Consider the following 55,691-nt stretch of genomic DNA (forward strand, 5'->3'; position numbering starts at 1 on the left):
ATCACCTCGGCGGACTGGAGCACGAACGGCAGCTGCATCTGCCCGGAGCCGAACAGCTCGCCGACGACCTTCATGCCGTCCAGCAGCGTGTCGTTGACGATGTCCAGCGCCGGACGGTCCTTCAGGGCCTCGTCGAGGTCGGCCTCCAGACCGTTCTTCTCACCGTCGATGATGCGCCGCTTGAGGCGCTCCTCCAGCGGCAGCGCGGCCAGCTCCTCCGCCTTGCCCGCCTTCAGCGACTTCGTGGTCGCGCCCTCGAACAGCGCCATCAGCTTCTGGAGCGGGTCGTACCCCTCGCTGCGCCGGTCGTAGATGAGGTCCAGGGCCGTGGTGACCTGCTCCTCGTCGAACCGGGCGATCGGCAGGATCTTCGAGGCGTGCACGATCGCCGAGTCCAGGCCGGCCTTCACGCACTCGTCCAGGAAGACCGAGTTGAGCAGGATACGGGCGGCCGGGTTCAGGCCGAAGGAGATGTTCGACAGGCCCAGCGTGGTCTGCACGTCCGGGTGACGCCTCTTCAGTTCCCGGATCGCCTCGATGGTGTTGAGGCCGTCCTTGCGGGACTCCTCCTGCCCGGTGCAGATGGTGAAGGTGAGCGTGTCGATGAGGATGTCCGACTCGTGGATGCCCCAGTTGCCGGTCAGGTCCGCGATCAGCCGCTCGGCGACCGCGACCTTGTGCTCCACCGAACGGGCCTGGCCCTCCTCGTCGATCGTCAGCGCGATCAGCGCGGCGCCGTGCTCCCGCGCCAGGCGGGTCACCCTCGCGAAGCGGGAGTCGGGGCCGTCGCCGTCCTCGTAGTTCACCGAGTTGATGACCGCACGGCCGCCCAGCTTCTCCAGGCCCGCCTCGATGACGTCGACCTCGGTCGAGTCCAGCACGATCGGCAGCGTCGAGGCGGTCGCGAACCGGCCGGCGAGCTCCTCCATGTCCGCGACGCCGTCGCGGCCCACGTAGTCGACGCACAGGTCCAGCATGTGCGCGCCCTCACGGATCTGGTCGCGGGCCATCTCCACGCAGTCGTCCCAGCGGCCCTCGAGCATGGCCTCACGGAACTTCTTCGACCCGTTCGCGTTCGTCCGCTCACCGATCGCCATATAAGCGGTGTCCTGCCGGAACGGCACCGACTGATAGAGGGAGGCGGCGCCCGGCTCCGGACGCGGGTCACGCGGCGTCAGCTCCGCGCCCCGCACCCGCTCCACCAGCTGACGCAGGTGCTCGGGCGTCGTACCGCAGCAGCCGCCCACCAGGGACAGGCCGTAGTCGGCGACGAACTGCTCCTGGGCCGAGGCCAGGCCCTCGGGACCGAGCGGGAAGTGCGCCCCGTCCTTGGTGAGCACCGGAAGGCCGGCGTTCGGCATGCACAGCAACGGGATACGGGAGTGGCGGGTGAGATAGCGGAGATGCTCGCTCATCTCTTCCGGGCCGGTTGAGCAGTTCAGACCGATCATGTCGACGCCGAGCGGCTCCAGCGCGGTCAGCGCGGCGCCGATCTCGGAGCCCAGCAACATCGTGCCGGTCGTCTCGAAGGCGAGGGAACAAAGGAGCGGAAGGTCGGCGCCGGTCGCCTCCATGGCGCGGCGGGCTCCGAGGATCGCGGCCTTGGTCTGGAGCAGGTCCTGGGTCGTCTCGACGATGAGCGCGTCCGCGCCGCCCGCGATCAGACCCTCGGCGTTCTGCTGGAATCCGTCCCTGAGCACGGTGTAGGGGGCGTGCCCGAGGGTCGGGAGCTTGGTTCCGGGGCCGATCGAGCCCAGTACCCACCGCTGCTGGCCGGTCGATGCGGTGAACTCGTCCGCCACCTCGCGGGCGATCCGGGCACCGGACTCCGAGAGCTCGTAGACCCGCTCGGGGATGTCGTACTCCCCCATGGCGGAGTGGTTGGCGCCGAAGGTGTTCGTCTCCACGCAGTCGACGCCGACCTCGAAGTACGCCTCGTGGACGGAGCGCACGATGTCGGGGCGGGTGACGTTGAGGACCTCGTTGCAGCCCTCGAGATTCTCGAAGTCCTCGAGTGTCGGATCCTGTGCCTGGAGCATCGTGCCCATGGCGCCGTCGGCCACCACCACCCGGGTGGCGAGCGCTTCGCGCAGAGCGTGGACACGGGTCCGGCTGTCGGCGGAGGGGGTCGGCAACGAGGCCATGGATGTGCTCCCTGGGATGCGACGGCTGTCGGCTTTGCGCCCACCGGCGGGAAGGCGCACCCAGCCAGAGTAGCCGGGTGGGCCCGGCGGGGCTGAGGTGTCCCACGGGCCGGACTACGCCATGTCTCCGGACTTTTCGCAAGGCCTCCACCGCGAGATACTCGGTCCGCCGTGACCAAGGTCGGCATCGACCGATAGTGTTCAGCATTGTCGAACCGTGTTGGAGAAGGGCCGATCCGATGGCGAAAAACATCCAGTCACTGGAGCGGGCTGCGGCGATGCTGCGACTGCTCGCGGGCGGAGAACGCCGACTGGGCCTGTCGGACATCGCGTCGTCGCTCGATCTGGCCAAGGGTACGGCCCACGGCATCCTGCGGACCCTTCAGGCGGAGGGATTCGTCGAGCAGGACGCCGCGTCCGGCCGCTACCAGCTGGGCGCCGAGTTGCTGCGGCTCGGCAACAGCTATCTGGACGTGCACGAACTGCGGGCCCGCGCCCTGGTCTGGACGGACGACCTGGCCCGCTCCAGCGGCGAGAGCGTCCACCTCGGCGTGCTGCACCAGCACGGTGTGCTGATCGTGCACCACGTCTTCCGGCCCGACGACAGCCGGCAGGTGCTCGAGGTGGGAGCCATGCAGCCGCTGCACTCCACCGCTCTCGGCAAGGTCCTGTCCGCCTTCGACCCGGTGGCCCACACGGAGGCCCTGGAAGTGAACCGCAAGGCGTTCACGCCGCGGACCGTGACCGACATCGAGGACTTCGAGTCGCTGCTGGACCACACCCGGGCGCGAGGCTGGGCCGCCGATGTGGAGGAGACGTGGGAGGGCGTGGCCGCCGTGGCGGCCCCCATCCACGACCGGCGCCGGATGCCCGTGGGGGCGATCGCCATCACGGGTGCCGTGGAGCGGGTCTGCGACGACGGAGAGCTGCGTTCCGAGCTTGTCGCGGCGGTGCGGGACTGCGCCCGCGCGGTCTCCAGGGACCTCGGCGCCGGGCGCTTCTGACCCGTCGAACACATCGTCTGGTAACGATCCGGTTTTCGGCCACACAACCCTTGACGCCATGTTTACCGGGGGGCAAAACTGCCGTTCATCGGTCGGCATTGTCGAACACCTAACGGCAATACGCGCTAGAGTGTGACAACGCCAGGCCGGAAACGCCCTCACTGAGGGCGCGGACCACCGGAGGGACCCGGGGTTCGCCTTCCCCCTGGACGAAGGACAAAGGAGTCGCGGGTGTCCAACTCCGACATCTTCATCGGCGAGATCATCGGTACCGCCGTACTCATCCTGCTCGGTGGCGGCGTCGTCGCCGCCGTAGTGCTCAAGCGCTCGAAGGCCCAGAACGCCGGCTGGCTGGCCATCACCCTCGGGTGGGGCTTCGCGGTACTGACCGCGGTGTACATGACCGGCGCGCTCTCCGGTGCACACCTCAACCCCGCCGTCACGCTCGGCATCGCGATCAAGGACAACGACTGGGGCAACGTCCCCGTCTACGTCGCAGGCCAGCTCCTCGGCGCCATGATCGGCGCCGCCCTGGTCTGGCTCGCCTACTACGGCCAGTTCCACGCGCACCTCACCGACCCCGAGATCGTGGGCGACCCCGCCGACAAGGCGATCGAGGGTCCGCACGACGGGGCCGCCGCCAAGGCCGGCCCGGTCCTCGGTGTCTTCTCCACCGGCCCCGAGATCCGCAACGTCTGGCAGAACCTCGCCACCGAGATCATCGGCACGATCGTGCTGGTCCTGGCGGTGCTCACGCAGGGTCTCAACGACAGCGGAAAGGGCCTCGGCCCGCTCGGCGGACTCATGGTCGCCCTCGTCGTCGTCGCCATCGGCCTCTCGCTCGGCGGCCCCACCGGCTACGCCATCAACCCGGCCCGCGACCTGGGTCCGCGCATCGTGCACGCGCTGCTCCCGCTGCCGAACAAGGGCGGCTCCGACTGGAGCTACGCCTGGATACCCGTCGCCGGTCCGCTGATCGGTGCGGCCGTCGCAGCGGGTATCTACAACATCGCGTTCGCCTGAGCCGTATCAGCAGCACGAGCCGTATCCACCGATACCTGAGCAGGAGCAGACCGTGACCGACGCACACACCACCGGCCCGTTCATCGCGGCCATCGACCAGGGCACCACCTCCAGCCGCTGCATCGTCTTCGACAAGGACGGCCGGATCGTCTCCGTCGACCAGAAGGAGCACGAGCAGATCTTCCCGAAGCCGGGCTGGGTGGAGCACGACGCCGCCGAGATCTGGACCAACGTCCAGGAGGTCGTCGCCGGAGCCATCGAGAAGGCCGGCATCACCTCCGCCGACGTCAAGGCCATCGGCATCACCAACCAGCGCGAGACGACGCTGCTGTGGGACAAGAACACCGGCGAGCCCGTCCACAACGCCATCGTCTGGCAGGACACCCGCACCGACGCCCTCTGCAAGGAGCTCGGCCGCAACGTCGGACAGGACCGTTTCCGCCGTGAGACGGGCCTGCCGCTGGCCTCCTACTTCGCCGGTCCGAAGGCCCGCTGGCTGCTCGACAACGTCGAGGGCCTGCGCGAGCGCGCCGAACGCGGTGACATCCTCTTCGGCACCATGGACTCCTGGGTCATCTGGAACCTGACCGGCGGAGTCGACGGCGGCGTCCACGTCACCGACGTCACCAATGCCTCCCGCACCATGCTGATGAACCTGCACACCATGGAGTGGGACGACAAGATCCTTCAGTCCATGGAGGTCCCGGCGGCGATCCTGCCGGAGATCCGGTCCTCCGCCGAGGTCTACGGCCTCGCCAAGGGCGGCGCGCTCGACGGCATCCCCGTCGCCTCCGCGCTCGGCGACCAGCAGGCGGCCCTGTTCGGCCAGACCTGCTACTCGAAGGGCGAGGCCAAGTCCACGTACGGCACCGGCACCTTCATGCTGATGAACACCGGTGACGAGCCCGTCAATTCCTACAACGGCCTGCTGACCACCGTCGGCTACCGCATCGGCGACCAGAAGGCGGTCTACGCCCTCGAGGGCTCGATCGCTGTCACCGGTTCGCTGGTGCAGTGGATGCGCGACCAGATGGGCCTTATCAACTCCGCCGCCGAGATCGAGACCCTCGCCTCCTCCGTGGAGGACAACGGCGGCGCCTACTTCGTGCCGGCCTTCTCCGGTCTGTTCGCCCCGTACTGGCGCTCCGACGCCCGCGGTGTGATCGCCGGCCTGACCCGGTACGTCACCAAGGCGCACATCGCGCGCGCCGTTCTCGAGGCCACCGCCTGGCAGACCCGTGAGATCACCGACGCCATGACGAAGGACTCCGGCGTCGAACTGACCGCGCTCAAGGTCGACGGCGGCATGACCTCCAACAACCTGCTGATGCAGACCCTCTCGGACTTCCTGGACGCCCCCGTGGTGCGCCCGATGGTCGCTGAGACGACCTGCCTCGGCGCCGCCTACGCCGCCGGCCTGGCCGTCGGCTTCTGGCCGGACACCGACGCGCTGCGTGCCAACTGGCGCAGGGCCGCCGAGTGGACCCCCCGCATGGACGCTGACAAGCGTGACAGCGAGTACAAGAGCTGGCTCAAGGCCGTGGAGCGGACCATGGGCTGGCTCGACGAGGAAAACTGACGAGGAGCAAGAATGACCACCCTGCAGAGCGTCCCCTCCCCCGGGACGCACCCGGCCTCCGGCTCGGCTGTGTCTTCCCTCAAAGCAGCGGGCCGCGCCGAGACTCGGGAGCAGCTTTCCAAGGCGACGTACGACCTCCTGGTGATCGGCGGCGGCATCCTGGGCATCTCCACCGCCTGGCACGCCGCGCAGTCCGGGCTGCGGGTGGCCCTGGTGGACGCCGGCGACTTCGCCGGCGCCACCTCCTCCGCCTCCTCCAAGCTTCTCCACGGCGGCCTGCGCTACCTGCAGACCGGTGCGGTGAAGCTGGTCGCGGAGAACCACTTCGAGCGGCGCGCGGTCTCCCGCCAGGTGGCCCCCCACCTGGCCAATCCGCTCACGTTCTACCTGCCCGTCTACAAGGGTGGTCCGCACGGCGCGGCAAAGCTCGGCGCGGGCGTCTTCGCCTACTCCGCGCTCTCCGCGTTCGGTGACGGCGTCGGCCACGTCATATCGGCGGCGAAGGCACAGCGGGACGTGCCGGAGCTGCGTACGGAGAACCTGAAGGCCGTCGCCGTCTACGGCGACGACCAGATGAACGACTCCCGTATGGCGCTCATGACGGTCCGCGCGGCCGCCGAGTCGGGCGCCACCGTCCTCAACCACGCCGAGGTCACCGGACTGCGTTTCACCCGGGGCCGGGTCACCGGCGCGGAGCTGAAGGACCGCACCGACGGCACCGAGTTCGGCGTCACCGCGCGGCTGGTGCTGAACGCCACCGGACCGTGGGTCGACCATCTGCGCCGGATGGAGGACCCGGAGGCGGCCCCGTCCATCCGCCTCTCCAAGGGCGCGCACCTGGTGCTGAAGCGCACCTCCCCGTGGCGGGCCGCGCTCGCCACCCCGATCGACAAGTACCGCATCACGTTCGCCCTGCCCTGGGAGGACATGCTGCTGCTCGGCACCACCGACGAGGAGTACGAGGGCGACCCGTCCGACGTCGCCGTCAACGACAAGGACGTCACGCAGATCCTCGACGAGGCCGCGTTCTCCATCCGTGACCAGCAGCTCTCACGCGACCTGATCACCTACTCCTTCGCCGGTCTGCGCGTGCTGCCGGGCGGCCCCGGAGACACCTCCAAGGCCAAGCGGGAGACGGTCGTCACCGAGGGGCGCGGCGGGATGCTGTCGGTGGCCGGCGGCAAGTGGACGACGTTCCGCCACATCGGCCGCACGGTGATGAACAAGCTGGCGACCCTGCCGGGCCGCCCGCTCGCCGAGGACATGGAGCCGCTCGCGCACCTGCCGAAGAAGCTGCCGCTGCCCGGCATCGCCAACCCCAACGCGGTCGCCCACCGGCTCTTGGTCGACGGCGGGATGCCCGGCCCGCGGATGGCGGCCGACACCGCCCGGCACCTCGCCACCCACTACGGGTCGCTTGCGTTCGACATCGCCCGCCTGGCGAACGAGGACCCCGCGCTGGCCGAGCGTATCCACCCGGACGCGCCGGAGATCTGGGCGCAGGTCGTGTACGCGCGCGACCACGAGTGGGCCGAGACGGCGGACGACGTGCTGCGCCGCCGTACCACGCTGACCATCCGCGGCCTGGCGACGGACGACGTCCGCAACAGGGTCGAGGACGTGCTGCGCGACCGGTGAGCTGACCGGACGGGCGGACAGGCCCAACGAGGGCGACTCCGGGGGAGTCGCCCTCGTTGTACGCTCAGACCTCCGATGTCTGGTGAGTGATGTGGACGATGGGGGCGACGTCATGGCCGTGACCGACGAGGCCATCGAGAAGATCAAAGGGATGATCGTCTCCGGCGCGCTCCGCCCCGGCGACCGGCTGCCCAAGGAGAGCGAACTCGCCGCCGAACTGGGCCTGTCGCGCAACTCGCTGCGCGAGGCGGTACGGGCGCTCTCCCTGATCCGCATCCTCGACGTACGGCAGGGCGACGGCACCTACGTCACGAGCCTCGACCCCCAACTGCTCCTCGAGGCGCTGAGTTTCGTCGTCGACTTCCACCGGGACGACACGGTGCTGGAGTTCCTCGCGGTACGCCGCATCCTGGAACCGGCGGCCACCGCGATGGCCGCGAGCCGCATCCCCGAAGCCGAACTCGACGCGCTGACCGCCCAGCTCGACGCGCTGGGGACCGACCCGTCGGTCGAGGAACTCGTCGCGGCGGACCTGGACTTCCACCGCCGCATCGTCGGGGCCGCCGGCAACTCGGTGCTCTGCTCCCTCCTGGACGGCCTGTCGGGCCCCACGACCCGGGCCCGCGTCTGGCGCGGTCTGACCCAGGAGGACGCGGTCAGCCGCACCCTCCACGAGCACCGCGCGATCCTGGCGGCGCTGCGGGACCGCGACGGGGAGGCGGCGGGGGCGTGGGCGACGGTGCACGTGGCAAGCGTGGAGCAGTGGCTCCGCGCGACGCTGTAGCGCCTGCGGCGGGCTTCTCCCCTACCCGCCCCTTCCCGAACCGGGCTCCGCCCGGACCCGGTACCGCGCTTCGCGCGGTGTCCTCAAACGCCGGACGGGCTGCATTCGGCCCCGCGGTAGCCCCGACCGCGCAGGGTCGGGGCTACCGCGGGGCCCGGAGGCGCAGGCCCTGCATCCCGCCGTCGACCGCGAGAGCGGTTCCCGTCACCGCCGCAGCCGCCGGACTCGCGAGGTACGCGACCGCCGCGGCCACCTCGTCGGCCCGGACGAGCCGCCCCGTCGGCTGGCGGGCCTCGAGGGCGGCACGCTCGGCGACGGGGTCCTCCGCCCGGTCCAGCAGGCGGGCGACCCACGGCGTGTCCGCGGTGCCGGGGTTGACGCAGTTGACGCGGATGCCCTCCCGGACGTGGTCGGCCGCCATCGCGAGGGTCAGCGAGAGGACCGCGCCCTTGCTCGCGCTGTAGAGGGCGCGCTGGGGCAGGCCGGCCGTGGCTGCGATGGAGCAGGTGTGGGTGAGGGAGACGGATCCGGACGCCGCGGCCGTCGCCGTGCGGCGCAGATGCGGCAGGGCGTGGCGGGCGACCCGGACCATCCCGATGACGTTGGTGTCGAGGACTCGCCGCCATTCGTCGTCGTCGTTGTCGGCCACGGTGCCGATCGCGCCGACGCCCGCGTTGGAGACCACGGTGTGCAGCACACCGAACTCGGCGGCGGCCGCGTCCACGGCGGCGGCCACGGCGGCGTCGTCGGTGACGTCGGCCCGGAGTGCGAGCGTGCCCGCCGGCGCTCCCCGGGTCTCCCGGTCCAGGACGGCGACACGTGCCCCGCGGGCGAGGAGCAGCGCGGCGACGGCGGCCCCGATGCCGGAGGCGCCGCCGGTGACCAGTGCCGCCATGCCCTCGAAGTCCTTTGATCCGGTCATGAGCCTGCCTCCTCGGCGGTGGGCCGAGCCTGCCGGACGGGCCCGTTCCGACAGCTGTGGGCGGCGATCGAACCGGGGAGCATCCGGGCGGAGAAGCCCGGCGCGTCCGGTGCCGCGTAACGGCCGTCCACGATCACGGCCGGGTCCGCGAAGTGTTCGTGGAGGTGGTCCACGTACTCGATGACGCGGTCGTCCCAACTGCCGGAGACGGCGACGAAGTCGAACATGGCGAGATGCTGGACGAGTTCGCACAGCCCCACGCCGCCGGCGTGCGGGCAGACGGGGACGCCGTACTTGGCGGCGAGCAGCAGGATGGCGATGTTCTCGTTGACGCCGGCGACCCGTGCGGCGTCGATCTGGACGAAGTCGACGGCCTGGGCCTGGAGAAGCTGTTTGAACACGACGCGGTTGGCGGTGTGTTCGCCGGTGGCGACCTTCACGGGCTGGCCCGCACGGACGGCGGCGTGGCCGAGTACGTCGTCGGGGCTGGTGGGTTCCTCGATCCAGTGCGGTTCGTACGGCGCCAGCGCGGTCATCCAGCGCACGGCTTCCGCGACGTCCCAGCGCTGGTTGGCGTCGAGGGCGATGCGCACGGAGGGGCCTACGGCGGCGCGGGCGAGGTTCATCCGCCGGATGTCGTCGTCGATGTCCAGGCCGACCTTCAGCTTGATCTGCCGGAATCCGTCGGCGACGGCCTCCTCCGCGAGCCGGACGAGCTTCTCGTCGGAGTAGCCGAGCCACCCGGGCGAGGTGGTGTACGCGGGGTAGCCCCGTTCCCTCAGCAGCGCGGCCCGCTCCGCTCTGCCCGGCTCCGCGGCGCGCAGGATGGCGAGAGCCTCCTGTCTGGTGAGCGCGTCCGTCAGGTAACGGAAGTCGACCAGTGAGACGAGTTCTTCCGGGGTCATGGCGGCAAGGAACTCCCATACCGGTCTGCCTGCCCGGGTGGCCGCCATGTCCCACGCGGCGTTGACGACGGCGCCGGCCGCCATGTGGATGACGCCCTTCTCCGGTCCGAGCCAGCGCAGTTGGGAGTCATGCGTGAGGTCGTGGTGAAGTGCGGCGAGGTCCGCGGCGCGGATGGGGGCGGGACGGCCCACGACGTAGGGACGCAGCGCCTCGATCGCGGCGGCGACGATGTCGTTGCCGCGGCCGATGGTGAAGCAGAAGCCGTGGCCCTCGCTCCCGTCGTCGGCGCGCAGCACGAGGTAGGCGGCGGAGTAGTCCGGGTCCGGGTTCATGGCGTCGGAGCCGTCGAGCTGCTGCGACGTGGGGAAGCGGATGTCGTGGACCTCGAACTCCGTGACGGTCTGACTCATGCACGCACCCCCGGTGAGATGAACATCGGATCTCTCCTGGACATCCGATGTATAGCGCCGCCCACTCTCCTCGGTCCAGCGATTCGTCGAATTTCACCCCGCACAGCTCGGATGAATCCGCCGTCACGCTGCTCCGTGGTCGCCGTATGCCCGACGCCTACCACGTTCACCCGGCCGTGCACGGGGGCTGCGGGGAGGGCTGCGGAAAGCCGTAAGGTTGGGGCGTAAGAAAGGGAACTTCGGAAGGAGGCACTGGGTGATCGAGCTCGAGGGGATGCCCGAGCTGATCGACCCGGTCATGGTGGCCGCGTTCGAGGGCTGGAACGACGCCGGCGACGCCGCCTCCACCGCGGTCGCTCACCTGGACCGGGAATGGAAGGGCGAGGTGTTCGCGGCGCTCGACGCCGAGGACTACTACGACTTCCAGGTCAACCGGCCCACGGTGTGGCTGGACGGCGGGGTACGCAAGATCACCTGGCCGACCACCCGGCTCTCCGTGGTCCGCGTCGGCGGCGACAAACCCAGGGACCTCGTGCTGGTCCGCGGTATCGAACCCTCCATGCGCTGGCGTTCGTTCTGCAACGAGATCCTGGGCTTCGCCCATGAACTGGGCGTGGAGATGGTGGTGATCCTGGGCGCGCTGCTCGGCGACACCCCGCACACCAGGCCGGTACCGGTCAGCGGGATCACGTCCGACGCGGACCTGGCGAGAACGATGGATCTCGAGGAGACCCGGTACGAGGGGCCGACCGGAATCGTCGGCATCCTCCAGGAGGCCTGCACCCATGCCGGTGTGCCTGCGGTGAGCCTGTGGGCCGCTGTCCCGCACTACGTCTCACAGCCGCCCAACCCGAAGGCGACGCTCGCGCTGCTCAACCGGCTGGAGGACCTCATCGGCCTCCGCATTCCGCTGGGTGAGCTGGCCGAAGACGCCCGGGCCTGGCAGCTCGGCGTCGACCAACTGGCCGCGGAGGACAGCGAGGTGGCCGAGTACGTCCAGACGCTGGAGGAGGCGCGCGACACCGCGGAGCTGCCGGAGGCCTCGGGCGAAGCCATCGCCCGCGAGTTCGAGCGGTATCTGCGCCGGCGCGACAGCGGAGGTCCCGGCGGTCACGCGACGGACGGCGGCGAGGGCACCTATCTGCGCGACCCGGCGGGCGGGCGCCCCAAGCCGCCGATGCCGCCGCGCCCCGAACCGGAGTCCGGTTCCCCGACGGACGCGGACCGCTCCGGCGGCACGAGCGGGTCCGGCGGCGACGAGGAGCAGGACGGGCCCCCGGCGGGCGACGAGGGGACCGGCGGCCCGGCCGGCGAGCAGGCCGACGGCGGTCGGAACGACCGTGACGAGGGCGAAGGCGGAAACCGTAGCGACCGCGATGAGGGCGAAGGCGGCGGCGAGCGGCCGGAGTCGTAGTCGGTAGGGGGACCGAGCGGTACGGAGCGGGGTGGCACCGGGCAGACCGGCGCCACCCCGCTCCTCGTCCCTCACACCACCCGGTCGCTCACACCCGGTCGACCGCCACCGCGTCGTACTCGGTGTCGGGCGTGGGCGGCACGTCGAAGCGCGCGTTGGGCAGGTAGATCCGGTCGCCCCAGGCGGCCGCCGTGGTGGGGATCCGGAAACGCGGGTCGGTGATCCGGGCGATCGGCGTGCCCCGGGTGCCCGCGGCATTCAGCCGCACGACGTCGACCTGGTTCAACTGCTGCTGCACGATGTAGAGATGACGGCCGAGCAGCAGGAGGCCGTCACCGAACGGGATGGCGAGGTCCCCGAGGTCGACCCGGCGGGCGGTACCGTCGCGCGGGTCCACCCGCATCAGGGAGCCGCCCTCCACCACGGTGTTGACCACCAGCAGGGCGCTGCCGTCGGGTGTCCGCGCGATCCCGTTGGCGGTGAAGTCCGTTCCCTGCTCCCACTCACCGCCCAGTGCCACGGTGGCCACCTCGCGCGCCGGTTCGCCGTGCCGGTCCAACTCGAGCCGGTAGAGCTCGGGTCGGAAGGAGTCGGTGAACCACGCCGCCTCCGGCGTCAGCACGACGTCGTTCACCATCGAGCCCTCCGCGCCGACGGTGAAGAGTCTTAGGATCTTTCCCGAGCGCGCATCGGCGATCCTGATCTCCCGGCTGAAGCCACCGGAGAGGAACAGCCGCCGCTCCTGGCGGTCGATCTTCAGCCCGATGACGGAGCGTCCGGCACCCAGCCCTTCGACGACCACCCGGCCGCGTCCGGTGGCCAGGCTCGCGCGGTAGACGTCGCCGTCGGCGATCGAGCCGAACCAGGCGTAGGGGCTGCGGCCGATGGTGATGCCCTCCGGCTGGAAGCCGTTCGGCAGGGGGATGAGGGTCGGCCGGCTGCCCGGCGACGCGGCGCGGGCCGCACCGGCGGCGGGCCCGAGAAGCGCGGCCGCGCCGATGGCCGCTGCCGCGCCGAGTACGTCTCTGCGTGCGAAGACACGTTCCACGGTGTGTCCTTCCGGCAATGGTGGACGGATGGCCCGAGGGCCTGTTCCGTCACCTCACCACACGCCCGGCGCACGCGCCGCGAGATCGTGCAAGCGGAGGAACTGACTCCCGCCCGGGCGCGTCGACGGCGACCGGCGGGAGTCCAGAACGTGCCTAGAGCGCCACGCCCAGCAGGGCGTCGACCGCCCGGGACACCAGCCCCGGCGCGCCCTCGTCGGTGCCGCCCTCGGCCTGCTGGAGCGCCGCCCAGCGGTCCACGGCGGCGAGCGCCGACGGGGCGTCGAGATCGTCGGCGAGGGCCGCGCGGATCTCCTCCACCAGAGCGTCGGCGGACGGTCCGTCGGGGCGGGAGACGGCGGCACGCCAGCGCCCTACACGCTCGACCGCTTCCTGGAGCACCGCGTCGGTCCACTCCCAGTCGGCCCGGTAGTGGTGCGAGAGCAGCGCGAGCCGTATGGCGGCGGGGTCCACGCCGTCGCGGCGCAGCTTGGATACGAAGACCAGGTTGCCCTTGGACTTCGACATCTTCGCGCCGTCGAGGGCGACCATGCCCGCGTGGACGTACGCCTTGGCGAAGGGGTGCTCGCCCGTGAGCGCCTGGGCGTGCGAGGCGCCCATCTCGTGGTGCGGGAAGGCGAGATCGGAGCCGCCGCCCTGGACGTCGAAGCCCATGCCGAGGTGGTCCAGCGCGATGGCGACGCACTCGATGTGCCAGCCGGGCCGGCCTCGGCCGAGCGAGCCGCCGTCCCAGCTCGGCTCGCCCTCGCGGGCCGCCATCCACAGCATCGGGTCGAGCGGGTTCTTCTTGCCGGGACGCTCGGGGTCGCCGCCGCGCTCCGCGGACAGCAGCCGCATCGCCTCCGCGTCGAGCCGGGACACCTCGCCGAAGTGCGGGTCGGACTCGACGGAGAAGTAGACGTCGCCTTCCAGCTCGTAGGCGGCGCCTGCGTCACGGAGGCGTTCGACGAGTGGCACGATGCCCGGAATCGCCTCGACCGCGCCGATGTAGTGACGCGGCGGAAGCATCCGCAGCGCGATCATGTCCTCGCGGAACAGAGCCGTCTCGCGCTCCGCGAGCTCGGTCCAGTCGTGTCCGTCGCGGTTGGCACGCTCCAGCAGAGGATCGTCCACGTCCGTGACGTTCTGGACATAGTGAACCTGCCGCTTGGTGTCGAGCCACACGCGCTGCACAAGGTCGAACGCGTTGTAGGTCGCCGCGTGACCCATGTGGGTCGCGTCGTACGGTGTGATGCCGCAGACGTAGATACGGGCGACGGGACCGGGGTCAAGGGTCACCAGACCATCGGTCGCGGTGTCGTGGATCCGGAGGTCGCGGCCCTTGCCGGGCAGGGCGGGGACCTCAGAAGCGGGCCAGGCATGCATGTCATGAGCGTAACCGGACGCATGTTCCGGATACGAACCGGATCACTGATCTTGACCGGTTGGGCACTCTTGCGGTCCGGCGGACGCTGTGCCTACACGGGCGGCCAAGGGATCGCCGGCCAGTCGCCCGACGGCACGGGATGGGTGCCTGACCGGAGGAGGGCCGCCACCCGGCCGCTCAGGGCCGCCACCTCGGCCGGAGTGAGCAGTTCCGCCAGTCGGGTGGCGAGCGTCCCGCCGTCGGCGAGGGCCGTCGCCAGGGTCGCGAGCGCCGTGACCGCCTCGGCGGGCAGCGGCTCCCCCGCCCATCCCCACAGCAGGGTGCGCAGCTTGTCGTCGACGTTGAACGTGACTCCGTGGTCGATCGCGTAGAGGGTCCCGTCGGCGGTGGGCAGCAGGTGCCCGCCCTTGCGGTCCCCGTTGTTGATCACGGCGTCCAGGACGGCGAGCCTGCGCAGGCGCGGGTCGTCGGCGTGGACGAGCAGCGCGGTACGTCCCTCCCCCACGTCGGCGAAGCCGACCGCCCTCCAGCCCTCCCCCGGTTCCTCGTCCTCGACGAGCGCCAGCAGCGCGGCCTCCGGGTCGGTCTCGATCCACAGCTGGACCATGCCCTGGCCGTAGGGGCCGTCCCGCAGCACCGTGGGCGGCACCAGATCCCAGCCGATCGCCTGCGACACCTCGTACGCGGCGACCTCGCGCTGCGCCAGAGTGCCGTCGGGGAAATCCCACAGCGGGCGTTCGCCCGCGATGGGTTTGTAGACGCAGTGGGCTTCCTCGCCCTCGTACGAAACCGCGCAGTACAGCACCGCGTTGGACGCCTCGCGCAGCCTTCCGCGTACGCTCAACTCGCCCTTGGCCAGCAGCGTCAGCGCGTCCGGGGTGCTCACGCGCCCCGTCGGTATCCGTTCTGGCGCGGGCATACGTGTCCTTCCGGATCGAGGGGCAGGCTGCACAGCGGGCACGGCGGCCGGCCGGCGTTCACCACGTCCAGTGCGCGTTTGGCGAACGCCCTGGCCTGTGCGCCGGTGAGCCGGACCCGCAGCATCGGCGGGCCGTTCTCCTCGTCCTGCAGCAGCCGCTCCTCGGCCTCCGCGAGGTCCTCCTCGGACTCGGCCTCGAGCTCCACCAGCGCCTGTGCCTCGACGATCATGCGCTGTTCCTCGCCGTCCCAGGCCAGCGCCATCGTGCCGACGCGGAACTCCTCCTCGACCGGGTTGTCGAGCGGCGCGGTGTCGGTCACGTCCGCCGGGGCGACGGCCGGCACGGGCGCGTTTCCCCCGGTGCGGCGGACCACTTCGTCCAGCAGCTCGTCGATCCGCTCCGCGAGGGCGGCCACCTGAGTCTTCTCCAGGGCGACGCTGGTCACGCGTCCTGCGGCCGAGGCCTGCAGGAAGAACGTACGGCGGCCAGGCAGCCCGACCGTACCGGCCACGAAGCGGTCCGGCGGGTCGTAGAGGAACACCTGACGGGACACGTTCTGTCTCCCTTTGGATCGTCGGATCGGTGGGTTTCGGCATCCGGTGGACTTCAGCTTTTCGGCGCGTCCACCCTACTGCGCGGAGCGATCACGATGCGCCCGCGCCGCCCCCGACGACCGCGTCGCCGCTGTCGCCCTTCTCCTCCGGTCCCTCCGCGCGGGGCACGAGGGAGCCGAGATCGCCGGTGTCGCCGAGGCGCAGCAGGAACGGCCGGCTGCGGGTGTAGCGGATGGCGGTGACGGAGCACGGCTCGACGTGGATCCGCTGGAAGAGGTCGAGATGCATCCCAAGGGCGTCCGCCACGAGGGACTTGATGATGTCCCCGTGCGAGCACATCAGATAGGCCGCGCCCTCGCCGTGCGCCTGGTCGATCCGGGCGTTCCAGTCGCGGACGGCGTCGACGGCGCGCGCCTGCATGGCGCGCATGGACTCGCCGCCGGGGAAGGACACCGCGGAGGGATGGTGCTGGACGACCTCCATCAGCGGCTCCTGTGCGAGCTCCTTGAGCTTGCGGCCGGACCACTCGCCGTAGAGGCACTCCCCGATGCGTTCGTCGGTCTCCGCGACGAGCCCCGGGCGGGCCGCGAGCAGAGGCGCGAGCGTCTCGCGACAGCGCTCCAGCGGACTGGAGACCACCGCCGCGAGCGGCACCGCGGCCAGTCGTGCGGGCAGCGCGGCCGCCTGTTCGGCTCCGTGCTCGTCGAGGCGGACACCCGGTGTCCAGCCCGCGAGCACTCCCTCGGTGTTGGCGGTGGAACGTCCGTGGCGTACGAGGATCAGCGTGGCCATGGGGGCCAGCCTACGATCCCCGGGCTTCCGGCGGGCCAGGGGTGTGCCGGGGCGGAGGTCAGGGAAGAATGCGCGCCGTGATCGTGGACTGTGCCATCTACCGCGACGGGCGCCGCAGCGAAGGCCCGTCGGACTTCTCCGATGCCCTCGACGAGGCGCGGGCCACGGGTGACGCCTTCCTGTGGATCGGGCTGCACGAGCCGACGGAGGAGGAGTTCGACCACGTCTCCGCCGAGTTCTCGCTGCATCCGCTCGCCGTCGAGGACGCGCTCAAGGCCCATCAGCGGCCCAAGCTCGAGGTGTACGACGACTCGCTGTTCGTGGTCCTCAAACCCGTGGTGTACGAGCCGGAGAGCGACTCCGTGACCACGGGCGAGCTGATGGTCTTCATAGGCGACTCGTTCGTGGTGACGGTCCGGCACGGCGAGGGTGCTCCGCTGCACGCCGTCCGCGAACGACTCGAGGCGGAGCCGGCGGTGCTGAGGCACGGCCCGACCGCCGTGCTGTACGCGGTCAGCGACGCCATCGTCGACCACTACATCGATGTGGCGGCCGAGCTTCAGGTGGACCTGGAGGAGATGGAGACCGAGGTCTTCGAACCGGCGCGCAGGGACGCGAAGAACACGGCGGCCCGGATCTACACGTTCAAACGGCAGGTGCTCGAGTTCCGCCGGGCGGCAGGGCCGCTGGCGGCGCCGATGGCCCGGCTCGCGGGTGCGGGCGTGCCGTTCGTCCATGAGCACGCGCAGCCCTTCTTCCGGGATGTCAGCGACCACCTGACGCGGGCGAACGAGCAGGTGGAAGGGCTGGACCGGCTGCTGTCGGACATCCTGTCCGCCCACCTCGCCCAGATGGGCGTGCGGCAGAACGACGACATGCGCAAGATCTCGGCGTGGGCGGCCATGGCGGCGGTGCCGACGATGGTGGCGGGGATCTACGGGATGAACTTCGAGCACATGTGGGAGCTCAAACAGGTGTGGGCGTACCCGGCGGTGCTCGTGCTGATGGCGGGTGCCGTCTACGGGCTCTTCCGGCTCTTCAAGCGGCGCGGCTGGCTCTGATCTTCTCGTGCCCTGCCCGCTCGGGGCGGCGGTCAGCGTCCCGTCCCGGGTGGCACGGCCGCGGGACTGAGATAGGCGCGGAGCTCGGGACGGGACGGGAGTCCGGGCAGGGTCAGCGGCCGCCAGCCGCGGATGAACGACGGAGGCCGGTTGCGGCCCTCCACCACGTAGGCCACCGCCCGTTCGTCGCCGAGCCGTAGGAGCCCGGCCCGGGTGATGCTGCCGTCGTGTCCGCCGGTCTGCCGGGACGCGCAGCCGGCATGGAAGGCGAGCGGGGGCGCCACGCTGCCGCTGACCACGCACGGTGGCCGCACACCGTTGCGGTGCAGCTCCGAGACGATCCTGTCGAAGGCCTTCCGGTTGACCCGGCCGCGCTCCAGCGTGCCGTTCAGCACGGCGTACTGGATTGCCAGATGGCCGACGAGTGCCAGGCCCAGCACGACGGCCGCCGCGGCCCGCGGCCGCGCGCTCGCGGCGATCCGCCCCAGGCACACCGCGACCGGGAGCGCCAGCAGCGCGTACGCGGGCAGCATGAAGCGCGGCGCGGCGTAGCCGATCAGCAGCAGGTACGGCACGGCCAGCACCAGCCCCGCGAGGGCGGGCACCAGCACGGCGGAGGGACGCACGGCGGTCGGGGCCGTGGTGAAGGGGCACCGCCTGCGTGCGGCGACCAGTGCGCCCCCGGCGGCCAGTGGCCACAGGACGAGGAACCAGACCGCGGTGACCGGCTTGCGCCACGGTACGTCGCAGGGGCGGCAGAGCGCCCGGCCTTCCAGTGCGCGCAACTGGTCGTCGACGGCGAAGTGCGGGCCCAGGTGTCCCTGGATCTCGCCGGCCCGCCGCAGCCGGGCGAGCAGCCCGTCGTAGGCGACGTAGGCCTCGACGATCCACGGCAGACAGCCGACGACGGTGCCCGCGACGAGCGCCACGAGCAGAGCCGGCCGGCGGGCCTCGCGGGTCAGCAGTGCGACGGCGGCGAGCGGCAGCAGGAGCCAGACGGCGTCGCTCGGCCGCATGAGCGCGACGAACACCAGGCCCGCGCCCGTGCCGACGAGCCCTGCCCGGTCGGAGGGGTCCCTGGCCGCCCGCAGGAAGCAGCCGACCGTGAACAGCGCCCCGAGCGCGACCCAGAGGTTGGGCATGACCTGCGGACCGTAGAACACGGTGATCCACAGGCCCGCGAACAGGCCCCCGGCGAGGGCGAGCACACGAGGGGGAAGCAGCGTCCGCCACACGGCCAGGGCGGCGAACAGGCCGGCGCCCGAGAGCACCGCGAGGAAGACGCGCAGCACCCCGAGGGAGGAGGTCAGAACGGTCACCGGAGCGACGAGGAACGTGATGCCGCGGGCGCGCGGGGCACTGAAGAAGGCGGCTTCCGATCCGCGTGAGACCTGGCTGACGTAGACCGACTCGTCCCAGCCGAGGCCCGTACCCCGGACGGCCAGGGCGAGTTGGACCACCGTGTACGCGACGGCGACGGCGCCGATCCACAGCAGTCCGTCGGCCGCGCGGCGTTCCGGGCCCGGCCAGATCCGGGCGCGGGGGCGGACGGGCGCCAGGGCCGGGGTCCGGTTCACATCAGAAGGCGGGAGCCGGGGTGGCGGGGCCGTCGAGGGCGCCGCGGCGCTCCGGCATCCTGAGGTCGACCATGCGCCGCCAGTCGCCGAGGCGCTCGTACGCGTGCATCGCGTGGATGCCCGCGGCCAGCGCGGCGGACTTGGCCTTGGGCCAGCGCAGCAGGTGTCCCATGTGCGCCATGACGGCGAGGCTCACATCGCGGTGGACCCGGATCTCGGCGAGCGCGCTCTCGCGCAACACACGCTGGATGGTGCGGCCGTGGCCGGCCGCGGCGAGACGCAGCAGTTCCTCGTGGCAGTAGGCGAGGTGGTTCGCCTCGTCGTCGCAGATCATCCTGATGGCCTTGCCGAGTTCCGGATCGTCGCCGAAGTACCTGACGAGCAGTTCCATCTGGTCGGCGGCCCGCTGCTCTGTGACCCGGCTGTGCGAGAGGTAGACGACGATGTCGTGCTCCGTCAGCCGCTCGTCACGGCGGAGTTTCTCGTGGGCGAGGCCGATGCCGCGCTGCTCCAGCAGCATGGTGTAGTCGGTCTCCGGCGGCACGGGGACGGGGTCCAACTGCCGCTTCTTGAGCAGGGCGTTGAACAGGCGGCCGTGCTTGTCCTCGTCCGCCCCGTGCCGGGAGATCCTCGGAGCCAGTTCACGCATGCTCTCCGGTACGAGCGCGGCGATGCGCCCGTTCTCCCAGCCTCCCTGCGTCTCGCCACTGGCGGCGATGGAGCAGAAGAGCTGGAACGTGTCGTCGCTGTCGACGATCTCCTGGAAGAGAATCCGGGCCGAGAGCATGACTGCCACCTCCGTCGGACCTTCGGGACATCCGCAAAGAACGAGTCAAATGCGAGACGTCGGCCCAGGCAACAGGTGGCGGGCCAACTCGCCCGAACGGACCAGGGGAAGGACACAGTCGGCAGTAACCGCCACGGCCGTCGCGCGTTGTACCGCGTGACGGCCGTGGCGGGGAAGACCCCCGAGCCCCCACCACGGCCGCAGACTTCCCGTGGCGGAGCCCCCTGTGGCCTCAGGCGAGGCCCGCGCGCTCCAGGGCCTCGGTTCCGGCGCGCAGGGCGCTGATCCGCTCATCGAGCGTGAAGCCCGCGGGGGCGAGGGTCAGGGTGGTGACCCCGGCCGCCGCGTAGGCCTGCATCCGGTCGGCGATCCGCTCCACGGGCCCGAGCAGCGCGGTCTGGTCGATGAGCGCGTGCGGGACGGCGGCGGCCGCGCCGGCCTTGTCGCCGCCGAGGTACTTGTCCTGGATCTCGGCGGCTTCCTTCTCGTAACCCATGCGCTGGGCGAGCTGGTTGTAGAAGTTCTGCTTGCGACTGCCCATGCCGCCGACGTACAGCGCGGTGTACGGCCGGAACATGTCGGCCAGACCGGCCACGTCGTCGCCGACGGCGAGCGGCAGGGTCGGGCAGACGTCAAAGCCTTCCATCGTCCTCCCCGCCTTCTCGCGGCCCGCGCGGATGTGGCGCAGCGCGGTGTCCTCGATGTGGTCGGCGGACGGGAAGATCAGCAGAGCGCCGTCGGCGATCTCGCCTGTCTGCTCCAGGTTCTTCGGGCCGATCGCCGCGATGTAGAGCGGGATGTGCTCACGCTGCGGGTGCACGGTGAGCTTGATCGGCTTGCCCGGCCCGTCGGGCAGCGGCAGCGTCCAGTGCTCACCCTCGTACGACAGGCGCTCGCGGGACATCGCCTTGCGGACGATCTCGACGTACTCGCGCGTGCGGGCGAGCGGCTTGTCGAACTTCACGCCGTACCAGCCCTCGGAGACCTGCGGTCCGGAGACGCCGAGGCCGAGCCGGAAACGGCCGCCCGAGAGCGAGTCGAGGGTGGCCGCGGTCATCGCGGTCATGGCCGGCTGACGGGCCGGGATCTGCAGGATCGCGGAGCCGACGTCGATGCGCTCGGTCTGGGCGGCGACCCAGCTGAGCACCGTCGGGGCGTCCGAGCCGTACGCCTCCGCCGCCCAGCAGACGTCGTAGCCGAGCCTGTCGGCCTCCTGCGCGACGGCGAGGTTGTCGCCGTCCATGCCCGCGCCCCAGTAGCCGAGGTTGATGCCGAGCCGCATAACCGCTCCCTCTTACTGATCAGTAACGTGCCTGTCTCCGGACTCTAGCGCGGGTGCGGTCGATCCGGCAGGGGCACGTTGTCCACAGGCTCTCTCAGGGTGGGCCCCTGGCCAGTAATCTCAGCGCCCATGGAGCAGAGGCATCTCGGCCGCACCGGCCTGCGCGTGTCCCGCATCGGACTCGGCACCCTGACATGGGGCCGGGACACCGACGAGCACGACGCGGCCGACCAGCTGAAGGTTTTCTGGGAGGCGGGCGGCACGCTGGTCGACACCGCCGACGTGTACGGCGGCGGGGACGCGGAGTATCTGCTCGGGCAGCTGGTCGAGCGGCTCGTGCCGCGCAGCGAGCTCGTGATAGCGACCAAGGCGGGCAGCGTGCCGGATCCCGACCGGCGCTTCGACGGCTCACGCGGTCACCTCCTCGCCGCGCTCGACGCGTCGCTGGCGCGCCTGGGCACGGACTACGTGGACCTGTGGCAGGTGCACGCCTTCGACCCGGACACACCACTGGACGAGACGCTCCAGGCGCTGGACATCGCCGTCAGCACGGGGCGCGCCCGGTACGCGGGCGTGTCGAACTTCTGCGGCTGGCAGCTCGCGAAGGCGGCGACCTGGCAGCTGGCCGCGCCGGGCGTACGCACCCGGCTCGCGAGCACGCAGATGGAGTACTCGCTGCTTCAGCGAGGCGTTGAGCGGGAGGTGCTCCCTGCCGCCCTCGACCTCGGGGTGGGGCTGCTGCCGTCGTCGCCGCTCGGGCGCGGAGTGCTCACCGGCAAGTACCGGACGGCCACGCCGGCCGACTCCCGGGGCGCGTCGGAGCAGATGGCGCCCTTCGTGGAGCCGTATCTGGACGAGGCGGCGAGCGGCATCGTGGACGCGGTCGTCACGGCGGCCGACGGCCTGGCGGCGACGCCGCTGGAGGTGGCGCTCGCGTGGGTGAGGGACCGGCCGGGCGTGGTGGCGCCGATCGTCGGCGCACGCAACGCACAGCAGCTCATGGCGGCGTTGTCGGTGGAGGCGCTTAGTCTTCCTGACGAGATCCGCCGGGCGCTCGACGATGTGTCGGCGCCCGTCCACCGCTATCCCGACCAGGACTGGAGCACGCTGTGACTGCGCCTTCCCGGGGGACACCCCCCGGTTCCCCGGCCGCGGGGCCGCCCGCCGACACCGCCGAAGAGGCGGTCGCGCCGGGTCCCGGCGGCTCGCTGCCGACCGAGGACGCGGGCGCCACGGAGGCGGCGGGGGGCACCGCGGCCGCCGACGCGGCGGGCGCGGGTGACGAGGCGGCAGGCGTCGCGGCCGCCGATGCGGGTGACGAGGCGGCAGGCGTCGCCGACGGGCTGGAGGACGACGCGGCGGGCGACGGCCTTGCCGGCAGCGATCCAGGCGCCGCCGACGCGCACGCGAGCGGGGCGACAGACCACTCCCCCGCCGAAGGCGAGGCGGACACGGGCGAGGTCGGCGCCGGGTCGGAGGACGCGGGCGTCCCGGAGGCGAGCCGCGACGACGCCACGGCCGACGGCGAAGAGGCGGCCGCCCTCAGGGCCGACAACGCGGAGGAGGCCCGCGCGGGCGGCAGTGACGGCTTGAAGGACGGCGTCGCGGGCGAGAGCCGCGACGACACAGCCGACGGCGACAAGGCGGCCGGCTCCATGGCCGACAACGCGGACGAGGCCCACGCCGACGGCGACGGGCCTGAGGACGACGACGCGAGCGGGGCGACGGATCACTCCCCCGCCGAAGGCGAGGCGGACGCGGGCGAGGTCGGCGCCGGGTCGGAAGACGACGGCACGGGCGTCGCGGACGAGAACGCCGCCGTCACAGCCGATGGGAAAGAGGCGGCCGGCGGCGGGGTGAGCGAGGCCGAGGCCGAGATCGCCGCGCAGCGGGAGCTCCGGGCGCGGATCGAGCAGCGCAAGGCCGAAAAGGAAGGGCCCATCGACAGCGGGGCCAAGCTGAGCGGCAAGGCGGCGGACCTGCTCGCCGCCGTGCGGGCCGTGGAGAGCGGCGAGAAGGCGGCCACCGCCTATTTCGATTCGTCCCCGCCCGAGCCGCGGCGGGCCGCTCCCGTCGCCGCCCCGCCCGTACGGGCCCGGGCCGTCGAGCCTGCGCCGGCCGCCGTCCCCGCGGAGGCACTCGCCGGCGCGCGGGCCGTGCTGCTCAATGGCGGCGCGCCCGAAGCGCTCGCCCCGCAAGTGGCCGAGCTGCTCGGCGAGTCGGCGGGCGAGGCGCTCGTTGAGGATCCCTGGCGGTTGCTCTCGGTGCCCGGCGTGCGGCCGGAGCAGGCGGACGGATTCGCGCGGGCGCTGCTCGGCGCGGAGGCGACCCCCGGCGACGAGCGCCGGACGTCCGCCCTCGTCACCTGGGTGCTGGAGCGTGCCGCGCTCCAGGGGCACACCGCCCTCGAAGCCTCGGCCCTGCACGCCGCGCTCGCCGAGCGGTCGGTGCCGGACCCGGAAGAGGCCGTGCAGCACGCGGTCGCGGACGGCACGGTGCTGGTCTTCCAGGAGGGCGTGGAGGAAGACGTTCCCGTCACGGTCCTCCTCGGACTCGATCGGTACGCCATGGCGGAGGAGAGCCTCGCGGACGGCCTGGCGAGGCTGATCAGGACCGGGCCTTCCGACGTCTGGGAGGGGGCCGGGCTCGTGCGGGCGGCGGGCGCGAACGGCCTGGTCCTCCACACCGGTGGCGAGGCCGCCAGGGCTGAGCCGGTGGCGCTCGCGGAGCAGGCCCGCGCCATGGGGCTGCGGGCGGCTGTGGCGGTGCACGGGGAGAACGGGGTGCGCCGGCTGGGTCCGGACGTCGGCGCGGTCACCGTCGCCGACCTGCTGTCGGGCGCCGCGGGGCCCGGCCGCGACGAGGACGGCGCTTTCGCTCTCGACCTGCTCGTCGTGCTGGACGCGCCGCAGCTCGACGTGGAGACCGCGGCGATGCTGGTGGAATCCATGCCCGACGGCAGCAGGCTGGTGCTCGGCGGCGACCCCGGGGTGCTGGGCGGCGCGGGCGCGGGCCGGGTGTTCGCGGACGTCCTCGCCGCGCGGGTGTGTCCGCAGGTCGCGTCCCGTACGCCCGACCCCGGCCCGCTCGGGGAACTGGTCTCGGGAATCGGCGTCGGAGAGCTGAACCAGGTCGAGGCCCCCGGCAAGGAGGTCGTGATCGTCCCGGTGCGCGACGCCGGCGAGGCGGTGCACCGTACGGTCCAGCTGGTGGCGGACTCCGTGCCCCGGGCCATCGGGGTTCCGGCGGAGCAGACCCAGGTGATCACCGTCGGCCACGGCGGCTCCGCCGGGACGCGTGCCCTCAACGCGGCGCTCAAGCAGCGCCTGAATCCGGGAGCAGGCCGCTTCGCCGGCTTCGACCCGGGCGACCGGGTCGCCCATGCCCAGGCGCTCGGCCGGACGGTCACCGGCACGGTCGTCTCCGCCGGCCCCGACGGACTGCACCTCGACTGCGAGGGCACGAGGACCGTCGTGCCGAGGGAGCGGGTGGAGTCCGCGCTGCGCCACGGCTGGGCCCTCACCGCGCACCAGGCGGCGGGCATGCGGTGGCCCGCGGTGGTCGTGGTGCTGCCGGGCGACGCCGCCCAGTCCCTGAGCCGGCCGTGGGTGTACACGGCGTTCGGCCGGGCGGAGCGCCATCTGTCGGTGGTGCACGGCGTGGACCAGGCTCTGCCGCGCGCTGTCGCGGAGCAGCCCGGAGCCGAGCGCACCACCAGGCTGCGGACGCTGCTGGAGGGCCAGCTGGCGGAGCCGGCGCCGGGCGGGGCAGAGTGACGGCCCCCGGCCCGTGGCGACCGCGCGGTCGCCACGGGCCGGGGCCGGGCCGTACCGGTGGAACAACGGCCGGATCCGTCCGGCGGCCCGGGGGGGGCGTCACGGACGGGTGCGGGCGGTCACGGACAGACGCGGGCGGTCAGTCCTCGTCGTGCAGGTCCAGCGGCTCCTCGCGCAGCTCGTCCTCGTCGAAGACGGAGCTGACGTCGAAGCGGCAGACGACCCGCTCCGGGTCGGCCTGGTCGAAGGGAACGCTCAGCCACTCGCCGGGCTCCGGAAGCTCGTCCGCGGCGGACACCCACAGCGTGGAGTCGCCCTCCTCCAGACCGAACTCCTTGTGCCGGGAAGCGATTTCGTCCGGTTCGTACTCACCGAAGAGCACGCCGAGGGCGGCGTGCACGCTCGTGCCGACGACCGGGGCGCCCGCGCCCACTTCGTCCGGATCGACGTCCGCGATGCGCTGCGCCTGGGCGAGCAGCCGCTGCGGCTCCACGACCGCGTAGTCACGGCGGATCAGCACGCTCAGCGCGTTCGGCTCCTCGGGGCCCGCGTACGGCGGCAGCGAGTCGTCCGCGCCGGGGATCTCGAAGGGGGTGACCTCGTCGTACCGGTCGTAGAGCCGCTCGTCGTACGCCTCCGCTGCCGCGGCGAGCGCGTTGAACGCGTCGTAGACGGCCGGGTCGTCGTCTCCCGTGCGGTTCTCGACCGCCTCGAGGTGACGGTCCAGTGCGGCTTTGACCGCCTCGGCGGCGGCACGTACCTCGGCAGCGGTGGGCTGCGCAGCATCAGACATAGTGCAGACGCTATCCGTACCGGGGCGGTGCACGCACAATAGATGCGATGCCGGAATACGAATTTGTCGACGTGTACGTGCCGCGCGGGGTCTCCCGCAAGGAAGCGACCCGTCTGCTGACCGACCATGCCGAGTACGGACACTGGGAGTTGGACCGATTGAGCCTGCACCGGGACGGCAGCCGCAGAGTGCGGCTGCGCCGGCGCATCATCCGCCAGGTACGCGCCACCTGGTGATCGCGAGCAGGTACAGGAGCAGGTACAGGAAAGGAGCGGGCCCGCGATCGCGGGACCCGCTCCTCGACGTACCGCGGTACGGGACAGGGCCGTGGCCGTGCCCGTGACCGCCGTGGCTCCGGCGTGCGCCTACGCGGCCGCGCGGGCCCTGCGGTAGAGCACCGCTCCGGCGAGCAGCAGGCCGACGCCCGCCGGTGCCAGGATGTCCAGCGCGTCCATGCCGGTCTCCGCGAGCTGACCGTCGCTGCCACCGGGCGTGACGCTCTGGGGGCCCGGCGTGTTCGGCTCGGCCGGGGTCCCGGGGGTTTCCGGAGTCTGCGGCTTGTTGGGCTCTTCCGGCTTGTTCGGCTCCTCCGGCTTGTTCGGCTCCTCCGGCTTGTTCGGCTCCTCCGGGTTGCCCGGCTCCTCCGGGTTGCCCGGCTCCTCGGGGTTGCCCGGCTCCTCGGGACCAGGCGGGGTGCCGCCCGAGTCGTTCGTGCAGTCGTTGCCGAACGACGGGTTGAGCAGACCACCGAGGTTGATGCTGTTGCCGCAGGCGTTGACGGGCACGTCGATCGGCGCCTGGACCTGGTTGCCCGAGCCGACGCCGGGCGAGTTGCTGACGCTGCCGTCGGCTCCGGAGCCGCCGCCGCCGTTGTGGCCCGACCCGGAGACGTTGGCGCATTCGTTGCCGAACGTGGGGTTGAGCAGCCCGACGACGTCCACGGTGTTACCGCAGGCGTTCACGGGAACGTGCACCGGAGCCTGGACCGAGTTGCCGGACAGCACGCCCGGCGAGTTCGACGCCTCTCCGTACGCCCCGGAGTCCGCCTGGGCGTAACCGCCGCCGAGGGCGAGTACGCCTCCTGCGGCGGCAACGGTGATCAGGCCTTTGCGCGTGACCTGTCGCATGTCTTGATGCCCTGCCTTCCAGCTTCACGAATATCCCTGGGCACACGCCGAGGGGGTTGGAAGAAGCGGGCGGCTCCGGAGTGCATGGCACGCACTCCGGAGCCGCCCGGATTCACTCCCGGCCTCAAGTGGGCCGGAACGCAACGTCAGGCGTTGACGCAGGTGTTGCCGAAGGCAGGGTTCAGCAGGGCGATGACATCCACCGTGTTGCCGCAAAGATTCACGGGCACGTGCACCGGCACCTCGACCAGGTTGCCCGACAGCACACCGGGGGAGTGCACAGCGGCACCGTGGGCGCCGGAGTCAGCCATGGCCATGCCCGCACCCGCGAGCACCAGACCACCGGCGGCAGCCGCAGTCGCGACGACCTTCTTGATCATTATTCCTCCTGTTGGCAAATGCGGTCCCAGCCGCGGACCGCATCACCTGTAACGAGGAGGAGGCACCGGGGCTACGAGCCGTAACCCCCATTCACTCTTTCAAGTCACATACGCACGCGTAGGCGATTATCGGAGCGTCATCCCAGCAGCCCGGCCGGCCGCCAGGGCGGACGAGTTCAGCACTGGTCGATGAACCGGTCGAGGACCCGCACGCCGAACTTCAGGCCGTCCACCGGCACCCGCTCGTCCACGCCGTGGAACATGCCGGCGAAGTCCAGCTCCGGCGGCAGCTTGAGCGGGGCGAAGCCGAAGCAGCGGATGCCCAGGTCGTCGAAGGACTTGGCGTCGGTGCCGCCCGACAGCATGTAGGGCACGGCCCTTGCGATCGGGTCCTCCGCCTTCAGCGCCACCTGCATCGCGTCGACGAGCGCCCCGTCGAAGCTGGTCTCCAGGGCCTTGTCGCCGTGCACGTCCTCGCGCCTGACCCGGGGGCCCAGCAGCCGGTCCAGTTCGGCGAGGAACTCCTCCTCGTAGCCGGGCAGGAAGCGCCCGTCCACGTGCGCGGTCGCCTGGCCGGGGATGACGTTCACCTTGTAGCCGGCGCCGAGCATGGTGGGGGCCGCGGAGTTCCGAAGGGTCGCGCCGACCATCTTGGCGATGCCGCCGAGTTTGGCGAGCGTGGCGTCCATGTCCTCCGGGTCGAGGGGCGTTCCGAGCGCGTCGGACAGCTCGTCGAGGAACGAGCGCACGGTCTTGGTGACCCTGACCGGCCAGGTGTGGCGGCCGAGCCGGCCGACGGCCTCGCACAGCTCCGTGATGGCGTTGTCGTTGTTGGTCATGGAGCCGTGGCCGGCGGTGCCGTCCACGGTCAGGCGCATCCAGTGCATGCCCTTCTGCGCCGTCTCGACGAGGTAGAGCCGCAGGTTCTCGTTGACGGTGAAGGAGAAGCCGCCGACCTCGCCGATGGCCTCCGTGACCCCTTCGAACAGGTCCGGGTGCTCGTCGACCAGGTACCGGGCGCCGTAGGTGCCGCCGGCCTCCTCGTCGGCGAGAAAGGCCAGCACGATGTCGCGCGGGGGCTTACGGCCGCTGCGCAGCCTGTCCCGTACGACCGCGAGGGTCATCGCGTCCATGTCCTTCATGTCGACGGCGCCCCGGCCCCACACGCAGTCCTCCGCGATCTCGCCGGAGAACGGGTGGTGGGTCCAGTCGTCCGCGTTCGCGGGCACGACGTCGAGATGGCCGTGGATCAGCAGGGCGGGCCGCGAGGGGTCCTCGCCCTCGATGCGGGCCACGGTCGAGGCACGGCCCCGGTGCGACTCGAGGATCTGCGGCTCCAGACCGACCTCGGCGAGTTTCTCCGCGACGTACTCGGCGGCCGCGCGCTCGCCGGGACCTGAGTGGTCGCCGTAGTTGCTGGTGTCGATCCTGATCAGCTCACGGCAGAGATCGACGACCTCGTCCTCGCCCGTGACCGCCCGGGCCGTGTTCGACTCGCTCACGCTGATTCCTCCCGCTGTCGCTGCTGGTGGTCCGCCTCATCCTCTCGTCATCACGCCCTCCACCCAAGGGCCGGTCCCCGGCCGTCGCAGCGGCCGTCGGGTGAACCGGGGGTGTGATCGAGGGGGTCCGAATGTTTGCTATGGTTTTCCACGTCGGAACGGCCCAGGGCCGCGAGACAGACACCTTGTCCGGGTGGCGGAATGGCAGACGCGCTAGCTTGAGGTGCTAGTGCCCTTTATCGGGCGTGGGGGTTCAAGTCCCCCCTCGGACACCATCTAGATCCCCACGGAATTCCGTGGGGATCTTTTTGTTGCCCTGTGCCCCCTCATCCCCGCTCCCGAGTGATCGCGGCCGGTCCCGCCCGCCCCGACGCCGACCAGGACCACCATCGCTCCGGGGTCCGGGTCTTCCCCGAGCGCCACGACGAACCCCAAGTGCGCCGTTCCGCATGGCGTGGTCCTTCCACGGGCCCGCCGGCACCGGTGCTAGCATCCATCGACCGTCCAGACGGTCGGTCGACGAGTCCGACGAATCCGACGGATCAGTACGAGAGACGGGCGGGACCGTGCGCGATCGACTCCTCGACGCCGTGGAACGGCTGCTGGTGAAGGGCGGCGCTGACGCGGTCAGGCTGGACGCCGTCGCCGCGGAGGCGGGCGTGAGCAAGGGGGGTCTGCTGCACCACTTCCCCAGCAAGCGCGCCCTGGTCGAGGGCGTGGTGCAGCGGCTGGTGGACCGGTTCGAGGCGGTGCTTCCCGGTCCGGACGCCCCGCCCGGCGCCTACACCATGGCCTGGCTCGACTCCTCGATCCCCGAAGTGACACCGGAGCCGGGCGCCACCGGCCGCGAGGAGGTCCCCGTAGCGCTGCTGGCCGCGGCGGGCGGCGCCGAGGTGCTCGACGTCCTCCGGCGCCACTACCGGACCTGGCAGGAACGACTGGACGCGGACGGCCTGCCGCCGGGGGTGAGCACGCTGGTACGCATGGCCGTCGACGGCTGGTGGACGGCGCGCCTGCTCCACCTCGCCCCGCCGCACGGTGCGGCACATGTCGAGCTGCGCCGGCTCGTCACCGATCTCATCGCCACGGGTCGCGCCGGCACCGGTCCGGCGAACACCGGCCCAGCCGGTGCGGTTCCGGTCGGCACCGGTCCGGCCGGCGCCGGTCCGGCCGACACCGCCGGGGAGGCGCGCTGATGGGGGTCCTGCTGGTCGCGGGAGCGATCATCTCCGAAGTGATCGCGACCCTCTCGCTGCGTGCCTCGCACGGCCTGACCCGCCTCGGCCCCACCGTCCTGGTGGTCATCGGCTACGGTGTCGCTTTCGTCATGCTGGCGCAGGCGCTCAAGACGCTCAACGTCGGCCCGGTGTACGCGATCTGGTCGGGCGTGGGCACGGTGGGCGCGTTCCTCGGCGGCGTCGTCCTCTTCGACGAACCGGTCAGACCGGCGACGCTCATCGGCATCGCCCTCGTCATCATCGGGGTCGTCGTGATGTACGTCGGCGGCGGGATGGAGCACTGACGCGCCAGGACCGGCTGGGCGCGCGGGCGGTCCTGGCCCGGCCCGGACGCTGCCGGCGTCACCGTGGCAGCGGACCCATCCGGTCTACAGTCTCGTCGTGAGACGCAGAAACCGACCGCACCTGCCCGCGCCACTTCCCCAGCGCGACGGCATCGATCCCGTGCGGCTGCGACTGCCCGAGGACCCTGACGGGGCCTGGCCGACCGTGCGTGACCATCTGCTGGCGCGGTACGGGGCCGCCATCGGCGCGGAGAGAGTCGACACGATGGTCCGCGAAGGGCGTTTCGTCACCGCGGACGGGCCCGTCATCGACGACGAGCCCTACACGGCGGGACGGGATCTGTGGTTCCACCGTGACTTCCCCGAAGAGGAGCGGGTGCCGTTCGAGATCGGCCTCGTGCACCGCGACGAGCACGTCGTGATCGCCGACAAGCCGCACTTCCTGGCCACCATGCCGCGCGGAAGCCACGTGCGGGAGACCGCGCTCGCCCGGTTGCGCCGGGACCTGGAGCTGCCTGCGCTGCAGCCCGCGCACCGGCTGGACCGCCTCACGGCCGGGCTGGTCCTCTTCGTCGTACGGCCCGGCGACCGGGGCGCCTATCAGACGATGTTCCGGGACCGGCGGGTGCGCAAGGAGTACGAGGCCGTGGCGCCCCACGACCCGGCCGTGGCACTGCCGCGTACCGTGCGCAGCCGCATCGTCAAGGAACGCGGGGTGCTCGCGGCCGTGGAGGAGCCGGGAGAGCCGAACAGCGAGAGCCGGATCGAGCTGCTCGAGGTGCGGGACGGGCTCGGCCGGTACCGGCTGCTGCCGGCCACCGGCCGTACCCATCAGCTACGCGTCCATATGAATGCCCTGGGGCTGCCGATCCTGCACGACCCGCTGTATCCGGTGGTGCTGCCCGACGGCCCCGACGACTACGCCCGTCCGCTCCAACTCCTCGCGCGTGGGCTGGAGTTCACCGATCCGGTGACCGGTGAACCGCGGAGCTTCCGCAGCCGGCTGGAGTTCGTTCAGTGGCCGCGGTCGATCCACTCCTGAAGGTGCGGCGCCTCCGCGCCGATGGTCGTCGTGTCGCCGTGGCCGGTACGGACGACCGTCTCCGGCGGCAGGGTGAGCAGGCGGTCCCGGATCGAGTCGACGATCGTCGGGAAGTGGGAGAACGACCGGCCGGTGGCGCCCGGTCCGCCCTGGAAGAGGGTGTCGCCGGTGAAGACGGTGGTGAGCTCGGGGGCGTGGAGGCAGACGGCGCCGGGGGCGTGGCCGGGTGTGTGCAGCACGGTCAGACCGGTGCCCGCGACGCTGAGCACCGCTCCGTCCACGAGTTCGCCGTCGGGGGCGCGCTCCGGGTGGGTCTGCTTCCACAGCGGCAGGTCGTCGGGGTGCAGCAGGATCGGTGCGCCGGTGGCGGCGGCGAGCGCGGGGGCCGCGTCGATGTGGTCGTTGTGCGCGTGGGTGCAGACGACGGCGCGCAGCGTACGGCCGCCGAGCGCGGCCAGGATCGCGTCCGCGTCGTGCGCGGCGTCGACGACGATCGCCTCGTGGTCGTCGCCGACGATCCAGACGTTGTTGTCGACGTCCCAGGTGCCGCCGTCGAGCGAGAAGGTGCCGGAGGTGACCAGATGATCGATACGGGCCGCCATCAGAACTGCACCACCGATCGCAGTACGTCGCCCTCGTGCATCCGGGCGAACGCCTTCTCGACGTCGCCGAGTCCGATGGTCTCCGTGACGAACGCGCCGAGGTCGATGCGTCCCTGCTGGTGCAGGTCGATCAGCATCGGGAAGTCGCGGGAGGGCAGGCAGTCGCCGTACCAGGACGACTTGAGCGACCCGCCCCTGCCGAAGACGTCCAGCAGCGGCAGTTCGATCTTCATCTCGGGGGTGGGCACGCCGACGAGGACGACGGTGCCGGCCAGGTCACGGGCGTAGAAGGCCTGTTCGTACGTCTCCGGCCGGCCCACGGCCTCGATGACGACGTCGGCGCCGAAGCCTCCGGTGAGTTCGCGGATCGCCTCGACGGGGTCGGTGGAGGCCGAGTTGACGGTGTGGGTGGCGCCCATCTTCTTCGCCGTCTCGAGCTTGCGGTCGTCGATGTCGACGGCGATGATCCGGGCGGCCCCGGCCAGCCGCGCGCCGACGACCGCAGCGTCGCCCACGCCGCCGCAGCCGATGACGGCCACCGAGTCACCGCGGCCCACCTGGCCGGTGTTGATGGCGGCGCCGATGCCGGCCATCACACCGCAGCCGAGCAGTCCGGCGACCGCCGGGGAGGCCGCCGGGTCGACCTTGGTGCACTGCCCGGCGGCGACCAGGGTCTTCTCCGCGAAGGCTCCGATGCCGAGCGCGGGCGAGAGCTCGGTGCCGTCCGTGAGGGTCATCCTCTGCCGGGCGTTGTGCGTGTCGAAGCAGTACCAGGGGCGCCCGCGCAGGCACGCGCGGCAGCGGCCGCACACGGCACGCCAATTGAGGATCACGAAGTCGCCCGGCTCCACGTCGGTGACGCCCTCGCCGACCGACTCGACGACGCCTGCGGCCTCATGGCCGAGCAGGAACGGGAAGTCGTCGTTGATCCCGCCCTGCTTGTAGTGCAGATCGGTGTGGCAGACCCCGCACGCCTGCACCTTCACCACGGCCTCGCCCGGCCCCGGGTCGGGGACGATGATCGTCTCGACCCGTACCGGCTCGTTCTTCCCGGGTGCGATCACACCTTGCACCTGCTGCGGCATCGCGGAACCTGCCCTTCCTCGTGGAGTGGACGTCGCCACCCACTATGGACTGTTCGAGTACCGGGCAGGGCACGGGCACGTCGAAGGCCCCCGCGGGACGTGCCCGCGGGGGCCTTCGACGGGGTTTCGAGGCGAAGGGTCAGAGTTCCTTGCCCGCGGCGGCCACGGCGCGCACCCGCTTACGGACCAGGAACCAGCCGCCGACCAGCGCGGCCGCGATCAGCGGCAGGCAGTTGACGGTGGTGCGGGAGATGCCCTCGTCCATCCACATCAGGACGACGACGGAGCCCAGGAAGAGCAGCGTGACGATCTGCGTGTACGGGGCCCAGGGCAGCTGATACGCGGGCCTGGTGACGCGGCCGTCCTGGGAGCGGTGCCAGAACAGCAGCGAGCAGACCATGATCATCGCCCAGGTGCCGATGATGCCGATCGAGGCGAAGTTGAGCACCAGCTCGAAGGCGTCGCCCGGCATGACGTAGTTGAGCAGCACGCCGAGAACACCGAAGGCGGCGGTGAGCAGAATGCCGCCGTAGGGAACGCCGCCCTTGTTCATGACGCCGGTGAACCGGGGCGCGGAACCGGACATCGACATGGAACGCAGGATGCGGCCGGTCGAGTAGAGGCCCGAGTTCAGGCTGGACAGGGCCGCGGTCAGGACGACCAGGTTCATCACGCCGGCCGCGCCGGGGATGCCGAGCTTGTCGAAGACGGTGACGAAGGGGCTCTCGTCGCCGGAGTACGCCGTGTACGGGAGCAGCAGCGCCAGGAGGACGACGGAGCCGACGTAGAACAGGCCCACGCGCCACATGATCGAGTTGATCGCGCGGGGCATGATCTTCTCGGGGTTCTCGGTCTCGCCGGCGGCGACACCGCACAGCTCGACGGAGGCGTAGGCGAAGACGACGCCCTGGATGAGCAGCAGCATCGGCATGAAGCCGCTCGGGAAGATGCCGCCGTTGTCGCTGATGGTGGAGAAGCCCGGGGTGTGGCCGCCGATGTCGTGGGAGGTGACGACCAGGTAGATGCCGATGAGCATGAATACGACGAGCGCGGCGACCTTGATGATCGCGAACCAGAACTCCATCTCACCGAAGTACTTCACCGAGATGAGGTTGGCGGTGAGGACCACGGCGAGCGCGATCAGGGCCAGCACCCACTGCGGAACGTCGCTGAACATCGCCCAGAAGTGGGCGTAGGTCGCGGCCGCGGTGATGTCGGCGATGGCGGTCGTCGACCAGTTCAGGAAGTACAGCCAGCCCGCCGTGTAGGCGCCCTTCTCGCCCATGAACTCACGGGCGTAGGAGACGAAGGCGCCGGAGGAGGGCCGGTAGAGCACGAGCTCGCCGAGCGCACGCACGACGAAGAAGGCGAAGACGCCGCAGACGGCGTAGGCGATGAACAGGGAGGGGCCTGCTCCGGCCATGCGGCCACCGGCGCCGAGGAAGAGCCCCGTACCGATGGCGCCGCCGATGGCGATCATGTTGATGTGCCGCGACTTGAGGTCCTTGCGGTACCCGACGTCTCCGGCGTCCACGTGGGGGGAACCCGTCGCGCCGGCGACGGGCGTATCGGCCGCAGCCATGGTGCGGTCACTCATTGAGGTTGTTCGCCTTCGTGAGGGGGTGTGCGGTACCCGGCCTGCGCCGGCGCCTTCCCAGGGGTGAAGGAAGGGGACGCCCCGGCCCGGTTGCGGGCATGAATGGCCCAAGGGCTCATCGTCAGGGCAACCCTGGGATTTTGGCAGTGGCGAACCTCACTCAGACAGACATCTGAGGTATTTCAGAGGTTTCGACAAGGTAAGCCAGGTCGTCATGAAGTTCAGGGAGCGAGTACGTCCAGCTCCTGGAGGGCCCCGACGGCGATCTCACGGGTGAGACGCTCGGCTCTTTCCGCGTCGCCTTCGCGAACGGCCTCCGCCACCTGGACATGCAGCGTCACCGCCGCCGGGTCGGGGTCGTCGAACATCACATGGTGGTGGGTACGGCCCGCGAGGACCTCGGCGACGACATCCCCGAGCCGCGCGAACATCTCGTTGCCGGAGGCGTTGAGCACCACCCGGTGAAAGGCGATGTCGTGCTTCAGATACCCCTCGAGCTGCTGGCCGCGGGAGGTGGCGACCATGCCGAGGGCCTCCTCCGTCAGCGCCGCGCACTGCTCGGGGGTCGCGTGGACGGCGGCGAGTCCGGCCGCGACCGGTTCCACCGCGGAGCGCAGCACGGTCAGTGAGCGCAGCTGGCGCGGGCGGTCGGCGCCGGCCAGCCGCCAGCGGATGACGCGGGGGTCGTAGACGTTCCACTCCTCGGTGGGACGCACGGTGACGCCGACGCGGCGGCGGGACTCCACGAGGTGCATGGACTCGAGGACGCGGACCACTTCACGGACGACCGTGCGTGACACGTCGAAGCGCTGGGCGACCTCGTCGGTACGCAGCACGCTGCCCTGCGGATACTCGCCCGCCGTGATGGCGAGACCGAGGGTGTCGAGCACATGGGTGTGAAGCCCTCGGCCTTCTGTGGTCATGGGCAAAGCCTACGGGGCGTGGATCACATGGACGCCCGCGGGAACAAAAAGTATGACGTTTATGTCTCAGCCTCTTGAATACGTCGTACCTAATAGGTTTCAGTAGCGCGACGGACCGACGTCGAGCGGTCGACGAGGACAGCGAGGCACGTAATGAGCACCCCCCACGTCGTCGTGGTGATGGGCGTAGCAGGAACCGGCAAGACCACGATCGGCCCCCTGCTCGCCGCCGCCCTGGGCGTCCCCTACGCCGAAGGCGACGACTTCCATCCCCCGGCGAACATCGCCAAGATGACGGCCGGCGTCCCCCTGGACGACGCGGACCGCCGCCCGTGGCTCGACGCCATCGGCACGTGGGCCCATGGCCGGGCCGGGCTCGGCGGAGTGGTCTCCAGCTCCGCGCTCAAGCGTGAGTACCGCGACAGGCTGCGGGCGGCAGCGCCCGACGCCGTCTTCCTCCACCTCACCGGCAGCCGCGAGCTCATCGAGCAGCGGATGGCGGAGCGCAAGGGCCACTTCATGCCCACGGCGCTGCTGGACTCCCAGTTCGCGACCCTCCAGCCGCTGGAGGAGGACGAGGCGGGCGTCGCCGTCGATGTGTCCGGAACCCCCGAAGAAATCACCGAACGGGCCGTCGCCGCGCTGCGCGGGCTCGAAGACTAAGGAATCACCGTGACCAGTCTCAGCGTCGAGATGCTGGCAGCGGACGCCGTCGAGCCGATCACCTCGGCGGGCAACGCACAGCTGGGCATCGCCGTCCTCGCGGGCATCGCTGTCATCGTTCTGCTCATCACCAAGTTCAAGCTGCACGCCTTCCTGGCGCTGACCATCGGGTCGCTCGCGCTCGGCGCGTTCGCCGGGGCACCGCTCGACAAGGCGATCACCTCGTTCACCGCCGGCCTGGGCTCGACCGTCGCGGGCGTCGGTGTGCTGATCGCCCTGGGCGCGATCCTCGGCAAGCTGCTCGCCGACTCCGGCGGCGCGGACCAGATCGTCGACACGATCCTCGCCAAGGCGAGCGGGCGGGCCATGCCCTGGGCGATGGTGCTGATCGCCTCGATCATCGGACTTCCGCTGTTCTTCGAGGTCGGCATCGTCCTGCTGATCCCGGTCGTGCTCATGGTCGCCAAGCGCGGCAACTACTCGCTGATGCGGATCGGCATCCCGGCGCTCGCGGGTCTGTCCGTGATGCACGGCCTCATCCCGCCGCACCCCGGCCCGCTGGTCGCGATCGACGCCATCGGCGCCAACCTCGGCGTCACCCTGGCCCTCGGCCTGGTCGTCGCGATACCGACCGTCATCATCGCCGGTCCGGTGTTCTCCAAGTACGCCGCGCGCTGGGTGGACATCCCCGCGCCGGAGAAGATGATCCCGCAGCGCGCCTCAGACGACCTGGAGAAGCGGCCGAGCTTCGGCGCCACGGTCGCCACGGTGCTGCTCCCCGTCGTCCTGATGATGGCCAAGGCCCTCGTCGACATCGTGGTGGACGACCCGGAGAACGGCGTCCAGCGCGTCACCGACGTCATCGGCTCTCCGCTGATCGCCCTGCTCGCCGCCGTGATCGTCGGCCTGTTCACGCTGGGACGGGCCGCCGGGTTCACCAAGAGCCGGCTCTCCTCGACCGTCGAGAAGTCGCTCGCCCCGATCGCCGGTGTGCTGCTCATCGTCGGCGCCGGCGGCGGCTTCAAGCAGACGCTGATCGACATCGGTGTCGGACAGATGATCCTGGACTTCTCCAAGGACTGGGCCATCCCGACCCTGCTGCTCGCCTGGCTGATCGCCGTCGCGATCCGGCTCGCGACCGGCTCCGCGACCGTGGCCACGATCTCCGCGGCCGGCCTGGTGGCGCCGCTGGCGGCCGACATGTCGACCTCGCACGCGGCCCTGCTCGTCCTCGCGATCGGCGCCGGCTCGCTGTTCTTCAGCCACGTCAACGACGCCGGCTTCTGGCTGGTGAAGGAGTACTTCGGCATGAGCGTCGGCCAGACGATCAAGACCTGGTCGGTGATGGAGACGATCATCTCGGTCGTCGGCATCGTGTTCGTGCTGCTGTTGTCACTCGTCCTCTAGCCACCTCGGGTGGTGCTCGCGGGCCCACTGGCGCTCGACCGACCCTGTGCGCATGCCACGGCGTGCCTCCGGGTCGGCGAGCGCCATCGCGATGTGCGCGGCGACGGCGATCCCGACAGCCAGGGAGAGCCAGTCGTGCACAAAGGTGGCGCTCGTCCGCCACACCAGCGGCGCGAGGCCGGTGAACCACATCAGCAGACCGGTGCCGAGCATGACCAGCGCCGCTCCGGCGGTCCAGGCCGCGTAGACCTTCTGCCCGGCGTTGAACTTGCCCGCCGGACGCGCCGACGGACCGTGCTCGCGCCGGCGCACGGCACGCAGCCACGCCCGGTCGTACGGCGCGAAGCGGTTCAGCCGGCGCAGATCCGCGCGGAACGCGCGGGAGGCCAGCGCCAGGACGAACGGCACGGGCAGCAGCAGCCCGGCCCACTGGTGGACCGTCACCACGAGGTACCGGCGGCCGACGAGTTCGGCCAGCTGCGGCACGTAGAGCACGGCGGCGGTCACGATGCACAGCAGCATCAGCGCGGCGGTGGTGCGGTGCAGCAGACGCTCGGCGCGGGTGAAGCGCCGTCTGCGGGCGGTGCGTTCCATCGCCTCGTCCGGTGCGGCGGGCTCAGACGGTGGGGGTGTCGGTGCGGCCGTTGGACCGGCCGACCCAGGCGTCGACGTCATAGCCCCGCTCCTCCCAGTAACCGGGCCGGACTGCGGACGTGACCGTGATTCCGGACAGCCACTTCGCCGACTTGTAGAAGTACATCGGCGCCACGTACAGCCGGACCGGGCCGCCGTGCGAATGGCTGACCGGCTTGTCCTGCATCCGCAGCGCGACGAGGACGTCGTCCCGCCGGGCCTGTGCGAGCGTCAGGCTCTCGCTGTAGGTCCCGTCGAAGCAGGTGAACCGGATCGCCCGTGCCTCCGGTCGTACACCGGCGGCGTCCAGCAGTTGCGAGAGCTTCACGCCTTCGAAGGGCGTGTCCGGCACGCGCCACCCGGTGACGCACTGCACGTCCCGCACGATCCGCGTCTGCGGCATGGCCCGGAGGTCGGCCAGTGTGTACGTGGCCGGCTTCCGGACGAGGCCGTCGACGGTGAGGCGGTAGGTCTCCGCGGTCTTGCGGGGCACGGACGACGCGACCGAGTAGTAGCGGAATCCGCCGCCGTTCGGCAGCAGCCCGGTCAGGCCCGTCGGGTCCTTGTCGGCCGCGGCGCCGAGGAAGCTCTCCAGGCCACGCTGCAGATAGGGCGCGCCGGCGACACCGGCGGCGCCGAGACCGAGCATGCCGAGCACGACACGGCGGCCGACGGGGGCGCCGGGACCGTCAGGGCCGGGACCGTCCTGGCCGGCCGGGTCGGAGTGTGGGGACGTCACCCTTCGATTCGAGCACCTGGCCGGGCCGGACGCCAGGGGTGGCGGGGGTGCCGTCAGACTTCCGTCACACATGGGGGCGGGCCGCGCCCCCCGTCCCTATGACACCGCCCTCGCCGCCGCACGGCCCGCCGCGCGGCCCGAGAAGAGGCAGCCGCCGAGGAACGTGCCCTCCAGGGAGCGGTAGCCGTGGACGCCGCCGCCGCCGAAGCCCGCCGCCTCGCCCGCGGCGTACAGGCCCGGCAGCGGGGCGCCGGACCCGTCCAGGACCCGCGAGGACAGGTCCGTCTCCAGGCCGCCGAGCGACTTGCGGGTCAGGATGCCCAGCCGTACGGCGATCAGCGGACCCGCCTTGGGGTCCAGCAGACGGTGCGGCGCGGCGGTGCGGATCAGCTTGTCGCCGAGGTACTTGCGGGCGCCGTGGATCGCCGTGACCTGGAGGTCCTTGGTGAACGGGTTGGCGACCTCCCGGTCCCGCGCCGTGATCTCGCGCCGCAGCTCCGCCTCGTCGATCAGTCCGTCCCCGGTGAGCTCGTTCATGCCGCGCACCAGCGCGCCCAGGTCCTTCTCCACGACGAAGTCGACGCCCTTGTCCATGAACGCCTTCACCGGCGCGGGCACGTCGGCCCTGGCCCGTACGAAGACGTCGCGGACGGACTTGCCCGTCAGGTCCGGGTTCTGCTCTGAGCCCGAGAGGGCGAACTCCTTGCCGATGATCTTCTGGTCGAGCACGAACCAGGTGTAGTCGTGGCCGGTACGCATGATGTGTTCGAGCGTGCCGAGGGTGTCGAAGCCGGGGAACAGCGGCACCGGCAGCCGTCTGCCGCGTGCGTCCAGCCAGAGGGAGGACGGGCCCGGCAGGATGCGGATGCCGTGCCTGGCCCAGATCGGGTCCCAGTTCTCGATGCCCTCGGTGTAGTGCCACATCCGGTCGCGGTTGATGTGGCTCGCGCCGGCGCGCTCGGCGATGCCGAGCATCAGCCCGTCGACGTGCGCGGGGACGCCGGAGAGCATCTTCTTCGGCGGGGTGCCGAGCCGCTTCGGCCACTGCGCGCGGACGAGGTCGTGGTTGCCGCCGATACCACCCGAAGTGACGATCACCGCTTGGGCCTTGAGCTCGAAGGCGCCGGTGACCTCGCGGCTGCTCGCCGCGCCGCGCTCCGCGTCGGACGGCTCGAGGATCTCACCGGTGACGGTGTCCAGACCGCCCGCGCTGCTGCCGAGACCGGTCACCCGGTGCCGGAACCTCAGCTGCACCAGCCCTCTGGCGACTCCTTCACGAACGCGCCGCTCGAAGGGGGCCACCAGGCCGGGGCCGGTGCCCCAGGTGATGTGGAAGCGGGGTACGGAGTTGCCGTGGCCGTTCGCGTCGTAGCCGCCGCGCTCCGCCCAGCCGACCACGGGGAAGAACCGCACGCCCTGCCGGTGCAGCCAGGCCCGCTTCTCCCCCGCGGCGAAGTCGACGTAGGCCTCCGCCCACTTGCGCGGCCAGCGGTCCTCCTCGCGGTCGAAGCCCGCGGTGCCCAGCCAGTCCTGCATGGCGAGGGCGTGGCTGTCCTTGATGCGCATACGGCGCTGCTCGGGCGAGTCGACGAAGAAGAGGCCGCCGAAGGACCAGTGCGCCTGCCCCCCGACGGACCGCTCGGGTTCCTGATCGAGGAGGATGACCTTCCGTCCGGCGTCGACGAGTTCGGCCGTGGCCACGAGGCCCGCGAGTCCTGCCCCGATCACGATCACGTCAGCGTCGTACGCCATGGTTGTCCATTCTCCGTCGGGCCGGTGGCACCCGATCTTCCTTACGGGTGGGTAACTCGTCAATGGCGGACCGGTCAAAGGCGGCGTACGGCGGTGTTTTCATGGGTTCCATGACTTCCGTGCAGCCCGCAGAAGAGATCCTCGACATCGTCGACGAGCACGACCGTGTGATCGGACAGGCCCCGCGCGGCGAGGCATACGCGCGCGGACTGCGCCACCGGTGCGCGTTCATCCTCGTCAGGGACGCCGCGGGACGCGTCTTCGTGCACCGGCGCACGGCCACGAAGCTGGTCTTCCCCTCGATGTACGACATGTTCGTCGGCGGTGTCGTGGGCGCCGGGGAGAGCTACGACGACGCGGCGCTGCGCGAGGCGGAGGAGGAGCTCGGCGTACGCGGACTCCCCCGCCCCGTACCACTGTTCAAGTTCCTCTACGAAGGGGACGGCGGCCCCGGCCCCACCTGGTGGTCGTATGTCTACGAGGTCCGTTGCGAGCTGGCGGTGGAGCCTCAGCCGGAGGAGATCGACTGGTACGGCTTCCTGACGGACGCCGAACTGGAGGCGAGGCTCGGGGCGTGGGAGTGGGTGCCCGACGGGCTGGCCGCGTACGAGCGGCTCAAGGCGCACCGAACGGGCTGAGCGTCCTGGCTCGGAACCCGGGCCGGACGGTGCCGGGCTGTGCCCGGAGCTGGGCCGGAGCCACCGACAGTGCGCGGGTAGGGTGCGCTGCGTGAGCGATTTCCTGCAGAGCCTGCGGCTGTGGTTCGCGCCGGCGCGGATCCGGGAAGAGGGCGACACGCCCGACTACCGGTTCTCGCTCGCCAACGAGCGGACGTTCCTTGCCTGGATCCGTACGGCGCTCGCGCTCATCGGCGGCGGCTTCGCCGTCGACCAGTTCCTGCCGGACCTGCGCTGGGGTGTACGGGCCGGGCTGGCGCTCGCGCTGATCGGCGTCGGGGCGGTGTGCGCGGTACGCGCGGTGAACCACTGGGTCCGGTGCGAGCTGGCGATGCGACGCGGCGAGGATCTGCCGGTGTCCCGGTTCCCGGCGCTGCTGGCCGTCGTCGTCGCGGTCGTCTCCCTCGCCATGGTGGCGGTGGTGGCCTGGGGCGACCTGTGACGGCGCCTCCCGCTCGCGATCCGGGGCTTCAGCCCGAGCGGACCCGGCTGGCCTGGCGCCGGACGACGCTGACCTGCACGGTGGTGGCGGTCCTCGCCGCCCGGCAGACGGCGCAGGACACGGCTCTCGCGGCAGGGCTGAGCGTGGTCGCGTGGCTGGGGTTCCTGTGGGTCGCGCACCGGCGCCTGCGCGCGATGGACGCGGCCAGGCCGGCGGCGATGCCGGTGCGCGGGGCGATCGCGGCGGTCGGGTGCGTGCTGGCTCTGGCCGCGTGCGCCGTGGCGATCGTGGTGTGACAGCGGGTGACGCTCCGTGTCGGACATCTGTTCCCTCGTGGCGTGACGGGCGGCGCGCGGCCGGCGCCGGAGCCGCCGACTAGCCTGGAAGACGGACAGAACGGCACGAAAGCACCCAGAGGTGAGCGCCATGACCGTTGCACACCAGGAGCACACCGCACACGAGCACACGCACGGCCCGTCCTGCGGCCACACCGAGATCCCCCACGGCGACCACATGGACTACGCGCACGACGGGCATCTCCACCGGCAGCACGGGGGGCACTGGGACGAGTGCGAGCCGGGTGAGCACGTGTCGCACAGCGGTCACGCGCACGAGCACGGCGACGGCTGCGGCCACCCTGCCGTGGTGCACGGCGACCACGTCGACTACCTCCACGACGGGCACCGGCACGCGGGGCACGACGGGCACTGGGACGACCACTGACTGACGCGTACGCGGGTCAGTCGGCAGGCCCTGAGGGCCGATTCACCGTCGACACGTCTCCGGGGGAGCCATCGTGCCTGCCACAGATCCCTACACCGTCCGGCTCGCGCCGGGCGTGCACGCCTACGTCCAGCCCGACGGCGGCTGGTGCCTGAACAACGCGGGCTTCGTCAGCGACGGGGAGTCGACGCTCCTCGTCGACACCACGGCCACCGAGCGTCGGGCCCGGGCGCTGCGCGAGGCGCTGCTCGCGACCGGCGCGCCTCTTCCCCGTACCGTCGTCAACACCCACCACCACGGCGACCACACCTACGGCAACGGGGTCTTCCTGCCGGAGGCCGTGGTCGTCGGGCACGCATCGTGCCGGAGCGAGGTGCTCGCGGCGGGCCGCCAGCTCCACCTGATCTGGCCGCAGACGGATTTCGGGGACATCCGGATCACCGCGCCGACCGTCACGTACAGCGACCGGATGACGGTCCATGTGGGGGACGCCGAAGTGCGGCTCGTCCATCCCGGCGGGGTGGCCCACACCGCGGGGGACACGATCGTCCACCTGCCGCGGCAGGACATCGTCTTCACCGGTGACCTGGTCTTCCAGGGCGGTACGCCGTTCGTCCCGATGGGCTCGCTGAGCGGCTCGCTGCGGGCGCTCGACGTACTGCGCTCCCTGGGGGCGGAGACCGTGGTGCCCGGCCACGGACCGATCACCGACCCGTCGGCCTACGACGCGACGGAGCGTTACCTGCGCTTCGTCGCCGAAGTGGCCGAGGAGGGCCACGCCAAGGGGCTCAGTCCGCTGGAGACGGCACGCGCGGCGGATCTCGGCGTGTTCGCCGAACTGCGGGAGAGCGAACGGCTGGTGGCCAACCTGCACCGGGCGTACGCGGAGCTGGAGGGGCTCCCCCAGGGCTCCCCGCTCGATCCCGCCGTGGTGTTCGCGGACATGGCGGCGATGAACGGCGGGGTGCCGGTGGCCTGCCACGCCTGACCTCTCGGCGCGTTCCGCCCCCTCGAGCGGGCCGTCCCCGAGGGGGCCGGCGCCTGTCGTGCGAGTGTGATCCTGGCATCGCTTTCCACCGGGCCACTGGACGACATACCGACTGGTCGGTCATCATGAACGCGTTCCCAGGACCGCCCCCCGGAGGTGCGCACCATGAGCTCAGTCCCCCCAGGCCTCGATCCCGAGCAGCTGCGCGGCCATCTCGACCGTGAGCGGCCCGGACTGGTGGGCGGACCGCTCAGCGCCCGGCTGATCCAGGGCGGCCGCTCCAACCTCACGTACGCCGTCACCGACGGCACCAACCGGTGGGTGGTGCGCCGGCCGCCGCTCGGCCATGTGCTGGCGACGGCGCACGACATGAAGCGCGAGCACCGGGTCATCAGCGCCCTGGCGCCGACCGCCGTCCCGGTGCCGCAGCCCGTGCTGCTGTGCGAGGACGAATCGGTCATCGGGTCGCCGTTCTACGTCATGGAGTTCGTGGACGGCACCCCCTACCGCACGGCGGAGCAATTGGCCCCGCTCGGTGCGGAGCGCACCCGGGACGCCGTCCTCGCCCTCGTCGACACCCTCGTCGAGCTGCACGCCGTGGACCCGGCGGCCGTCGGGCTCGGCGACTTCGGCCGGCCGGAGGGCTTCCTCGACCGGCAACTGCGGCGCTGGGGCAAGCAGCTGGCGGCCTCTCGGGGCCGCGACCTGGCCGGCATCGACGAGCTGCACGCCGCGCTCGGGCGCGCGCTGCCCGACTCCCCCGCCGCCACCGTGGTCCACGGCGACTACCGCCTCGACAACGTCCTGATCGGCGACGACGACCGGATCAAGGCCGTCCTGGACTGGGAGATGTCGACCCTCGGCGACCCGCTGACCGACCTCGGCCTGCTGGTCATGTACAGCAAGCGGCTGGAACTGCCCGACTCCCCCGTCAGCACCACCGCGGGCGCCGCCGGCCACCCGTCCCCCGCCGAACTGATCGAGCGGTACGCGGAGCGCTCCGGCCGGGACACCTCGGCGATCTCCTGGTACGAGGCGTTCGCCTGGTTCAAGCTCGCGGTGATCCTCGAGGGCATCCACTACCGGTACACCCTCGGCCAGACCGTCGGCGCCGGATTCGACCGGATCGGCGATCTCGTCCCCCTCTTCATCGAGCACGGCCTCACCACCCTTCAGGAAGGCTGAGTACCTCATGGACTTCGCATTCGACGCGCGCACCGAAGAACTCCGCGGAAAACTGCTCGCCTTCATGGACGAGCACGTCTACCCGGCCGAGAAGATCGCGGAGGAGCAGCGCGCCGAGCTCGCCTCCCCCTGGGACACGCCCGCGATCGTGGAGGAACTCAAGGCAGAGGCCCGCAAGCAGGGACTGTGGAACCTCTTCCTCCCCGACTCCCAGTACGGCGCCGGGCTGACCAACCTCCAGTACGCACCGCTCGCCGAGATCACCGGCCGCAGCCCGCACCTCGCGCCGACCGCGCTGAACTGCGCGGCCCCGGACACCGGCAACATGGAGGTGCTCACCCAGTTCGGCTCCGACGCGCAGAAGAAGCAGTGGCTCGAGCCGCTGCTCGCGGGCGAGATCCGCTCGGCGTTCGCGATGACCGAGCCCGAGGTGGCCTCCTCCGACGCGACCAACATCCGCACCCGCATCGACCGGGACGGCGACGACTACGTCGTCAACGGCCGCAAGTGGTACATCTCCGGGGCCATGAACCCGGACTGCAAGATCCTGATCGTCATGGGCAAGACCGACCCGGACGGCGAGGACATCCGCCGCCAGCAGTCGATGATCCTGGTGCCCAGCGACACCCCCGGCGTGCAGATACGACGCGCGATGCAGGTGTACGGCTACGAGGACCACTCCCACGGCGGCCACGCCGAAGTCGTCTTCGACGACGTGCGGGTCCCGGCGACGAACCTGATCGGCGAGGAGGGCGGCGGCTTCGCCATCGCCCAGGCGCGGCTGGGACCGGGCCGTATCCACCACTGCATGCGGCTGATCGGCATGGCGGAGCGCGCGATCGAGCTGATGTGCCGGCGGGCCGTCTCCCGTACCGCCTTCGGCAAGCCGATCGCGCAGCAGGGCGTCGTCCAGAACTGGATCGCCGACGCGCGGGTCACCGTGGAGCAGCTGCGGCTGCTGGTGCTGAAGACGGCGTGGCTGATGGACACGGTCGGCAACCGCGGGGCGCACACCGAGATCCAGGCGATCAAGATCGCCACGCCGCGGGCGGTCGTCGACATCCTCGACAAGGCCGTCCAGGCGCACGGCGCGGGCGGCGTCAGCCAGGACTTCCCGCTGGCGGAGCTGTGGGCGTCGGCGCGGACGCTGAAGCTGGCGGACGGGCCGGACGAGGTGCACCAGCGGTCGCTGGCGCGGCGGGAGCTGAAGAAGTACATGTGACGTGGTCGGGGCGGCCCCGCTGGGCGGGGCCGCTCCCGGAACCGGGCTCCGCCCGGACCCGGCACCGCGCTCCGCGCGGTGTTTCGGGGGCTCTGCCCCCGGACCCCCGCGCCTCAAACGCCGGCGAGGCCGGAGTTGCCCGGCCAGGCCGGAGTGCCTCCGTCGGCGGGGCCGATTCGCGGAGCGAATCCCGCCAGGCGCCGGGGGGCCGCACGCAGCCCGGATCGCCGCCCGCAAGGCGATACAAGGTCCGCACACATCACGGAACCGCCGCCCGCAGGGCGGTACGGTCCGCACGCAGCACAGTACGCAGCCCGCAAGGGGGTACGGGCACCGCACGCCAGCCCGGGACACCGCCGCAAGGCGATACAAGTCCGCGCCCAGCCCGGAACCGCCGTCCACAGGGCGGTACAGGTCCGCGCCCAGCCCGGAACCTCGCCTGCAAGGCGGTACGGGTCCACACCCATCACGGAACTGCCGCCCACAGGGCGGTACGGTCCGCGCGCAGCCCGGATCGCCGCCCGCAAGGCGGTACGGATCCACACCCATCACGGAACCGCCGCCCGCAGGGCGGTACAGGGTCCGGGCGAAGCCCGGTTGCGGGAAGGGGCGGGGCGGGGACAGGCCCGCCGCAGGCGCACGCCCCGGCAGCGGAAGTCCGCCGCAGGCGACATGCCCGCCCCGACGCCACGCCCCCCGCGCAGCGGACGAGCCACGCGGCGGGCACGACCGCCCCGCTATGGCCGCAGCGCCCTCAGCAGCAGGTCCGCCAAGTGGTCCGCGACCTGTTGCTTCGTCAGGGGGCCGTCCGGGCGGTACCAGGTCGACAGGTGGTGGATCGAGCCGAAGTGGTAGTCGACCACCAGGTCCGCCGGGGTGGCCGACGAGAAGACGCCGTCCCGCTGCCCCTCCTCCACCAGCGCGCGGAAGCGCTCGTGGTAGCGGCGGCGTTCCGCGCGTACCTGCTTGTGCTTCTCCGGGCTCAGGTGGTGCATGGAGCGGAAGAAGATGTCCGCGTCGTCGAGGTTCTCGATCGTGGTGACGACGACGTCCGCCGCCGCCCCGCGCAGCCGGGTCTCGACGGGCTCGTCGGCGTCCGCGTAAGCGTCGAGGCGCTGCTGCTGGACGCGGAGCACGCGGGCGTAGACCTCCTGGAGGAGGTCCTCCTTCGAACCGAAGTAGTGGTAGAGCGCGCCCTTGGTGACGCCGGCCGCCTCCACGATCTCCTGGACCGATGTGCGGTCGTAGCCGCGTTCCGCGAAGAGGCGGGTGGCGGCGGCCAGCAGCCTCTGCGGGACGGGGGTGCCGTCCCCGTCCGTCGTCCTGGCCATTGCCGCCACCCGCCTTTCTCGCTGTCTTCGGTGTGCTGTCCGTGCCGTGCTCGGTCGGCTGCTACGCGGGGGAACGCAGTTCCCGCCTGAGGATCTTCCCACTTGTCGTCTTGGGGAGCTCCGGCAGGACCTCGACCTCGCGGGGGTACTTGTAGGCGGCCAGCCGCTCGGCGCAGTACGCGGAGATCTCTTCCGGTTCCGCCACCGCCCCGGGCCGCAGGCTGACGAACGCCTTCACGCTCTCGCCCCGGTAGGCGTCGGGGATGCCCACGACGGCCGCCTCGCGGACGGCGGGGTGGGTGTAGAGGACGTCCTCGACCTCGCGCGGCCAGACCTTGAAGCCGGAGGCGTTGATCATGTCCTTCTTGCGGTCGACGACGTAGAGCCAGCCGTCCTCGTCCATGAAGCCGATGTCGCCGGTGCGCAGTTCGCCGTCGGGGAAGGCCTCCGCGGTGGCCTCGGGGAGCCGCCAGTAGCCGGGCACGACCTGCGGGCCGGAGACCGCGATCTCGCCCTGCTCGCCGAAGGGCACGTCCTCGCCCTTGTCGTCGATGATCCGGACGACCGTGTCGGGGCCGGGAAGTCCGACGGAGAGGGTGCCGGAGGCCGGGTCGACGGGGGCCTCCCTCTCCGGGGGGACGGAAGCGCAGGGGGCGGTGCACTCCGTGAGCCCGTAGCCGTTGCGGATGTAGGGGCCGAAGCCGGCTCTGAACTTCTCGACGAGCGCGGGCGGCACGGGCGCCCCGCCGGAGGAGATCACCCGGAAGGACTCGAAGTGCTCCGGCGTGGCCGAGGGGTGGGCGCCGAGGGCCATGAAGGCGGTCGACGGGCCGACGGTGTACGCGGGGCGGTGCTCGAGGAACGCGTCGAGGACGACACCGGCCTCGAAGCGGTAGGCGAGTGCCAGGGTGCCCGCGTTGGCGATGCAAGCGGCGAGCTGGCAGACCATGCCGGTGATGTGGAACAGCGGCGCGAGCACGAAGTAGCAGGCGCCTTCGGGCACGGGGTGGCCGGTGCGCTGGCGTTCCGCGTTGTAGGTGATGCCGCCGTGCAGGTTCATGGCGCCCTTGGGGGTGCCGCTGGTGCCGGACGTGTAGCTGATCAGTGCGACGTCGGTGGCCGTGAGTTCACGGCCGGCCGGCGCCGGGAGGCCCTGGCGGGCGACGGCCAGGAGGTCGTCCGCGTCGTCGGCGGGCGCGGTGCGCTCGAAGCCGAGGACCCGTTCGTCGCCCCGCGTCTGAAGGTCGAGCTCGCAGGCGGTGAGGGCCATCCGGACGGGCGACGCGGCGGCGCAGTCGCGCAGGTGTCCCTCCCAGGCGCGGTCGGAGCAGATCAGCGCGCTCACCTCGGCGTCGGCGAGGACGTGCGCGACCTCGCCCGACTTGTACATCGGGTTGAGGGGGACGACGGTGGCTCCGGCCTTCCACGCGCCGAGCAGGGCGATCACGAAGTGGGGGGTGTTCTGAAGCATGATCGCGACCCGGTCCCCGCGGGAGATCCCGCGGGCGGCGAGGTGCCCGGCGACGGAGTCGGACAGTTCGTCGGTCTCGCGGTAGGTCAGGCGCCCGTCGAAGTAGGCGAGCGCCGTGTGACCGGGGGCCCGGCCGACGGCGGCGCGGAAGGCGTGCAGCACGGTCGCGGGCGGGTCGACCGGCGCCCGCTGGGCGTCGCTGAGCTGGGAGAGCCAGGGCCTGGCGGCGTAGATCGAGCTCATCGGCGGGCCTCCTCCCACTTCTGCTGGAGGTGGCTCATGCCGGCCAGCCAGCGGTCGTTCTGCGTCGCGCGGGCCGCGTAGTATCCGGCGACCTCCGCGTGCGGCAGGACGAGGAAGCGGTCCTCCGCCATGGCCTCGAAGAGGGAGTCGGCGACGTCCTCGGGCTCGATCGCGGTGGGGGTGAGGACGAGTTCGCCGGCGCTGCCGCTGGCGGTCAGCATGTCGGTCCGTACACCCTGGGGGCAGATCGCGTGGACCTTGATGCCGCGGTGCCGGTAGGTGAGGGAGAGCCACTCGGCGTAGGCGAGGGCGCCGTGCTTGCTGACGCTGTAGGGCGCCGCGCCGATCATGGTGAGGAGTCCGGCGGCGGAGACGGTGGACACGAAGCGTCCGGAGCCGCGCTCGAGCCAGTCCGGGAGCAGGATCCTGCTCGCGCGGACATGGGCCATCACGTTGACGTCCCAGGCCGCGGCCCATACGTCCTCGTCGGCGAAGGCGTCGCCGCCGGAGGCGAGCCCGGCGTTGGCGCAGTAGACGTCCACGACGCCGCCGAGGGCGTCACGGGCCTCCTCGACGATCTGTGAGGCGTCGCCGGGCACGGCGACGGCGCCGATCTCGTCGGCGACGGTCTTGGCCTTGCCGGGGTCGATGTCGTTGACGACCACCTTGGCGCCTTCCGCGGCGAAGCGGCGGGCGAGTGCGGCTCCGATGCCTCCGCCCGCGCCCGTGACCACAACCCCAGCACCTTGCACCGTACTCATCAGCTCCGCCTTTCCGTACCCAGGTCCCGTGGCCGCAGACTAACCAGTCGGTATGTCACTTCGGAAGGGGGGCACAACCACTTGCCGGGGTCGTTCCCCGGGACCGACATGAGCGCTAGCGTGCAGTGGTCATGACACACGGCGATCACGGAGGTAGCTCGATGAGCCTGTCCAGACGGGGTTTGCTGGTCGCGGGCGGCGGCGCGGTGGGTGCACTCGCCGCGGCCCCCACGCCCGCCGCGGCCCAGGGTCGCGGCCGCGTCCACACCGGTTTCGAACGCCTGGCGGCCGACGGGTACGCGGCATTGTCCGGGCAGCGCGTCGGCATGGTCACCAACCCGACGGGCATCGCCCGCGACGTACGCCACATCGTGGACGTGATGCACGCCGACGACCGCGTGGACCTCGTCGCGGTCTTCGGCCCCGAGCACGGCTTCCGCGGCACCGCGCAGGCCGGCGGCTCCGAGGGCCGCTACGACGACCCGGCGACGGGGCTGCCCGTCTACGACACGTACCTCAAGAGCGGACAGCCGCTCGCCGACATCTTCACGGCCTCCGGCGTGGACACCGTCGTCTTCGACATCCAGGACGCGGGCGCCCGCTTCTACACGTACATCTGGACGCTGTTCGACTGCATGCAGGCGGCGGCCCTCGCCGGCAAGCGCTTCGTCGTCCTCGACCGGCCGAACCCGGTCACCGGCAGGGCGGCGCTCGGGCCGGTGCTCGACAAGGCCTTCGCGACGTTCGTGGGCCGGGAACCGATCTCCCAGGCACACGGCATGACCGTTGCCGAACTGGCGCTGCTGTTCAACGGCGAGTTCCTGTCCCGGCCGGTCGAGCTCGACATCGTACGGATGTCGGGGTGGCGGCGGGGGGACTTCTTCGACGACACGGGCCTGCCGTGGGTCCCGCCCAGCCCCAACATGCCCACCCCGGAGACAGCGCTGGTCTACTCCGGCACCTGCCTGTTCGAGGGCACGAACCTTTCGGAGGGCCGCGGCACCACCCGCCCCTTCGAGCTGCTGGGCGCGGAGGGCATCGGCCCGGCCTGGGCGGAGGCGGCCAACGGTCTCGGTCTGCCCGGCGTCCGCTTCCGTGAGGCGTACTTCGCGCCCACCTTCTCCAAGTGGCAGGGCAAGACCGTCGGCGGAGTGCAGCTCCACGTCCACGACCGCAAGGCCTTCGACCCGGTCCGCGCGGGGATCGGCCTGCTGGTGACGGCGAAGCGGAGCTGGAGCGGCTTCGCCTGGCGCTCCGACAACTGGATCGACAAGCTCACCGGTTCCACCCGCGTACGCACCCTGATCGACGCGGGCGCGGACACCGACGAGGTCGTCGGCGCCTGGCAGGACGATCTGGCCGCCTTCAGGGCCGTACGGAAGCGGTACCTGCGCTACTGAGTGACGGTCGCACGGCCGGCACCACCGCGCCCGCGGCGAAGGGGCCGGCGGGGAAGCCGGTGGAGAGTCCGGTGGGGAAATCCCCACCGCGGTAAGGGGACCCGCCCCATCGCCGGGCGGCCGCCGCGTCGCGAGGCTGGGTCCATGGATCATTCACCGCGTCACCCCTTACGGCCCTGGCTGCTGTTCCTGTTGCCGGCCCTGCTGTCGCTCGTCGTGGCAGGGCCGGTGCGCGCGGATCCCCACCACGACTCCCCCGTGCGCGCGATCGCGCGGGCGGCGGAGCCGCTGCGGGACCTGCGTCCGCTGGAGAAGGCGGTCGGATCCGCGACGATCGTCGGCGTCGGCGAGGCGACCCACGGCTCCTCCGAGTTCTTCACCACCAAGCACCGGCTGTTCCGGTACCTGGTCGAGCACAAGGGCTTCACCACCTACGCCCTGGAGGCGAACTGGAGCGCCGGGCTCCGGCTCAACGACTATGTCCTGTACGGGAAGGGCGACCCTCGCACGATCATGCGCGAGGAGTTCCAGGAGTCGTATCTGATCTGGCACACCCGCGAGTATCTGGACCTGGTCCGCTGGATGCGGCAGCACAACCTCCGTCACCCGCACCGGCAGGTGCAGTTCATGGGCAACGACCTCGCCTACGCGGGTCCGCGGCTGTTCGACGAGGTGACCGGTTACGTCGCGGAGCACTACCCGTGGCTGCTGCCCGAGTTCCGCCGGCTCTATGCGGCGTCCCGGCCGACGGGCGGCGTCGAGGACACCATCAAGGGCAATCTGCGCCGGCCGCTCCCCGAGCGCCGTGCCATGGCGCAGGACGTACAGCGGGCCCTCGCCCTGCTGGAGCGGCAGCGGCCGGGACCCGACCGGGTCAGGCATGCCTGGATCGTCCAGCACGCCAGGGCGATCGCCCAGACCGGGACCGAGTTCTCCTACGACCTGTTCGACCCCGCTCAGGTGGGGGCCGCGATGCGCTACCGGGACCAGGTCATGGCGGAGAACACGGTCTGGTGGCAGCGGCGGACCGGGCACCGCATGCTGCTCTCCGCCCACAACGGCCATGTCCGCCTCGAGACCAACAGCCCCGAGCGCTATCCGAAGGTCCAGGGCACTTTCCTGCGGGAGATGGTGGGCGACGACTACGTCAGCGTCGGCTTCACCTTCGGCCGCGGCTCGTTCAACGCCCTGGACCTCACCGATCCCGCGGAACCCCTGCGCACCTTCTCCGTGGGCCGGCCGGCGCCGGGCAGCAACGAGCACACGCTGGAGCGGGTGGCGCCCCACGACTACTACCTGGACCTGCGTACCGCTCCCCCGGCCGCCCGTGCGTGGCTGGGAGGCACCCGGCCGTCGAGGGACATCGGCAACGCCTGGCCCGCCGAACCCGAACCGCTGCGGCTGCTCTCCTCGTACGACGTCCTGGTCCATCTGCACCGCGTCAGCGCGGCCGACCGTCTCTGACCTCTCGCGGGGTATGGCCGTTTCTCCTCTTGCGCAGGATGCTGGGCCAGCAGCGGAGCGCAAGGGGAGGGGCGGGCCATGGCGGGCATGAGTGTGCAGCCGTACCGGGAGATCTGCTTCGACGCGGACGGCGACCCGGGCGGCGGTCCGTACGACACGCTCGCCGGGCTGGAGGTCACCGATCTCGTCGTCTTCGCACATGGCTGGAACAACTCCCCCGCTCTGGCCCGCCGGCTGCACTCCGCGTTCTTCGCGCCCTTCCCCAAACTGGCGGGCGGCAGGCCGGGCACGCAGGTCGGGTACGCCGGCGTGCTGTGGCCCTCGATGCGGTTCCCCGACGAGCCGTTCCCAGGCTCGGAACAGGCCGTCGACGCGCCGGCGCGGGGCGCCGGGCTGGACGGGGCGACGCGCGAGCTGCTCACCGGTCTGTTCCCGGGACACACGGGGACCGTCGGGCGGCTGGCGTGGCTGCTCGGCGAACAGCCGGACTCCCGGGCGGCCTTCGCCGAATTCGGAATGCTGGCGAGGCAGTTGGCGGCGGTCCCGCCGGGCGGCCTGGAGGCGGGCTTCGCCGAGGACCTGCCGCGCGACGAGCAGGGACCGCCGGCCGTCCTGTACGAGGACACCCTGACGCTCTGCCGACGTCTCGCGGCGGCCCTCGGCGTCCACGCACCGGACGGTGCTGCGGGGCCGGCCTGGCGGGGCGCGAAGGAGCTGCTGCGCCAGACGACGTACTACGCGATGAAACGGCGGGCCGGCACCGTCGGCGAGCTGGGTCTCGGTCCGCTGCTGGGACGGCTGTCCCGCTCCGCACCGCAGGTGCGCGTGCATCTCGTCGGCCACGGTCACGGCGCGAGGCTGGTCGCGTTCGCGCTGCGCGGGCTGCCGGAGGGGGCGTGCAACGTGAAGTCGGTGACGCTGCTCCAGGCGGCGTTCTCCCACTACGCGTTCGCCACCGGCCTGCCGCACGCGCCGTCCCGCCGCGGGGTGCTGGGCGGCTTCGAGCAGCTGGTCGACGGGCCGGTGGTGGCGTGCCATTCACGGCACGACACCGCGCTCGGAGTGTTCTACCCACTGGCGTCGAGCCTGGCCGGCGACACGCCGGACGCGGCGGGCACGGACCCGCGGTGGTGGGCGATGGGACACGACGGAATCCAGGGCGTCGCGAACACGCCCCGGCTGACGCTGGACGAGGCGCTGCGCGGCGGGGTTCCGGCCGCGGGTTGCGTCAGCGTCGACGCCTCCGCCGTGGTGCGCCACGGCCGTCCGCCGACGGGCGCTCACGGTGACATCTGTCATGAGGAACTGGCACGGGTGGTGCTGACGGCTGGACGGATAGGGGGCGCCGTGCCAGGGACGTGATCCGGCCGAACCGGCACGTTTCTCTTTTCGATGGAGCCGAAACGGGCACTCCTACGTCCATTCTTCAACGCCGATGTACCAGCGACGGAGGTGGACTTGCGATGGCCGGTTTCCGGAGTCTCGCGAGACAGGTGCGTGACCCACGGTGTGACCTGGCGCTGCGGCGCTACTCACTGCGCAAATGTTTGGAACGCTTCGCCCCGTACGGGCACCGCGCCACATGGGACCACCTGTGCGGCAGGCACCGTATCGACCCGGAGGACAGGGCCCCGGATCCGGCGCGGCTGGTGGCCGCGCTCGAGGAACTCGAAGAGGCGCGGGCCGTCTGGCTCGCCTACGAGGACAACTTCGCGGACCGCCGCAAACGGGAGAAGCACGACGGGCTGCGGCGGCCCGGACACATCGACGACTGGCACCGCAGGACGTGGGGCGGCAACGGTGTGGCCCGCTGCGACACCTGGACGGAGCACCCGTCGGCGCCGTTGGCCGAGGTGCTGCGCCGCCTGATCGGCGCGCTGGAGGCGGAGCCGGGCAGAGCCTGCCCGGTGTGCTCGGACACGCACATCGTGTGGCGGCAGGACCTGGAGCACGAACCGTGGTCCGGTCCGGTCTGCACCGGCTGCGGCATCGTCGTCCCCCAGCCCGTGCTGACGGCGAAAGCCGTCGCCGCGGCGAAGCGGGCGGGCCGGCGCGAGCTCGCGTCCGTCGCCTGAGACGCGGGGGTTCCGGTACGGGGGCCGGAACCCGCCCGGCTCAGGAGTCCGGAGCCGTGGCCCACACCTCCTCGGTCCAGCGCCGGTCGTACGGCAGGGCCAGCAGCCCGGTCCGGAACAGCAGCAGCGGGTCGGCGCCGCCGGCGCGCAGTCGCGGGAGCGCGTGCTCGACGAGCCACGCCTGGAACTCCGCGAGGGGCTCGTCGCGGTAGGGGTGGCTCCACCAGCTGAAGAGGGGCGACGTGAGGTCGCCGATCAGATCGTCGATCCACCGCTCGAGGCAATCGGCCAGATGCCGGTCGGCCGGTCCGCCGAGCGGTTGCCCGGCCCACACGACCAGATACGGCGTCACGGTGGAGGCGGCGGTCACGCACGACTCGAACACATCGTGCACCGGGTACGGCGGTGCCTCGGAGGTGACCGTGTCCGCCCACCACGCCTCGAGGAAAGCCCGTACGGCGCAGGCCTGTTCGGCGGGCCAGGCGGACCAGCCGGAGCGGGCGAGGCCGGTCAGCTCGTAGGCGTCGAGACCGGCGAACCGGCCCGTGGCCAGCCGCGTCGCCAGCTGCGGCAGGATCCGGCGCATCACCGCCGGATGGTCGTCGAAGTGGTTCGGCACCTCGTGGGCGAACAGCCGCAGCACGTCGTCGGGCAGTTCCACGTCCGGTGTGCGCAGCAGCGCCGTCTCCTCGGGCAGATGGCACATGCCGCAGCCCGTCTCCACGGGGCTGGTCATGCCGGCGAAGACCGTCCGTATGCGGTCCACCGCCGCGTCGAGTGCCGGTGAGGCCATGTGCGCCACGTCCTGTCGAGTACTCCGGTCGCGGCTCCGCCCGCCGAAGGGCGCGACGCTACCAGGGTGGAAAACCGGTGGGCCACCGGGATTGGGCGGCACGACAGTTGGCAGTGATGCGAACCACCAACGAGGAGCCATGA

At 71.5% G+C, this 55,691-nt stretch carries 52 protein-coding genes and 1 tRNA gene; 27 read left to right on the plus strand and 26 right to left on the minus strand.

All coding sequences use genetic code 11. From position 1 onward, the window contains the following. The coding region (locus ACTMTU_RS29350; protein ID WP_441266458.1) for a homocysteine S-methyltransferase family protein at window positions 1-2,144 on the minus strand (2,144 nt) is incomplete at its 3' end. A 239-nt stretch (window positions 2,145-2,383) separates the two neighbouring features. Between ACTMTU_RS29350 and ACTMTU_RS29355 the strand changes: the two genes are divergently transcribed. The 5 genes from ACTMTU_RS29355 (at window position 2,384) to ACTMTU_RS29375 (ending at window position 8,172) form a co-directional block, all read left to right on the plus strand. Next, window positions 2,384-3,148 carry an IclR family transcriptional regulator gene (locus ACTMTU_RS29355; RefSeq protein ID WP_441266459.1) on the plus strand — a complete coding sequence of 255 codons (765 nt, stop codon included), beginning with the start codon at window positions 2,384-2,386 and terminating at the stop codon, window positions 3,146-3,148. A gap of 231 nt (window positions 3,149-3,379) precedes the next feature. Continuing rightward, on the plus strand, window positions 3,380-4,171 hold the full coding sequence (locus ACTMTU_RS29360) for an MIP/aquaporin family protein (protein WP_441266460.1): 792 nt from the start codon (window positions 3,380-3,382) through the stop codon (window positions 4,169-4,171). A 52-nt stretch (window positions 4,172-4,223) separates the two neighbouring features. Beyond that, window positions 4,224-5,750 (plus strand): glycerol kinase GlpK, encoded by a 1,527-nt coding sequence (glpK, locus tag ACTMTU_RS29365; RefSeq protein WP_356639628.1) that lies wholly within the window; start codon window positions 4,224-4,226, stop codon window positions 5,748-5,750. A gap of 12 nt (window positions 5,751-5,762) precedes the next feature. Further along, window positions 5,763-7,388 (plus strand): FAD-dependent oxidoreductase, encoded by a 1,626-nt coding sequence (locus tag ACTMTU_RS29370; protein WP_441266461.1) that lies wholly within the window; start codon window positions 5,763-5,765, stop codon window positions 7,386-7,388. 112 nt (window positions 7,389-7,500) lie between these two features. Continuing rightward, entirely contained in the window at window positions 7,501-8,172 is a 672-nt protein-coding gene (locus ACTMTU_RS29375) for a FadR/GntR family transcriptional regulator (RefSeq protein ID WP_441266462.1), read from the plus strand. Window positions 8,173-8,314: 142 nt separating this feature from the next. On the opposite strand, the gene ACTMTU_RS29380 is transcribed toward ACTMTU_RS29375, so the two are convergent. Further along, the gene (locus ACTMTU_RS29380) at window positions 8,315-9,094 is read right to left on the minus strand and encodes an SDR family oxidoreductase (RefSeq protein ID WP_441266463.1); all 780 of its coding nucleotides are present in this window, start codon (window positions 9,092-9,094) and stop codon (window positions 8,315-8,317) included. Next, the gene (locus ACTMTU_RS29385) at window positions 9,091-10,410 is read right to left on the minus strand and encodes an enolase C-terminal domain-like protein (protein ID WP_441266464.1); all 1,320 of its coding nucleotides are present in this window, start codon (window positions 10,408-10,410) and stop codon (window positions 9,091-9,093) included. Before ACTMTU_RS29385 ends, ACTMTU_RS29380 begins: the two co-directional genes overlap by 4 nt. Before the next feature lie 256 nt (window positions 10,411-10,666). Here ACTMTU_RS29385 and ACTMTU_RS29390 point away from each other — a divergent pair, with 256 nt between their 5' ends. Continuing rightward, the gene (locus ACTMTU_RS29390) at window positions 10,667-11,824 is read left to right on the plus strand and encodes a PAC2 family protein (protein ID WP_441266465.1); all 1,158 of its coding nucleotides are present in this window, start codon (window positions 10,667-10,669) and stop codon (window positions 11,822-11,824) included. Between the two features lie 88 nt (window positions 11,825-11,912). On the opposite strand, the gene ACTMTU_RS29395 is transcribed toward ACTMTU_RS29390, so the two are convergent. The 5 genes from ACTMTU_RS29395 to ACTMTU_RS29415 form a co-directional block, all read right to left on the minus strand. Then, the gene (locus ACTMTU_RS29395) at window positions 11,913-12,872 is read right to left on the minus strand and encodes an SMP-30/gluconolactonase/LRE family protein (protein WP_441266466.1); all 960 of its coding nucleotides are present in this window, start codon (window positions 12,870-12,872) and stop codon (window positions 11,913-11,915) included. 154 nt (window positions 12,873-13,026) lie between these two features. Then, the gene (mshC, locus tag ACTMTU_RS29400) at window positions 13,027-14,256 is read right to left on the minus strand and encodes a cysteine--1-D-myo-inosityl 2-amino-2-deoxy-alpha-D-glucopyranoside ligase (RefSeq protein WP_441266467.1); all 1,230 of its coding nucleotides are present in this window, start codon (window positions 14,254-14,256) and stop codon (window positions 13,027-13,029) included. 92 nt (window positions 14,257-14,348) lie between these two features. Beyond that, the gene (locus ACTMTU_RS29405; RefSeq protein ID WP_441266468.1) at window positions 14,349-15,176 is read right to left on the minus strand and encodes an SCO1664 family protein; all 828 of its coding nucleotides are present in this window, start codon (window positions 15,174-15,176) and stop codon (window positions 14,349-14,351) included. Next, window positions 15,140-15,730: a DUF3090 domain-containing protein gene (locus ACTMTU_RS29410; protein ID WP_441266469.1), complete on the minus strand. Its 591-nt coding sequence runs from the start codon at window positions 15,728-15,730 to the stop codon at window positions 15,140-15,142. The genes ACTMTU_RS29405 and ACTMTU_RS29410 overlap by 37 nt, the downstream gene beginning before the upstream one ends. Window positions 15,731-15,821: 91 nt before the next feature. Then, window positions 15,822-16,523, minus strand: a complete 702-nt coding sequence (locus tag ACTMTU_RS29415) for a histidine phosphatase family protein (RefSeq protein ID WP_441266470.1) — start codon at window positions 16,521-16,523, stop codon at window positions 15,822-15,824. Window positions 16,524-16,591: 68 nt separating this feature from the next. On the opposite strand from ACTMTU_RS29415, the gene ACTMTU_RS29420 reads away from it, so the two are divergent. Further along, on the plus strand, window positions 16,592-17,584 hold the full coding sequence (locus tag ACTMTU_RS29420; RefSeq protein WP_441266471.1) for a magnesium and cobalt transport protein CorA: 993 nt from the start codon (window positions 16,592-16,594) through the stop codon (window positions 17,582-17,584). A 32-nt stretch (window positions 17,585-17,616) separates the two neighbouring features. On the opposite strand, the gene ACTMTU_RS29425 is transcribed toward ACTMTU_RS29420, so the two are convergent. From ACTMTU_RS29425 to ACTMTU_RS29435, 3 genes are all read right to left on the minus strand, one after another. Next, window positions 17,617-19,161 (minus strand): hypothetical protein, encoded by a 1,545-nt coding sequence (locus tag ACTMTU_RS29425; protein ID WP_441266472.1) that lies wholly within the window; start codon window positions 19,159-19,161, stop codon window positions 17,617-17,619. 1 nt (window position 19,162) lies between these two features. After that, entirely contained in the window at window positions 19,163-19,948 is a 786-nt protein-coding gene (locus ACTMTU_RS29430; protein ID WP_441266473.1) for a ferritin-like domain-containing protein, read from the minus strand. Between the two features lie 232 nt (window positions 19,949-20,180). Then, complete coding sequence (locus ACTMTU_RS29435) at window positions 20,181-21,230, minus strand: LLM class F420-dependent oxidoreductase (protein ID WP_364601397.1); 1,050 nt, start codon at window positions 21,228-21,230, stop codon at window positions 20,181-20,183. A 129-nt stretch (window positions 21,231-21,359) separates the two neighbouring features. On the opposite strand from ACTMTU_RS29435, the gene ACTMTU_RS29440 reads away from it, so the two are divergent. Together ACTMTU_RS29440 and ACTMTU_RS29445 are read left to right on the plus strand one after the other, a co-directional pair. Further along, the gene (locus tag ACTMTU_RS29440; protein WP_441266474.1) at window positions 21,360-22,343 is read left to right on the plus strand and encodes an aldo/keto reductase; all 984 of its coding nucleotides are present in this window, start codon (window positions 21,360-21,362) and stop codon (window positions 22,341-22,343) included. 542 nt (window positions 22,344-22,885) lie between these two features. Then, entirely contained in the window at window positions 22,886-25,006 is a 2,121-nt protein-coding gene (locus ACTMTU_RS29445; protein ID WP_441266596.1) for a helix-hairpin-helix domain-containing protein, read from the plus strand. Window positions 25,007-25,145: 139 nt separating this feature from the next. Here the strand turns inward: ACTMTU_RS29445 and ACTMTU_RS29450 are convergent, their stop codons facing one another. Next, window positions 25,146-25,799 carry a hypothetical protein gene (locus ACTMTU_RS29450; RefSeq protein WP_441266475.1) on the minus strand — a complete coding sequence of 218 codons (654 nt, stop codon included), beginning with the start codon at window positions 25,797-25,799 and terminating at the stop codon, window positions 25,146-25,148. Between the two features lie 47 nt (window positions 25,800-25,846). Here ACTMTU_RS29450 and ACTMTU_RS29455 point away from each other — a divergent pair, with 47 nt between their 5' ends. Beyond that, complete coding sequence (locus ACTMTU_RS29455; RefSeq protein ID WP_005319466.1) at window positions 25,847-26,035, plus strand: DUF5703 family protein; 189 nt, start codon at window positions 25,847-25,849, stop codon at window positions 26,033-26,035. Between the two features lie 129 nt (window positions 26,036-26,164). On the opposite strand, the gene ACTMTU_RS29460 is transcribed toward ACTMTU_RS29455, so the two are convergent. The 3 genes from ACTMTU_RS29460 to ACTMTU_RS29470 all read right to left on the minus strand — a co-directional run bounded on the left by ACTMTU_RS29460 (window position 26,165) and on the right by ACTMTU_RS29470 (window position 28,808). Beyond that, the gene (locus ACTMTU_RS29460) at window positions 26,165-26,926 is read right to left on the minus strand and encodes a chaplin (RefSeq protein ID WP_441266476.1); all 762 of its coding nucleotides are present in this window, start codon (window positions 26,924-26,926) and stop codon (window positions 26,165-26,167) included. 146 nt (window positions 26,927-27,072) lie between these two features. Continuing rightward, window positions 27,073-27,306: a chaplin gene (locus ACTMTU_RS29465; protein ID WP_441266477.1), complete on the minus strand. Its 234-nt coding sequence runs from the start codon at window positions 27,304-27,306 to the stop codon at window positions 27,073-27,075. 176 nt (window positions 27,307-27,482) lie between these two features. Next, window positions 27,483-28,808, minus strand: coding sequence for a M20/M25/M40 family metallo-hydrolase (locus tag ACTMTU_RS29470; protein WP_159693568.1), 1,326 nt, complete (start codon window positions 28,806-28,808; stop codon window positions 27,483-27,485). 187 nt (window positions 28,809-28,995) lie between these two features. Here ACTMTU_RS29470 and ACTMTU_RS29475 point away from each other — a divergent pair. From ACTMTU_RS29475 to ACTMTU_RS29490, 4 genes are all read left to right on the plus strand, one after another. Continuing rightward, a tRNA-Leu gene (locus ACTMTU_RS29475) sits at window positions 28,996-29,083 on the plus strand. Between the two features lie 291 nt (window positions 29,084-29,374). Beyond that, a complete protein-coding gene (locus ACTMTU_RS29480) occupies window positions 29,375-30,004 on the plus strand; it encodes a TetR/AcrR family transcriptional regulator (RefSeq protein ID WP_441266478.1) in 630 nt (209 codons plus the stop codon). Then, on the plus strand, window positions 30,004-30,330 hold the full coding sequence (locus ACTMTU_RS29485) for a DMT family transporter (protein ID WP_441266479.1): 327 nt from the start codon (window positions 30,004-30,006) through the stop codon (window positions 30,328-30,330). The genes ACTMTU_RS29480 and ACTMTU_RS29485 overlap by 1 nt, the downstream gene beginning before the upstream one ends. 97 nt (window positions 30,331-30,427) lie before the next feature. Further along, the gene (locus ACTMTU_RS29490; protein WP_441266480.1) at window positions 30,428-31,372 is read left to right on the plus strand and encodes a pseudouridine synthase; all 945 of its coding nucleotides are present in this window, start codon (window positions 30,428-30,430) and stop codon (window positions 31,370-31,372) included. Here ACTMTU_RS29490 and ACTMTU_RS29495 read toward each other — a convergent pair. The 4 genes from ACTMTU_RS29495 to ACTMTU_RS29510 form a co-directional block, all read right to left on the minus strand. Next, on the minus strand, window positions 31,345-31,974 hold the full coding sequence (locus ACTMTU_RS29495) for an MBL fold metallo-hydrolase (protein WP_441266481.1): 630 nt from the start codon (window positions 31,972-31,974) through the stop codon (window positions 31,345-31,347). The genes ACTMTU_RS29490 and ACTMTU_RS29495 overlap by 28 nt on opposite strands. Then, window positions 31,974-33,059 (minus strand): S-(hydroxymethyl)mycothiol dehydrogenase, encoded by a 1,086-nt coding sequence (locus ACTMTU_RS29500; RefSeq protein WP_441266482.1) that lies wholly within the window; start codon window positions 33,057-33,059, stop codon window positions 31,974-31,976. Before ACTMTU_RS29500 ends, ACTMTU_RS29495 begins: the two co-directional genes overlap by 1 nt. Window positions 33,060-33,198: 139 nt before the next feature. Further along, a complete protein-coding gene (locus tag ACTMTU_RS29505; RefSeq protein WP_441266483.1) occupies window positions 33,199-34,656 on the minus strand; it encodes an amino acid permease in 1,458 nt (485 codons plus the stop codon). A gap of 221 nt (window positions 34,657-34,877) precedes the next feature. Then, the gene (locus tag ACTMTU_RS29510) at window positions 34,878-35,579 is read right to left on the minus strand and encodes a FadR/GntR family transcriptional regulator (protein ID WP_402249966.1); all 702 of its coding nucleotides are present in this window, start codon (window positions 35,577-35,579) and stop codon (window positions 34,878-34,880) included. Window positions 35,580-35,732: 153 nt separating this feature from the next. Here ACTMTU_RS29510 and ACTMTU_RS29515 point away from each other — a divergent pair, with 153 nt between their 5' ends. Both ACTMTU_RS29515 and ACTMTU_RS29520 read left to right on the plus strand, forming a co-directional pair. After that, complete coding sequence (locus ACTMTU_RS29515; protein ID WP_441266484.1) at window positions 35,733-36,242, plus strand: gluconokinase; 510 nt, start codon at window positions 35,733-35,735, stop codon at window positions 36,240-36,242. Between the two features lie 9 nt (window positions 36,243-36,251). Next, the gene (locus ACTMTU_RS29520) at window positions 36,252-37,649 is read left to right on the plus strand and encodes a GntT/GntP/DsdX family permease (protein WP_441266485.1); all 1,398 of its coding nucleotides are present in this window, start codon (window positions 36,252-36,254) and stop codon (window positions 37,647-37,649) included. On the opposite strand, the gene ACTMTU_RS29525 is transcribed toward ACTMTU_RS29520, so the two are convergent. The 3 genes from ACTMTU_RS29525 to ACTMTU_RS29535 form a co-directional block, all read right to left on the minus strand. Further along, complete coding sequence (locus ACTMTU_RS29525; protein WP_441266486.1) at window positions 37,635-38,324, minus strand: cytochrome b/b6 domain-containing protein; 690 nt, start codon at window positions 38,322-38,324, stop codon at window positions 37,635-37,637. The genes ACTMTU_RS29520 and ACTMTU_RS29525 overlap by 15 nt on opposite strands. Continuing rightward, window positions 38,266-38,931, minus strand: coding sequence for a molybdopterin-dependent oxidoreductase (locus tag ACTMTU_RS29530; RefSeq protein ID WP_441266597.1), 666 nt, complete (start codon window positions 38,929-38,931; stop codon window positions 38,266-38,268). The genes ACTMTU_RS29525 and ACTMTU_RS29530 overlap by 59 nt, the downstream gene beginning before the upstream one ends. A 186-nt stretch (window positions 38,932-39,117) precedes the next feature. Then, window positions 39,118-40,773: an FAD-binding dehydrogenase gene (locus tag ACTMTU_RS29535; RefSeq protein ID WP_441266487.1), complete on the minus strand. Its 1,656-nt coding sequence runs from the start codon at window positions 40,771-40,773 to the stop codon at window positions 39,118-39,120. A 110-nt stretch (window positions 40,774-40,883) separates the two neighbouring features. Here ACTMTU_RS29535 and ACTMTU_RS29540 point away from each other — a divergent pair, with 110 nt between their 5' ends. The 7 genes from ACTMTU_RS29540 to ACTMTU_RS29570 all read left to right on the plus strand — a co-directional run bounded on the left by ACTMTU_RS29540 (window position 40,884) and on the right by ACTMTU_RS29570 (window position 46,010). Further along, window positions 40,884-41,411, plus strand: coding sequence for an NUDIX hydrolase (locus ACTMTU_RS29540; RefSeq protein WP_441266488.1), 528 nt, complete (start codon window positions 40,884-40,886; stop codon window positions 41,409-41,411). Between the two features lie 91 nt (window positions 41,412-41,502). Next, on the plus strand, window positions 41,503-41,892 hold the full coding sequence (locus tag ACTMTU_RS29545; RefSeq protein WP_441266489.1) for a YidH family protein: 390 nt from the start codon (window positions 41,503-41,505) through the stop codon (window positions 41,890-41,892). Next, a complete protein-coding gene (locus ACTMTU_RS29550; RefSeq protein ID WP_441266490.1) occupies window positions 41,889-42,188 on the plus strand; it encodes a DUF202 domain-containing protein in 300 nt (99 codons plus the stop codon). Before ACTMTU_RS29545 ends, ACTMTU_RS29550 begins: the two co-directional genes overlap by 4 nt. Before the next feature lie 130 nt (window positions 42,189-42,318). Further along, complete coding sequence (locus ACTMTU_RS29555) at window positions 42,319-42,615, plus strand: hypothetical protein (RefSeq protein ID WP_441266491.1); 297 nt, start codon at window positions 42,319-42,321, stop codon at window positions 42,613-42,615. Window positions 42,616-42,688: 73 nt separating this feature from the next. Then, window positions 42,689-43,603, plus strand: a complete 915-nt coding sequence (locus ACTMTU_RS29560; protein WP_441266492.1) for an MBL fold metallo-hydrolase — start codon at window positions 42,689-42,691, stop codon at window positions 43,601-43,603. A gap of 165 nt (window positions 43,604-43,768) precedes the next feature. Beyond that, a complete protein-coding gene (locus ACTMTU_RS29565) occupies window positions 43,769-44,788 on the plus strand; it encodes a phosphotransferase family protein (RefSeq protein WP_441266493.1) in 1,020 nt (339 codons plus the stop codon). 7 nt (window positions 44,789-44,795) lie between these two features. After that, window positions 44,796-46,010, plus strand: a complete 1,215-nt coding sequence (locus tag ACTMTU_RS29570; RefSeq protein ID WP_441266494.1) for an acyl-CoA dehydrogenase family protein — start codon at window positions 44,796-44,798, stop codon at window positions 46,008-46,010. A 737-nt stretch (window positions 46,011-46,747) separates the two neighbouring features. On the opposite strand, the gene ACTMTU_RS29575 is transcribed toward ACTMTU_RS29570, so the two are convergent. From ACTMTU_RS29575 to ACTMTU_RS29585, 3 genes are all read right to left on the minus strand, one after another. Further along, the gene (locus tag ACTMTU_RS29575) at window positions 46,748-47,341 is read right to left on the minus strand and encodes a TetR/AcrR family transcriptional regulator (protein ID WP_441266495.1); all 594 of its coding nucleotides are present in this window, start codon (window positions 47,339-47,341) and stop codon (window positions 46,748-46,750) included. Window positions 47,342-47,402: 61 nt separating this feature from the next. Then, entirely contained in the window at window positions 47,403-49,055 is a 1,653-nt protein-coding gene (locus tag ACTMTU_RS29580; protein ID WP_441266496.1) for an AMP-binding protein, read from the minus strand. Continuing rightward, a complete protein-coding gene (locus ACTMTU_RS29585) occupies window positions 49,052-49,816 on the minus strand; it encodes an SDR family oxidoreductase (protein WP_441266497.1) in 765 nt (254 codons plus the stop codon). Before ACTMTU_RS29585 ends, ACTMTU_RS29580 begins: the two co-directional genes overlap by 4 nt. A gap of 161 nt (window positions 49,817-49,977) precedes the next feature. Between ACTMTU_RS29585 and ACTMTU_RS29590 the strand changes: the two genes are divergently transcribed. The 4 genes from ACTMTU_RS29590 (at window position 49,978) to ACTMTU_RS29605 (ending at window position 54,755) form a co-directional block, all read left to right on the plus strand. Next, a complete protein-coding gene (locus tag ACTMTU_RS29590; protein ID WP_441266498.1) occupies window positions 49,978-51,216 on the plus strand; it encodes an exo-beta-N-acetylmuramidase NamZ family protein in 1,239 nt (412 codons plus the stop codon). Window positions 51,217-51,360: 144 nt separating this feature from the next. Further along, a complete protein-coding gene (locus tag ACTMTU_RS29595; RefSeq protein ID WP_441266499.1) occupies window positions 51,361-52,680 on the plus strand; it encodes an erythromycin esterase family protein in 1,320 nt (439 codons plus the stop codon). Between the two features lie 78 nt (window positions 52,681-52,758). Next, window positions 52,759-54,042 carry a serine-threonine protein kinase gene (locus ACTMTU_RS29600; RefSeq protein ID WP_441266500.1) on the plus strand — a complete coding sequence of 428 codons (1,284 nt, stop codon included), beginning with the start codon at window positions 52,759-52,761 and terminating at the stop codon, window positions 54,040-54,042. A 101-nt stretch (window positions 54,043-54,143) separates the two neighbouring features. After that, window positions 54,144-54,755: a hypothetical protein gene (locus ACTMTU_RS29605; protein ID WP_441266501.1), complete on the plus strand. Its 612-nt coding sequence runs from the start codon at window positions 54,144-54,146 to the stop codon at window positions 54,753-54,755. Window positions 54,756-54,795: 40 nt separating this feature from the next. Here ACTMTU_RS29605 and ACTMTU_RS29610 read toward each other — a convergent pair whose 3' ends face one another. Then, window positions 54,796-55,548, minus strand: coding sequence for a hypothetical protein (locus ACTMTU_RS29610; protein ID WP_441266502.1), 753 nt, complete (start codon window positions 55,546-55,548; stop codon window positions 54,796-54,798). Between the last annotated feature and the right edge of the window lie 143 nt (window positions 55,549-55,691).

It is taken from the genome of Streptomyces sp. OZ13 (assembly GCF_052068155.1).
Lineage (GTDB): Bacteria > Actinomycetota > Actinomycetes > Streptomycetales > Streptomycetaceae > Streptomyces.

Coding starts and splice junctions, on each gene's coding strand:
- ACTMTU_RS29590 (WP_441266498.1), top strand. CDS start 49,978: ATGAGCCTGTCCAGACGGGGTTTGCTGGTCGCGGGCGGCGGCGCGGTG.
- ACTMTU_RS29595 (WP_441266499.1), top strand. CDS start 51,361: ATGGATCATTCACCGCGTCACCCCTTACGGCCCTGGCTGCTGTTCCTG.
- ACTMTU_RS29535 (WP_441266487.1), bottom strand. CDS start 40,773: ATGGCGTACGACGCTGACGTGATCGTGATCGGGGCAGGACTCGCGGGC.
- ACTMTU_RS29445 (WP_441266596.1), top strand. CDS start 22,886: ATGGCCGACAACGCGGACGAGGCCCACGCCGACGGCGACGGGCCTGAG.
- ACTMTU_RS29610 (WP_441266502.1), bottom strand. CDS start 55,548: ATGGCCTCACCGGCACTCGACGCGGCGGTGGACCGCATACGGACGGTC.
- ACTMTU_RS29500 (WP_441266482.1), bottom strand. CDS start 33,059: ATGCCGCAGCAGGTGCAAGGTGTGATCGCACCCGGGAAGAACGAGCCG.
- ACTMTU_RS29420 (WP_441266471.1), top strand. CDS start 16,592: ATGCGCGCCGTGATCGTGGACTGTGCCATCTACCGCGACGGGCGCCGC.
- ACTMTU_RS29570 (WP_441266494.1), top strand. CDS start 44,796: ATGGACTTCGCATTCGACGCGCGCACCGAAGAACTCCGCGGAAAACTG.
- ACTMTU_RS29385 (WP_441266464.1), bottom strand. CDS start 10,410: ATGAGTCAGACCGTCACGGAGTTCGAGGTCCACGACATCCGCTTCCCC.
- ACTMTU_RS29530 (WP_441266597.1), bottom strand. CDS start 38,931: ATGCTCGGTCTCGGCGCCGCCGGTGTCGCCGGCGCGCCCTATCTGCAG.
- ACTMTU_RS29600 (WP_441266500.1), top strand. CDS start 52,759: ATGGCGGGCATGAGTGTGCAGCCGTACCGGGAGATCTGCTTCGACGCG.
- ACTMTU_RS29450 (WP_441266475.1), bottom strand. CDS start 25,799: ATGTCTGATGCTGCGCAGCCCACCGCTGCCGAGGTACGTGCCGCCGCC.
- ACTMTU_RS29460 (WP_441266476.1), bottom strand. CDS start 26,926: ATGCGACAGGTCACGCGCAAAGGCCTGATCACCGTTGCCGCCGCAGGA.
- ACTMTU_RS29415 (WP_441266470.1), bottom strand. CDS start 16,523: ATGGCCACGCTGATCCTCGTACGCCACGGACGTTCCACCGCCAACACC.
- ACTMTU_RS29455 (WP_005319466.1), top strand. CDS start 25,847: ATGCCGGAATACGAATTTGTCGACGTGTACGTGCCGCGCGGGGTCTCC.
- ACTMTU_RS29605 (WP_441266501.1), top strand. CDS start 54,144: ATGGCCGGTTTCCGGAGTCTCGCGAGACAGGTGCGTGACCCACGGTGT.
- ACTMTU_RS29510 (WP_402249966.1), bottom strand. CDS start 35,579: ATGACCACAGAAGGCCGAGGGCTTCACACCCATGTGCTCGACACCCTC.
- ACTMTU_RS29440 (WP_441266474.1), top strand. CDS start 21,360: ATGGAGCAGAGGCATCTCGGCCGCACCGGCCTGCGCGTGTCCCGCATC.
- ACTMTU_RS29495 (WP_441266481.1), bottom strand. CDS start 31,974: ATGGCGGCCCGTATCGATCATCTGGTCACCTCCGGCACCTTCTCGCTC.
- ACTMTU_RS29435 (WP_364601397.1), bottom strand. CDS start 21,230: ATGCGGCTCGGCATCAACCTCGGCTACTGGGGCGCGGGCATGGACGGC.
- ACTMTU_RS29375 (WP_441266462.1), top strand. CDS start 7,501: ATGGCCGTGACCGACGAGGCCATCGAGAAGATCAAAGGGATGATCGTC.
- ACTMTU_RS29485 (WP_441266479.1), top strand. CDS start 30,004: ATGGGGGTCCTGCTGGTCGCGGGAGCGATCATCTCCGAAGTGATCGCG.
- ACTMTU_RS29505 (WP_441266483.1), bottom strand. CDS start 34,656: ATGAGTGACCGCACCATGGCTGCGGCCGATACGCCCGTCGCCGGCGCG.
- ACTMTU_RS29580 (WP_441266496.1), bottom strand. CDS start 49,055: ATGAGCTCGATCTACGCCGCCAGGCCCTGGCTCTCCCAGCTCAGCGAC.
- ACTMTU_RS29515 (WP_441266484.1), top strand. CDS start 35,733: ATGAGCACCCCCCACGTCGTCGTGGTGATGGGCGTAGCAGGAACCGGC.
- ACTMTU_RS29465 (WP_441266477.1), bottom strand. CDS start 27,306: ATGATCAAGAAGGTCGTCGCGACTGCGGCTGCCGCCGGTGGTCTGGTG.
- ACTMTU_RS29585 (WP_441266497.1), bottom strand. CDS start 49,816: ATGAGTACGGTGCAAGGTGCTGGGGTTGTGGTCACGGGCGCGGGCGGA.
- ACTMTU_RS29405 (WP_441266468.1), bottom strand. CDS start 15,176: ATGCCCGCGCCAGAACGGATACCGACGGGGCGCGTGAGCACCCCGGAC.
- mshC (WP_441266467.1), bottom strand. CDS start 14,256: ATGCATGCCTGGCCCGCTTCTGAGGTCCCCGCCCTGCCCGGCAAGGGC.
- ACTMTU_RS29380 (WP_441266463.1), bottom strand. CDS start 9,094: ATGACCGGATCAAAGGACTTCGAGGGCATGGCGGCACTGGTCACCGGC.
- ACTMTU_RS29555 (WP_441266491.1), top strand. CDS start 42,319: ATGACCGTTGCACACCAGGAGCACACCGCACACGAGCACACGCACGGC.
- ACTMTU_RS29370 (WP_441266461.1), top strand. CDS start 5,763: ATGACCACCCTGCAGAGCGTCCCCTCCCCCGGGACGCACCCGGCCTCC.
- ACTMTU_RS29575 (WP_441266495.1), bottom strand. CDS start 47,341: ATGGCCAGGACGACGGACGGGGACGGCACCCCCGTCCCGCAGAGGCTG.
- ACTMTU_RS29525 (WP_441266486.1), bottom strand. CDS start 38,324: ATGACGTCGACGCCTGGGTCGGCCGGTCCAACGGCCGCACCGACACCC.
- ACTMTU_RS29540 (WP_441266488.1), top strand. CDS start 40,884: ATGACTTCCGTGCAGCCCGCAGAAGAGATCCTCGACATCGTCGACGAG.
- ACTMTU_RS29565 (WP_441266493.1), top strand. CDS start 43,769: ATGAGCTCAGTCCCCCCAGGCCTCGATCCCGAGCAGCTGCGCGGCCAT.
- ACTMTU_RS29430 (WP_441266473.1), bottom strand. CDS start 19,948: ATGCTCTCGGCCCGGATTCTCTTCCAGGAGATCGTCGACAGCGACGAC.
- ACTMTU_RS29355 (WP_441266459.1), top strand. CDS start 2,384: ATGGCGAAAAACATCCAGTCACTGGAGCGGGCTGCGGCGATGCTGCGA.